This window comes from Roseivirga sp. AWQ4_251 (genome assembly GCF_056158225.1).
Window position 1 is genome coordinate 237542 of record NZ_JBSWSW010000002.1, and the last position, 57048, is coordinate 294589.

At 43.2% G+C, this 57048-nt stretch carries 56 protein-coding genes, 1 tRNA gene and 1 pseudogene (1 of these 58 running past the window's edge); 11 read left to right on the forward strand and 47 right to left on the reverse strand.

Going from position 1 to position 57048, the window contains the following annotated elements; all coding sequences use genetic code 11:
• A protein-coding gene (locus ACXACJ_RS15040) for a TonB-dependent receptor (protein WP_475135287.1) crosses the window boundary here: on the reverse strand, positions 1-209 show its 5' portion. 2341 nt of this gene lie to the left of the window's left edge; 209 of the gene's 2550 nt are visible here — the first part of the coding sequence; the start codon lies at positions 207-209; its stop codon lies beyond the left edge, outside the window.
• A 467-nt stretch (positions 210-676) separates the two neighbouring features.
• Here ACXACJ_RS15040 and ACXACJ_RS15045 point away from each other — a divergent pair, with 467 nt between their 5' ends.
• Positions 677-901 carry a hypothetical protein gene (locus ACXACJ_RS15045; protein ID WP_475135288.1) on the forward strand — a complete coding sequence of 75 codons (225 nt, stop codon included), beginning with the start codon at positions 677-679 and terminating at the stop codon, positions 899-901.
• Positions 873-1016: a hypothetical protein gene (locus ACXACJ_RS15050; protein ID WP_475135289.1), complete on the forward strand. Its 144-nt coding sequence runs from the start codon at positions 873-875 to the stop codon at positions 1014-1016. Before ACXACJ_RS15045 ends, ACXACJ_RS15050 begins: the two co-directional genes overlap by 29 nt.
• A gap of 109 nt (positions 1017-1125) precedes the next feature.
• Here the strand turns inward: ACXACJ_RS15050 and ACXACJ_RS15055 are convergent, their stop codons facing one another.
• Positions 1126-2658, reverse strand: a complete 1533-nt coding sequence (locus ACXACJ_RS15055; RefSeq protein WP_475135290.1) for a hypothetical protein — start codon at positions 2656-2658, stop codon at positions 1126-1128.
• A gap of 226 nt (positions 2659-2884) precedes the next feature.
• On the opposite strand from ACXACJ_RS15055, the gene ACXACJ_RS15060 reads away from it, so the two are divergent.
• Positions 2885-5452: a M14 family metallopeptidase gene (locus ACXACJ_RS15060; protein WP_475135291.1), complete on the forward strand. Its 2568-nt coding sequence runs from the start codon at positions 2885-2887 to the stop codon at positions 5450-5452.
• Between the two features lie 92 nt (positions 5453-5544).
• A complete protein-coding gene (locus ACXACJ_RS15065) occupies positions 5545-6060 on the forward strand; it encodes a hypothetical protein (RefSeq protein WP_475135292.1) in 516 nt (171 codons plus the stop codon).
• 1 nt (position 6061) lies between these two features.
• Here ACXACJ_RS15065 and ACXACJ_RS15070 read toward each other — a convergent pair whose 3' ends face one another.
• The 7 genes from ACXACJ_RS15070 to ACXACJ_RS15100 form a co-directional block, all read right to left on the reverse strand.
• Complete coding sequence (locus ACXACJ_RS15070; protein WP_475135293.1) at positions 6062-6331, reverse strand: acylphosphatase; 270 nt, start codon at positions 6329-6331, stop codon at positions 6062-6064.
• Entirely contained in the window at positions 6312-6977 is a 666-nt protein-coding gene (gene deoC, locus ACXACJ_RS15075; RefSeq protein ID WP_475135294.1) for a deoxyribose-phosphate aldolase, read from the reverse strand. Before deoC ends, ACXACJ_RS15070 begins: the two co-directional genes overlap by 20 nt.
• Positions 6967-8181 carry an NAD(P)-dependent oxidoreductase gene (locus ACXACJ_RS15080; protein ID WP_475135295.1) on the reverse strand — a complete coding sequence of 405 codons (1215 nt, stop codon included), beginning with the start codon at positions 8179-8181 and terminating at the stop codon, positions 6967-6969. The genes deoC and ACXACJ_RS15080 overlap by 11 nt, the downstream gene beginning before the upstream one ends.
• Before the next feature lie 26 nt (positions 8182-8207).
• Positions 8208-9311 carry a glycerate kinase gene (locus ACXACJ_RS15085; RefSeq protein WP_475135296.1) on the reverse strand — a complete coding sequence of 368 codons (1104 nt, stop codon included), beginning with the start codon at positions 9309-9311 and terminating at the stop codon, positions 8208-8210.
• Between the two features lie 102 nt (positions 9312-9413).
• A complete protein-coding gene (locus ACXACJ_RS15090; RefSeq protein WP_475136788.1) occupies positions 9414-9644 on the reverse strand; it encodes a GyrI-like domain-containing protein in 231 nt (76 codons plus the stop codon).
• A gap of 12 nt (positions 9645-9656) precedes the next feature.
• Entirely contained in the window at positions 9657-10019 is a 363-nt protein-coding gene (locus ACXACJ_RS15095; protein WP_475135297.1) for a hypothetical protein, read from the reverse strand.
• Between the two features lie 99 nt (positions 10020-10118).
• Positions 10119-11075, reverse strand: coding sequence for a helix-turn-helix transcriptional regulator (locus tag ACXACJ_RS15100; RefSeq protein ID WP_475135298.1), 957 nt, complete (start codon positions 11073-11075; stop codon positions 10119-10121).
• 221 nt (positions 11076-11296) lie between these two features.
• On the opposite strand from ACXACJ_RS15100, the gene ACXACJ_RS15105 reads away from it, so the two are divergent.
• The 3 genes from ACXACJ_RS15105 to ACXACJ_RS15115 are packed head-to-tail and all read left to right on the forward strand — an operon-like array spanning position 11297 to position 12701.
• Positions 11297-11875 (forward strand): methyltransferase family protein, encoded by a 579-nt coding sequence (locus ACXACJ_RS15105; RefSeq protein WP_475135299.1) that lies wholly within the window; start codon positions 11297-11299, stop codon positions 11873-11875.
• Positions 11872-12075, forward strand: a complete 204-nt coding sequence (locus ACXACJ_RS15110) for a hypothetical protein (RefSeq protein WP_475135300.1) — start codon at positions 11872-11874, stop codon at positions 12073-12075. Before ACXACJ_RS15105 ends, ACXACJ_RS15110 begins: the two co-directional genes overlap by 4 nt.
• 53 nt (positions 12076-12128) lie before the next feature.
• Positions 12129-12701 (forward strand): hypothetical protein, encoded by a 573-nt coding sequence (locus tag ACXACJ_RS15115; RefSeq protein ID WP_475135301.1) that lies wholly within the window; start codon positions 12129-12131, stop codon positions 12699-12701.
• Here the strand turns inward: ACXACJ_RS15115 and ACXACJ_RS15120 are convergent.
• Positions 12651-13331: a transcription elongation protein SprT gene (locus ACXACJ_RS15120; RefSeq protein ID WP_475135302.1), complete on the reverse strand. Its 681-nt coding sequence runs from the start codon at positions 13329-13331 to the stop codon at positions 12651-12653. The two genes, ACXACJ_RS15115 and ACXACJ_RS15120, sit on opposite strands and share 51 nt — an antisense overlap.
• Between ACXACJ_RS15120 and ACXACJ_RS15125 the strand changes: the two genes are divergently transcribed.
• Positions 13330-13965 (forward strand): hypothetical protein, encoded by a 636-nt coding sequence (locus tag ACXACJ_RS15125; protein ID WP_475135303.1) that lies wholly within the window; start codon positions 13330-13332, stop codon positions 13963-13965. The two genes, ACXACJ_RS15120 and ACXACJ_RS15125, sit on opposite strands and share 2 nt — an antisense overlap.
• A gap of 4 nt (positions 13966-13969) precedes the next feature.
• On the opposite strand, the gene der is transcribed toward ACXACJ_RS15125, so the two are convergent.
• Together der and era are read right to left on the reverse strand one after the other, a co-directional pair.
• Positions 13970-15277 (reverse strand): ribosome biogenesis GTPase Der, encoded by a 1308-nt coding sequence (gene der, locus ACXACJ_RS15130; protein ID WP_475135304.1) that lies wholly within the window; start codon positions 15275-15277, stop codon positions 13970-13972.
• Between the two features lie 45 nt (positions 15278-15322).
• The gene (gene era, locus ACXACJ_RS15135; RefSeq protein WP_475135305.1) at positions 15323-16210 is read right to left on the reverse strand and encodes a GTPase Era; all 888 of its coding nucleotides are present in this window, start codon (positions 16208-16210) and stop codon (positions 15323-15325) included.
• 94 nt (positions 16211-16304) lie between these two features.
• Between era and ACXACJ_RS15140 the strand changes: the two genes are divergently transcribed.
• Positions 16305-16377, forward strand: a tRNA-Met gene (locus ACXACJ_RS15140).
• Here ACXACJ_RS15140 and ACXACJ_RS15145 read toward each other — a convergent pair.
• The 21 genes from ACXACJ_RS15145 to ACXACJ_RS15245 form a co-directional block, all read right to left on the reverse strand.
• Positions 16337-17908, reverse strand: a complete 1572-nt coding sequence (locus tag ACXACJ_RS15145) for a recombinase family protein (protein WP_475136789.1) — start codon at positions 17906-17908, stop codon at positions 16337-16339. The genes ACXACJ_RS15140 and ACXACJ_RS15145 overlap by 41 nt on opposite strands.
• 318 nt (positions 17909-18226) lie before the next feature.
• On the reverse strand, positions 18227-18562 hold the full coding sequence (locus tag ACXACJ_RS15150; RefSeq protein WP_062303468.1) for a hypothetical protein: 336 nt from the start codon (positions 18560-18562) through the stop codon (positions 18227-18229).
• 80 nt (positions 18563-18642) lie between these two features.
• On the reverse strand, positions 18643-19044 hold the full coding sequence (locus ACXACJ_RS15155; protein WP_141655500.1) for a hypothetical protein: 402 nt from the start codon (positions 19042-19044) through the stop codon (positions 18643-18645).
• Between the two features lie 59 nt (positions 19045-19103).
• Positions 19104-20156: a DUF932 domain-containing protein gene (locus tag ACXACJ_RS15160; RefSeq protein ID WP_062303465.1), complete on the reverse strand. Its 1053-nt coding sequence runs from the start codon at positions 20154-20156 to the stop codon at positions 19104-19106.
• A gap of 659 nt (positions 20157-20815) precedes the next feature.
• The gene (locus ACXACJ_RS15165; RefSeq protein ID WP_062303463.1) at positions 20816-21703 is read right to left on the reverse strand and encodes a hypothetical protein; all 888 of its coding nucleotides are present in this window, start codon (positions 21701-21703) and stop codon (positions 20816-20818) included.
• A 5-nt stretch (positions 21704-21708) separates the two neighbouring features.
• Positions 21709-22578 carry a conjugative transposon protein TraN gene (gene traN / locus ACXACJ_RS15170; protein WP_082794096.1) on the reverse strand — a complete coding sequence of 290 codons (870 nt, stop codon included), beginning with the start codon at positions 22576-22578 and terminating at the stop codon, positions 21709-21711.
• A gap of 28 nt (positions 22579-22606) precedes the next feature.
• A complete protein-coding gene (gene traM, locus ACXACJ_RS15175; protein ID WP_176700076.1) occupies positions 22607-23878 on the reverse strand; it encodes a conjugative transposon protein TraM in 1272 nt (423 codons plus the stop codon).
• Positions 23832-24188 (reverse strand): hypothetical protein, encoded by a 357-nt coding sequence (locus ACXACJ_RS15180; RefSeq protein ID WP_141655499.1) that lies wholly within the window; start codon positions 24186-24188, stop codon positions 23832-23834. The genes traM and ACXACJ_RS15180 overlap by 47 nt, the downstream gene beginning before the upstream one ends.
• A 2-nt stretch (positions 24189-24190) precedes the next feature.
• Positions 24191-24808 carry a conjugative transposon protein TraK gene (gene traK / locus ACXACJ_RS15185; RefSeq protein ID WP_062303455.1) on the reverse strand — a complete coding sequence of 206 codons (618 nt, stop codon included), beginning with the start codon at positions 24806-24808 and terminating at the stop codon, positions 24191-24193.
• 21 nt (positions 24809-24829) lie between these two features.
• On the reverse strand, positions 24830-25804 hold the full coding sequence (traJ, locus tag ACXACJ_RS15190; RefSeq protein WP_082794105.1) for a conjugative transposon protein TraJ: 975 nt from the start codon (positions 25802-25804) through the stop codon (positions 24830-24832).
• Between the two features lie 10 nt (positions 25805-25814).
• The gene (locus ACXACJ_RS15195) at positions 25815-26468 is read right to left on the reverse strand and encodes a hypothetical protein (RefSeq protein ID WP_062303451.1); all 654 of its coding nucleotides are present in this window, start codon (positions 26466-26468) and stop codon (positions 25815-25817) included.
• Positions 26458-27117, reverse strand: a complete 660-nt coding sequence (locus ACXACJ_RS15200; protein WP_062303450.1) for a hypothetical protein — start codon at positions 27115-27117, stop codon at positions 26458-26460. The genes ACXACJ_RS15195 and ACXACJ_RS15200 overlap by 11 nt, the downstream gene beginning before the upstream one ends.
• A complete protein-coding gene (locus ACXACJ_RS15205; RefSeq protein ID WP_062303448.1) occupies positions 27104-27790 on the reverse strand; it encodes a hypothetical protein in 687 nt (228 codons plus the stop codon). The genes ACXACJ_RS15200 and ACXACJ_RS15205 overlap by 14 nt, the downstream gene beginning before the upstream one ends.
• A gap of 12 nt (positions 27791-27802) precedes the next feature.
• A complete protein-coding gene (locus ACXACJ_RS15210; protein WP_062303447.1) occupies positions 27803-30277 on the reverse strand; it encodes a TraG family conjugative transposon ATPase in 2475 nt (824 codons plus the stop codon).
• On the reverse strand, positions 30274-30597 hold the full coding sequence (locus tag ACXACJ_RS15215; RefSeq protein WP_062303445.1) for a DUF4133 domain-containing protein: 324 nt from the start codon (positions 30595-30597) through the stop codon (positions 30274-30276). The genes ACXACJ_RS15210 and ACXACJ_RS15215 overlap by 4 nt, the downstream gene beginning before the upstream one ends.
• Positions 30594-36092, reverse strand: a complete 5499-nt coding sequence (locus ACXACJ_RS15220; RefSeq protein WP_475135306.1) for a helicase-related protein — start codon at positions 36090-36092, stop codon at positions 30594-30596. Before ACXACJ_RS15220 ends, ACXACJ_RS15215 begins: the two co-directional genes overlap by 4 nt.
• The gene (locus tag ACXACJ_RS15225; RefSeq protein ID WP_062303443.1) at positions 36082-36534 is read right to left on the reverse strand and encodes a DUF1896 family protein; all 453 of its coding nucleotides are present in this window, start codon (positions 36532-36534) and stop codon (positions 36082-36084) included. Before ACXACJ_RS15225 ends, ACXACJ_RS15220 begins: the two co-directional genes overlap by 11 nt.
• A 30-nt stretch (positions 36535-36564) precedes the next feature.
• A complete protein-coding gene (locus tag ACXACJ_RS15230; protein WP_221405282.1) occupies positions 36565-36831 on the reverse strand; it encodes a DUF4134 domain-containing protein in 267 nt (88 codons plus the stop codon).
• 65 nt (positions 36832-36896) lie between these two features.
• Positions 36897-37370, reverse strand: a complete 474-nt coding sequence (locus ACXACJ_RS15235) for a hypothetical protein (RefSeq protein ID WP_475135307.1) — start codon at positions 37368-37370, stop codon at positions 36897-36899.
• Between the two features lie 123 nt (positions 37371-37493).
• Positions 37494-38336, reverse strand: coding sequence for an RteC domain-containing protein (locus ACXACJ_RS15240; protein ID WP_475135308.1), 843 nt, complete (start codon positions 38334-38336; stop codon positions 37494-37496).
• A gap of 289 nt (positions 38337-38625) precedes the next feature.
• Positions 38626-39000 (reverse strand): hypothetical protein, encoded by a 375-nt coding sequence (locus ACXACJ_RS15245; protein ID WP_062303439.1) that lies wholly within the window; start codon positions 38998-39000, stop codon positions 38626-38628.
• Positions 39001-39227: 227 nt separating this feature from the next.
• Here ACXACJ_RS15245 and ACXACJ_RS15250 point away from each other — a divergent pair, with 227 nt between their 5' ends.
• Positions 39228-40064, forward strand: a complete 837-nt coding sequence (locus tag ACXACJ_RS15250; RefSeq protein WP_062303437.1) for a LytR/AlgR family response regulator transcription factor — start codon at positions 39228-39230, stop codon at positions 40062-40064.
• 24 nt (positions 40065-40088) lie between these two features.
• Here ACXACJ_RS15250 and mobC read toward each other — a convergent pair whose 3' ends face one another.
• From mobC to ACXACJ_RS15280, 6 genes are all read right to left on the reverse strand, one after another.
• Entirely contained in the window at positions 40089-42071 is a 1983-nt protein-coding gene (gene mobC, locus ACXACJ_RS15255; RefSeq protein WP_062303435.1) for a conjugal transfer protein MobC, read from the reverse strand.
• 13 nt (positions 42072-42084) lie between these two features.
• On the reverse strand, positions 42085-43293 hold the full coding sequence (locus tag ACXACJ_RS15260) for a relaxase/mobilization nuclease domain-containing protein (protein WP_475135309.1): 1209 nt from the start codon (positions 43291-43293) through the stop codon (positions 42085-42087).
• Positions 43294-43319: 26 nt separating this feature from the next.
• Entirely contained in the window at positions 43320-43718 is a 399-nt protein-coding gene (locus tag ACXACJ_RS15265; RefSeq protein WP_062303432.1) for a plasmid mobilization protein, read from the reverse strand.
• Between the two features lie 184 nt (positions 43719-43902).
• A complete protein-coding gene (locus tag ACXACJ_RS15270; protein ID WP_062303430.1) occupies positions 43903-44118 on the reverse strand; it encodes a hypothetical protein in 216 nt (71 codons plus the stop codon).
• Positions 44119-45098: 980 nt separating this feature from the next.
• Positions 45099-45521, reverse strand: a complete 423-nt coding sequence (locus ACXACJ_RS15275) for a hypothetical protein (protein WP_062303426.1) — start codon at positions 45519-45521, stop codon at positions 45099-45101.
• Positions 45522-45729: 208 nt separating this feature from the next.
• Positions 45730-46116, reverse strand: coding sequence for a JAB domain-containing protein (locus ACXACJ_RS15280; RefSeq protein ID WP_176700075.1), 387 nt, complete (start codon positions 46114-46116; stop codon positions 45730-45732).
• Between the two features lie 868 nt (positions 46117-46984).
• Here ACXACJ_RS15280 and ACXACJ_RS15285 point away from each other — a divergent pair.
• A complete protein-coding gene (locus tag ACXACJ_RS15285) occupies positions 46985-47119 on the forward strand; it encodes a hypothetical protein (protein WP_260311514.1) in 135 nt (44 codons plus the stop codon).
• Positions 47120-47628: 509 nt separating this feature from the next.
• Here the strand turns inward: ACXACJ_RS15285 and ACXACJ_RS15290 are convergent.
• The 8 genes and pseudogenes from ACXACJ_RS15290 to ACXACJ_RS15325 form a co-directional block, all read right to left on the reverse strand.
• Positions 47629-48864 carry an MFS transporter gene (locus tag ACXACJ_RS15290; protein ID WP_062303422.1) on the reverse strand — a complete coding sequence of 412 codons (1236 nt, stop codon included), beginning with the start codon at positions 48862-48864 and terminating at the stop codon, positions 47629-47631.
• A pseudogene (locus ACXACJ_RS15295) lies at positions 48864-50933 on the reverse strand (copper-translocating P-type ATPase). The gene ACXACJ_RS15290 and the pseudogene ACXACJ_RS15295 overlap by 1 nt, the downstream one beginning before the upstream one ends.
• Positions 50934-50945: 12 nt before the next feature.
• Positions 50946-51677, reverse strand: a complete 732-nt coding sequence (locus ACXACJ_RS15300) for a PPK2 family polyphosphate kinase (protein ID WP_062303419.1) — start codon at positions 51675-51677, stop codon at positions 50946-50948.
• Positions 51678-51683: 6 nt separating this feature from the next.
• Positions 51684-52373 carry a hypothetical protein gene (locus ACXACJ_RS15305; protein WP_062303418.1) on the reverse strand — a complete coding sequence of 230 codons (690 nt, stop codon included), beginning with the start codon at positions 52371-52373 and terminating at the stop codon, positions 51684-51686.
• Positions 52366-53262, reverse strand: coding sequence for a ribose-phosphate pyrophosphokinase (locus tag ACXACJ_RS15310; RefSeq protein WP_062303416.1), 897 nt, complete (start codon positions 53260-53262; stop codon positions 52366-52368). Before ACXACJ_RS15310 ends, ACXACJ_RS15305 begins: the two co-directional genes overlap by 8 nt.
• Positions 53263-53265: 3 nt before the next feature.
• The gene (locus tag ACXACJ_RS15315) at positions 53266-54828 is read right to left on the reverse strand and encodes a thymidine phosphorylase family protein (protein WP_475135310.1); all 1563 of its coding nucleotides are present in this window, start codon (positions 54826-54828) and stop codon (positions 53266-53268) included.
• Positions 54783-56153: an MBL fold metallo-hydrolase RNA specificity domain-containing protein gene (locus ACXACJ_RS15320; protein WP_062303413.1), complete on the reverse strand. Its 1371-nt coding sequence runs from the start codon at positions 56151-56153 to the stop codon at positions 54783-54785. Before ACXACJ_RS15320 ends, ACXACJ_RS15315 begins: the two co-directional genes overlap by 46 nt.
• A gap of 14 nt (positions 56154-56167) precedes the next feature.
• Positions 56168-57028 (reverse strand): restriction endonuclease, encoded by an 861-nt coding sequence (locus ACXACJ_RS15325; RefSeq protein ID WP_062303411.1) that lies wholly within the window; start codon positions 57026-57028, stop codon positions 56168-56170.
• Positions 57029-57048 lie beyond the last annotated feature (20 nt).

Consider the following 57048-nt stretch of genomic DNA (forward strand, 5'->3'; position numbering starts at 1 on the left):
GAAAGGCCAGTAATTTTGAAGTTACCGTCAACATCAGAAACCGCACCTTTAGTAGTACCTACTACAAAAACAGAAGCTCCAAAAATTGGCTCTCCATTTTCTGCATCAAGCAGTCTTCCTTTTACAGAAGCAGTACCCTGACCATAAGCTACAGTTGCAGAAGCAACAAAAGCAATGATCAAGAAAAACTGAAGTAATGATCTTTTCATAGACGAAAATTTAAGTATGGATTAGATTAAGTATTTCAAGTTTTTGCGCAGCTCACGCACATTTTTCAAGGCAAAACTAATAGATACAAAGGTCACGGCTCTTTGACAAATGTTAACATTTCGCTATCAATAGCCGCTTATTTTAACCTACTGTTAACATCTGTTAAAACAAGATTCAAACATCATTTTTCTTGGTTTCAATAGGAGTTTCAAAACACCGTCCAATCTCATCTTAATATCCAGTTATCATCAGGATATAAACCTTTAACAACTTCTTAATCCGTGGACGGATTTTTAAGCTGCAATTTTAAATCTTTTCTAGATGTAAAGCATGTTTTCCACGTTAATTTTAGCCATCCAAATCAGTTTTTTTGCGTATATCACAAGAATATACCCTTATCATCAGTAGTTTTTTCTTAAGCAATCGTATGCCTATATTCGGAATCTTTACCAATTCAACCCACTACATGAAATTAAGTGCTTTGGTCTTTCTTCTTGGCTTGTCATTTTTTGTGAGTATTACTCCATTATTTGGCCAAAAAGATTTGAGCTATTTTTTACCTTCAGATGTAATCTACGATCCTAAAATCCCAACCCCTGAATCAGTACTGGGACATGAAGTTGGAGAATGGCATGTAACCCACGATAAGCTTGTTTATTATTATGAAAGCCGTAGCTGCTGCTTCGGATAGAATTTCGATTGAAGAAATTGGCCGAACTCATGAAGACAGGCCTCAGCTTTTACTTACCATTACCAACCCAAACAACCTTGCCGGTATTGAAAAAATAAGGTTGAAATATGTTTGATTTCATCAGACTTAAAAAAAGAGAGGCCACATATAGTCAATCACCTCTCTTATTCAAAAATTATTTATCTAAAAAAACATCTTTACATAGTGATTTTTTCAATCTATGTTCAATAACAATAGTCATAATAATTTTCATTCGTGATTAGTGTAAAAGGAACCGTCCTATATACAACATATTCATCATCAGTATTCACTGTTTGAGAATTAACATCTAAAACTATCTTGAATATCAATTCGTTTTTTTGAAAATTATAATTATACCCAAAATTATCACCAGAAAGCCCATTAACATTTGCAAACACCCCCCCAGGAAGAGCCCAAGAGTTTGACGGTGCCACCCCTCCAGGAGGATTAATACTTCCTATTGCACTATCAGGAATAGTTAATTCTATTTTTTTAATACTCACTCCAGAATTTGGGTTTAATTCAATAAGAGACAGTACCTCTTGCTCATTTGTCTTATATACTCCTGAAAAATAAACATCACACTCACCTGGATACTGCTCACTTGACTCCCTGATTATGGTAGCATCAAGATACACTTTTGGCTTATTTTTGACATTAACAAGCCCCCATTTGATATCATTCAAAGGTTTATATGCATTACCATCATTTGCCCAATAATCACTATCGGCATTTACTTGGATAACACCAAGCAGCTGTTCGGAAGCAGTAGAAGAGGTAATATCTAATGTCCCGTCTAAATTAATTGGAATAGTTTGAGTCACCTTCTCAGTCCCTCCTAAAAAAAACTTAACAATTCCAATTTCTGAAGACATAAAATTTATAATATTTGAATAAGCCGAAGTACTTAAACCTGTTGCATTGCCAAACCCAGTCAAAAGAGAATTAGTGCTTTTAAAAATATCTATAGTATTATTTAAACTATTGGAAGATTGAATCACTTTCGCTTGTCCACTAAGGTTCAATGAGCCAGAACTCGAAGTGTTACTAATATTAACCCCATATATATCAAATTTAAAGATAGCCTCATCTGTGAAATCGGGATCGTATCCTAAATAAAAATCCGCCACTCCCCATCCAGCTAATGCGGGAACCTCTTGTATATTCTCTCGCACTTCACTACCCGTGCTATTAAGTCTTGTAGAAGTACTTAAGTCTGAAGATGACAGAGCAAAAATACCACCAGAAACAGAAGAGTTCTGAAAAGTCAATTTCACTTTGTGGTAACTATAGGCATAAGCGTATGCATTATAATAACACAATCTAAGAAGCCCTCTAAACTTGTTATACACCACAAAAAAAGGGAACCCTCTAACAGGCTCATTTATTGACGTTCCAAAATCCCTTGTAACTAATTCCCAACCATCAAGAGGTAACATATCTCTTTCTGAAGCAGCCACTGCCAAATAACTTCCATTAAAATAGGGGAGCTGAAATTGATAAGTTCCATAATCATTTACATTCCCAGTTGGAGTTGCATACGCAGTTTGAGTTGAGACACTATACCATTCCCAATTAGGGTTTAAATTCTGATCCCCAGAGGAAAACACTCTCGATGACGATTCACTTTCTAAAACCAACTTGTCGGATCCATAAAAATTAAAGTCCTCCTCAGCCTCATATTCTTGACATCCCATCAAGACAAGTAGGCCTAATATTAAATAATGCTTTTTCATATAATAAATATAAATTAAAATTCTAATTAAACTATTTTAAACATTAACATAATTAAAAATTTATTAATAAATAATTAATAATACATAACAAAACAACATTAATCATAACTACTCTAATGATTAGGGAACCATCCGAAGCTTTTATCCAATCAGAAAACCACGAAGTATGTTTTTCTTAAGCAATCGTATGCCTATATTCGGAATCTTTACCAATTCAACCCACTACATGAAATCAAGTGCTTTGGTCTTTCTTCTTGGCTTGTCATTTTTTGTGAGTATTACTCCGTTATTTGGCCAAAAAGATTTGAGCTATTTTTTACCTTCAGATGTAATCTACGATCCTAAAATCCCAACCCCTGAATCAGTACTGGGACATGAAGTTGGAGAATGGCATGTAACCCACGATAAGCTGGTTTATTATATGAAAGCCGTAGCTGCTGCTTCGGATAGAATTTCGATTGAAGAAATTGGCCGAACTCATGAAGACAGGCCTCAGCTTTTACTTACCATTACCAACCCAAACAACCTTGCAGGTATTGAAAAAATAAGGTCGGACCATGTTTGGCTTACTTACCCTAACGAATCTGAAAAGTTCGACATCAAAAAAATGCCCGTTGTTATATATATGGGCTTCAGTATTCATGGCAACGAACCTTCAGGTTCAAATGCTGCGTTGGTGCTAGCCTATTACTTTGCTGCGGCTCAAGGGCCACAAATCGAAAACTATCTGCGAAACTCTGTGATTCTTTTCGATCCGTCATTTAACCCCGATGGACTTAACCGATTTGCCAACTGGGCGAACGTTCATAAATCAAAGAATATCAACCCAGACCCGAATGATAGAGAATACAGTGAAGCATGGCCTGGCGGCAGAACTAACCACTACTGGTTCGACTTAAACCGTGATTGGCTCCCTGTTCAGCAACCAGAATCTAAAAATCGAATTGCAAAATTCCACCTATGGAAACCCAATGTATTGACTGACCATCACGAAATGGGTACCAATTCAACCTTCTTTTTTCAACCAGGAGTTCCAGAAAGAACTCACCCTTTAACTCCGAAGAAAAATCAGGAATTGACTGCTAAAATCGGAGAATACCATGCCGAAGCTCTAGATGGCATTGGGTCTTTATATTTCACAAAAGAGGGTTATGATGACTTTTATTATGGCAAAGGCTCTACTTTCCCCGACATCAATGGTGGCATTGGAATTTTGTTTGAGCAAGCCAGCTCAAGAGGTCATGCACAAGAAAGTGACAATGGAATTCTCGAATTCCCATTCACTATAAAAAATCAATTTACCGCGGCATTGTCTACTTGGAAAGCTGCCGTAGAAATGAGAGAAGAATTATTGGAATATCAGCGCGATTTCTACAAGAAAGCTTTAAAAGATGCCGATAATGATGACATCAAAGCCTACATCTTCAAAGCAGAAAAAGACCCAGCTCGATCTTATCACTTAGCCGAAATCCTCCATAATCAAGAAATCGACTTCTATCGCCCTTCAAGGAATCTGAAATTCAACGAAGAAGAGTATACTCCCGAAAACAGCTACATCATTCCTTTAAAACAGCGTAATTATAAAATTGTAAAGGGGATGTTTGAAAAACGCACTGAGTTTGAGGACAGCCTTTTCTATGACATTTCTGGTTGGACGTACCCTTTGGCTTTCAACATGGAATACAACGAACTCAACGGAAGAGATTACGGCAGAAGCCAACTCGGAGATAAAGTTGACAAAGTAGAATTCCCTAAAGGACAAGTTCTAGGTGGGCAAAGTGCTTATGCCTACGTTTTTGAATGGTATGGCTATTATGCTCCAAAGGCGGCAAATATGCTCCTAGAAAAAGGCATTCGTATTAAAGTAGCCACTACACCTTTCGGAAAAAATAAGGATACGAAATTTGGGTATGGCGCCATCATGGTTCCTGTAATTAACCAAGATATATCTGAATACGACCTTTATGTAGAAATGCAAAAAATAGCCAAGGAAACAGGCATTAATATCCATGCGCTGTCCACAGGCTTAAGAGCAGGGGTTTCTCTCGGAAGCAACTCCTTTATTACAGTGGAAAAACCAGAAATCGCTTTGATGGTTGAAGCAGGCAGTAGTGCCGATGCTGGAGAAATTTGGCATTTGCTAGACACCCGAATGAACATGAAGGTAACGAAACTACCTGCTGACCGACTTGGCTCTTCTGCGATTGACAGATACAACACTATAATAATAACAGGGGGCGCCAACTTATCTGAACCTGAAATGGCAAACCTAAGAGCTTGGGTAAGAAAAGGAGGAACACTGATTGCTTCCAATGGCTCGGCTGTGGCTTGGGTAGTACGAAATAAGCTAGCCGATCTAAAACTGGTTTCTGCCGAACAATATAAAGGAGAAGAAGTAGCTTACGATCAACTCAGCAATTATCAGCGTGGCCAATATATTCCGGGTGGGGTTTTCATGAGTAAGTTAGAGCTATCGCACCCACTCGCTTACGGGTATTATAAAGAATTGCTTCCCACTTTTAGAAGAGGAAATGTTATGATTGAACCTTCTGAAAACAAGTTCTCAAACCCAGGAATTTACACGGAAGAGCCTCTTTTAAGTGGTTGGATAAACAAACCAAATTTGGAAGCGATCAAAGAAACTTCTACAATTAGAGTTACTTCTTATGGAAGCGGAAGAGTGGTTTCATTCGTGGACAATCCAAACTTCAGAGCATTTTGGTACGGCACTAACAAACTAATGATGAATGCCATATTCTTTGGCCGATATGTAAATTCATCAGCAGCCAAATAAACTCACCTAAAAGGAAGGTCAATTGTTAAACAGACCTTCCTTTTAAAGCCTTATTTTTAAAAAAAGTGCTATTTTTGTAAAAATTCTTCGCATTGAGTCAGAGACTTTTCCTTTTAGACAAGAACTACATTTTAAAACAAGCTCAGGAAGACTTGAGGTTGTCTCTTGAAGATCAATTGGTTAATCAATTGAAAAGTGGTTTCACTTTACTTTTCAATCCACTTGGTTTGGAAGATAGCATGACAAAGGAAATTGAAAAGTACGAAGCAACTTCTGATGTTCTTTCTGGCTTTGACGAACTTTACGATGCCTTAGCTGGAATTTACCGTTACCAATTGGGCAACAATCAGCTTGAATTTCTTTTTGACGGAAGAAGTCATTACGACAAATATGTAGACGACTGGACAGAAGCTTTTTTAGAGTTTACCGCTCAGCTTTGCCAAAGAAAGAATTTCATTCTAGCAGGTTTGGAACTTACCGTTTTCAGAAGCCCTGAAAAGAGAATTGAACTGGCTCAAAACAGAATGAAAATCACCGTATTTGAGCATTTCGGTTTGAAAATCTACAAATACAAAGGCATTCAGAAATACGAAGTAAAAACAGCCTAACCTAGGGCTGAATTACGAAATCTTCAAAACCTTCTAAAGTAGCACCCTCGGTGCTTACCTGTGTTACACTGGCTAATTCTGGGCCTTGGTTACACCAATCCACAAATTGAGATATTTTCTCACCTTCCCCTTCTACATGGATAAAAACCGAACCGTCAATTTCGTTTCGGCACCAGCCATTTAACTCCAGATGTTTCGCTTCTTTCATGGCCGTAGCCCTGAAAAACACACCCTGAACTCTTCCCTCTATTCTAATCGTTTTTGCTTGCATAAAATTCTTTCATGATTTGTACTCCTGAAGAAGTACCTATTCTATCTGCGCCAGCATTGATCATAGTGTGAGCATCGGCTAAGGTTTTAATTCCACCGGAAGCCTTTAATCCTACATTGCTCGGAAGGTTCTCTCTCATTAGCGAAATGTGAGCTGCTTTTGCTCCGCCATTCGCAAACCCTGTTGAGGTTTTTACGAAATCGGTGCCCGCATCGGCACAGATTTTAGCCGCAGAAACAATTTCCTCATCAGTTAAATATGCCGTTTCAATAATCACTTTCATCAGGCAATCTGCTTCATGAATAATCTTTGCGCACTTTGCCAATTCGATTTTCACCCAAGGCAAACCACTTTTAAAAGCAGAAATATTCATAACGATGTCTAACTCTTGAGCACCGTCCTTAATTGCCATTTCTATATCCGTAATTTTAGCTTCGGTCATCTGATACCCCAATGGGAACCCAACCACCGTAACCAATTGGATATCGACATTCCCGATTTCTCTGGCCGCTTTCTTCACCCAAAACGGAGGAACACAAACCCCGAAAAGCTGATACGCTTTTGCTTCCTCCACCAACTGATCGATATCATTAGCGGTTAGCGTTGGCTTTAAAGCTGTATGCTCTAAATAATGATTAATGTCCATCCACGAAATCCTGTAAGTAAGAATATTTCGGCATTAACTGGCCGTCCTTTGCAATGGTAGCTCGTTCTACAATGCTGTCTACGTCTTCACTAACTAAATTTGGAAGAATGTGTTTGAGAAATTCTTTTCCAAAATCTTCAGAAGCATTTCTAGGCAACTCACAAGGCAGATTATCCACCGCCATAACCGTAATATTTCCTTCGTCAGTAAAAGGTGCTTCCACCCTATCATCGCTCGGATTGTAATCGTAAACCGGGTCATCGATAGTTGCAGGTTGTTTTGTTGAAGGAATAGAACCTTCAATATCGCAGGTTATATCAGCGATAACTCTGATTTTGAAGTTGCTTTGATTAGCATCTTCTTTCGTGAAAAGAACAGGGGCATTTGGATCCCAAAAAGCACCAGCGATTAACACATCGGCCTTTTGCGAATAATTCAAGAAAGTAGATTCGTATTTTGAAGGCTCTTTATAGAACTCATCTCGACTGAAATTACCACCTCCAATCCTTTGATGGTAATCTCTGGAGTTCAATTGGGTGAAAACCGGCTCGTTAAAACGTTCTGTCAAAAATTCGGTTGGACTCACTTTACGAATGCCCATACCAACCAAAACTTCCATGGCTCCCTTAGAAACTCTTCCCCCACCTGTGAGCACAATTTTAATCGCGGGCAATTTTACTTTAGCATATTCACTCTGCATATCCGCCATGTCGAAACATTCGTGTGCTGGCCTAAGATGAAAAAGATTATAGCGTTTTCCGAAGGTTAGAATACCGTTATAAGCTCCAACAATGCCGGCATATCGGCCAAAAGCAATCAACCGCTGCCCCGCCAAATTGGTCAAGCATTCCCAATCGACTAATCTGATCTGTTTTTTCAGAATAGTTTGAAGCAACTCACGATTATATTCTTGCTTTTTGATGGTATGCGAAAAGAAAAAATGAGTTTTTCCATCAACCAGCATATTTAAAGGCACTTCCTTCACGCCAATAATCACATCGCAGTGAGAAACATCATCGACCAATTTCGCCCCAGCCTTTTCATATTCCGAATCTTCGAAACATCGGATATCGCTCCGCTGACAATAGATTTCTACATCGTTATAAGATTCAAGAATGGTTTCGCATTGCGCTGGAGTTACGGGAACACGTCTATCGACAGGAATTTTCCCTTCTTTGATGATTCCGAGTTTGAAATTTGCCATAGAGCAAAAATAAGGAAAAGGCTCTGCTACAAAATGCTTTGCCCTACTTTCTTGGCAATTTGAGTGAGATAATAAGATGCATTTGAAATGGCTTCAGATGGTTCTTTGGCTAACTCCATAATTGAATAAACTGCTTCGGCCCCTAAACCTTTCAATTCATCTTCTTCTACCAAATTGACACCACAAACAACAATAGCCTGCTTATTGTACTTCTTCGCTAAGCGACAAACTCCAGCAACTACTTTACCTTCCAGCGTTTGTCGATCTACTTTCCCTTCTCCAGTGATTACAAAATCAGCTTCCTGAACAAAAGAATCTAAACCCGCAATTTCAATCACTGCTTCTATACCTGATTTTAATTCGGCATTCAGAAAAGTCATTGCTCCGTAGCCTAAACCACCAGCTGCTCCAGCTCCTGGCACATTCTCCAATTCATTGTTGAGCAAGCCAGCAATGCTTCTTAGCCCATCGTCCAATTGTTGAATTTCAGAAGTATTTGACCCTTTTTGAGCTGCATAAACATAAGCAGCTCCATTTTCGCCAAACAAAGGATTTTGAACATCTGAAAACACTGTAAACTTCACTTCTTCAATGGCCAAAAAGCCAGAAAGGTTAACTTCATCTATTCGATTTAAATCGCTTCCATTCACTTTAGAAAGTGGGGTACCTGAACAGAAAAACTTGGTCCCCAAAGCTTCTGCCATTCCCAAACCTGCATCGTTTGTAGCACTCCCCCCAATCATTAAATAAATCTCCTTTGCTCCACCTTCAACCGCATGCTTAATCAATTCTCCCGTTCCAAAAGTAGAGGTATACAAAGGGTTTCTTTCCGAAGCGTTTAAAAGCGGCAAACCAGATGCCTTTGCCATTTCAATAAAAGCTTGATTCTCATTACGGAAATAACTGGAATTTATCTGCCTAAAAAGAGGATCATTCACCTTCAACCGAACTTCTTTCAAGCCCAAGGTCTCTGCAATAATATCCAGAGTACCTTCACCTCCATCAGCCATTGGCTGTGAAACAATTTCAGCATTGGGGATAATAGATAAAATCCCACTCTTTAACGCTTCACAAACCTGATGAGCTGTAAGAGAACCTTTAAATTTATCGGGGGCAATTAGAATTTTCAAAAAAGTGGTTTTGATTTGAATATACTAAAAACAATAAAGCCAGAACCGTATGCCCTGGCTTTACATGAAGAATTGAAAATTGTATTTTAAAAGAAGAAAGCACTACTTAACGGCATAACGGATTACAGTTCTCAATTTAGACTCCTCCACTTTGCTAGGGTCTGAAATGTAGATTTCATGATGATGACCATTGAGTTGAAAGCCATTTTCATTAGCGTAAGCGAAAAGCTTTTCCAACAACTCTCTTTCATTGTAATATGAACCCACATGCATGATTTGAATGCTTTTCCCTTCGTAAATCGACTCTAGTTTTAGATTGTGATCTTCAGCTATCTTATGCTTGGCTTATAAATCTTCAATAGCCGACCCAAATTCAAAATCGCCCACGAAATCTGGCACCCTAAACATCAGCTTCCAACACCATTCTTCTATTGGGGTTTCATCAAAAGGCAGATCTCCTTCCGACCACCAAAACGCTTCCATTTTCGGAACTTTAAAATCCATATCCATTGCTTTAAACTTGAATTTTATACCAAAGGCAAGTGCATAAAGCTGGTTAATCGCATTGTTGAATTGTGGAGAATTGGGTGCAGATTTGCCTTGAACAGTGATGTAAGTATAAGGCTCCAACTCAACTGTTTTAGGCTTTCGGCTAGCCGTGTAGTACTCAGGATAGGACTTGATGAAATCTAATTTGGTGATGATCATAGCGTTGGGATTTGGGTTAAAACTTCGATTATATATGCGAAGTAAAAACCACCTAGTGACAACCCTATGTCAGTAGAAAAATCGAAAAATCAATTTTTATCAATCGGCTTGATAATGCTGAGAAAGCTCTTGAATTCTTTCAAGCATATGCCTTCTTAAATCTGGTGGACTAATAATTTTGGCAGCATCGCCTATGGTGAGCAACCAGCGCGAAAAATAGCCCAAACTAGGCACCAAAAACTTCATGTGGGTTTGATCGCCCTGTTGGGTTTCACTTACAAAACCATGGTAGAATTTTTGGTCGGAAATAAAGCGAGCCACATTCCTTTTTACAGCGATTTCAACCTCAAGAAGTTCCGTTCCAAAAATCAGAGTATCGACAAAACCATCAAAAGCAGCCTTATCCTTCGCTTCGAAATGTTCTTCGAGTTTTTCTAGCTTCACAATGCGATCTACACGGAAATCACGCGGGGCTTTTCTCAGCTTACAATAGGCCAGCAAATGCCACCTATTTCCATAAAACACTAAACCCAAAGGTTCTGCTTCGCGCGTGGTATAATCATCAGAATAACTGGCATAATACCTAAATCGCAATACGGCTTGTTCAATCAACGATTGCTGAATTGTCGCCAAAAAGTTATTCGGAAAATCCTCTCTATCGGGCTTTTGTACGGTGCCAATCTTTATCTGGGATTCCAGTTTTTCCAGTCTTGCTTTGTCATTGGTCTTTAAAACCGATTTGATTTTCAGCATGGCCTCAGCAAAATGGTTTTTAATGGAATGATCGGTTTGCCCCTCAATAAGCTTGGCGCCCAAAACCAAAGCATTTGCTTCTGGCTGAGTAAGAGAAACGGGAGGCAAATAATAACCATCCATGATAAAGTAGCCCTTACCAGCTTCGGCTCCAATAGGAACTCCGCCTTCTTCCAAGGCCCTTACATCTCGATAAACCGTTCGTAAACTAATATCGAACCGATCGGCAATTTCTTGGGCAGTCACCACTTTTTTAGACTGAAGCTGAACAAGTATAGCGGCAAGCCTATCGATTCGATTCATGAAAACGGAATTACTTTAAAAATGAGAGAGTTAGCCATTACAGCGCCAAAATCCGAACAGAAATTCAGATTTGACACAGTAAAATTTCAGCATAAAAATAAAAACCTTAATTAGGAATACCGCCCAAGTTGAGCGGTATTAAAGACCGTTTGCATAAAAAAAAATAGATGTACGAAAGGCAAGCTACAAGAGCGAAAAAATATAAGTATCATTGCTAACGTATGTTTGTTAACCACATTCTGTTTTTCGGCTTTTGGGTGCTTTATTATGTACTTCATAGTTTACTTGCCAGCAACAAGCTAAAACAGAGTGTTCCACTTTCAGCCCAAACCTACCGACTGATTTACAGCCTGTTTTCCACCTTAAGCCTTGCTTTTTTACTCTTAGTTGGAGCAAGTATTTACAGCGGATTTGTACTTCCCCCAAGCTCTACCACTTCATATATCGGATTACTTTTAGCCACTATGGGGCTTTTTGTGATCAAAAGAGCCTTTAGGAATTACAGCTTTCGCAGTTTTATGGGTTTCAAAAAAGACAATGCGGACGCCAAAACTTTGAAAAAGGACAAAGTTCAAGGCGTTATCCGGCATCCTCTTTATGCAGGCACTCTAATGCTCTTTCTAGGTTATTTTATTTTCAATCCCCTCCTTATCAACCTTATTAGCTTGGTTGCGCTGTGCCTCTACCTTCCTATAGGCATACACCTAGAAGAGAAAAAGCTAATGGCTGAATTCGGTGACGAATATGTGAAGTACAAAGAAAATGTTCCGGCCATTTTTCCCCGTCTTAAACGTCCATGAGAAGAGATTCCATTATCAAAATTGTATCGGCAGTAGCTATCGTTGGAGTTAGCTTGGTAATAGGCATAATCATCATCAGTTTTTTCACTACCATACCTGCAAATACCAAAAACACATTGTTAGTTATAGGTTTCACTATGATGCTATTAGGAACCCTATGGAAAGTGGTACTCGAAATGAACAGGCCACCCGAAGAATAAACAGGGAACTCTCCCAGCATTTTATAGTTCTTACATAAACTCAACCTGTGAGTATGCATACCATTGAACCTTATTATAGCTGGCTGAAATACTATAACGTAGCCGAAGACCCCAATTCCCCATACGATGGAAAGGAATACAATTTCGATTTGTATTCAGAAACCATTTATGGATACTACATCGATCCGCATTGGGATTTTATGGGCTCAGAAACGCTCTATATCAAAATTCTATATACAGATTACGATCTTGGCTATATCATTATTGAGTTTATTGGAGAATGGAACGATGCCCTGAACAATGACATCATGCATTTCAAAAGAAATATCGTGGATCATTTCAATGGTTTGGGAATCAACAAATACATACTGATTGGCGAGAATATTTTGAATTTTCACGGTTCGGACGACAGTTATTACGAAGAATGGTTTGAAGACATGGAAGATGGCTGGATTTGCGCCATCAACTTCAGGGATTTTGTAACGGACGAGATGAAAGTTTACAACCTTGATAGCTACCTAAACTTTGGAGGGGAGCTAGACACGGTAAACTGGAGAACACTAAAACCTCGGCAGCTATTCGAAAAGCTTCATTTGCTGATCAGCCGAAGAATTGATTTGAGCTAAATCAGAAGGCTTCTGCGGGGCTTTGTCAGCCAATTGAACTTCGGCAATTTGAGGAATGAGATATCGCTTGCCATTACCTAAATCAAGGCAAAGCGCGCGGGTTCTTTTTACTTCAAGCTTGCGGAAACTTCTTTTTCTCAGCAGAAATTCATCGCCCAAAGCCACCTGATTTAAAGTAAAAGCAGAACTGGACTCCGGATCATAAACCGCCAAAACCTGCACCAATTTATGATCGGCCGAAGTACTTGCCTTCGGATTCTTCATGTGTTTGGCCAAAACTCGAAGCACCTCATCAGGAAAAACATCAGCATTCAACATAGGCAGCATTAAATCCTTGAAAGTATTCTTCCATTCAGGGCCATGTGGCAATTGCCTCGACCTAGGTTTATGAGCCACCCTATGAGCTACCTCGTGCACATATGTAATCAAAAATTGATACGGATTTAAGTCTCCATTTACGGTTACGGTATGCGACTTATCTTTTGGAAGGTACCGATAATCACCGAGTTTGCTCAGGCGCCTTTTAGTCAAAACGAAGCTGAATGGGTGTTTTCTCCATAATTCTATGCAATACTCAACCGCCTTCTCTGGCACTTTTCTTGATAAAACTTTTCTCAAATCATTCTCCATGAAAACACTTTTACCTCTCGCTTTTTTAGTGCTATTATCTTCTTGTTCGCTCTACAAACTTACAGTTTCTACCGACACGTACGCTTTAGAAGAAGCGCATGGAATTAAAATTGATTCCATTTTTATTGATAATAAACCAGCAGAAAAAGACCTTTCTTTATTATTGATTTCACAATCCATAGCCACAGAAATCGAAAAGCTGGGCATTCAAACTTCTTCCTCTGAAGAATCGCCTTATAGAATTACTTATCAGTTAAGTTCAAGCGGCCCAATTCCCCGTACCTCGCAATCTACTTCGGAAGGAAAAACTTCGAGTACGATCACAAAAGAAAATGAAGAAGGAGAAGAAGAGGAATATACCGTGGAAAGCAAAGTAAGCTACCCCGTTTACCGACATTACGTTGAATTTCAGCACAAACTCAAGGTGAAGCTTTTCCGAGCGAAAGACGGCAAACTGGTTTGGCAAAGCGAATCAGTAGTAGAGGAAACAGAGCAAAATCCTGCCATGTATTCGCGCTTGTTGGTTTATACTGCGCTTCAAAACTTTTTAAAAAACAGTTCGGAACACCCTAAAAAGCAAAAGTTTTCAAAGCAGTCTCGAACAAAGATTAACCGTATGTTCGAGACTTGCTAGTAAATTATTTCTGTCGGAACACCAAGTTCACAGGCACGCCATCGAACTCAAAGTGATCACGGATTTTGTTCTCCAAATAACGTTCGTAAGGTTCCTTGATATACTGAGGAAGATTACAGAAAAACGCTATGGTTGGCGCCTTTGTAGGTAACTGAGTAATATATTTGATTTTAACATACTTACCCTTAATTGCTGGCGGTGGATAATGCTCAATTTCAGGAAGAATTGCTTCGTTCAACTGAGAAGTTGCTACCTTACGATTTCTATTTTCATGTACCTGAACCGCCATTTCGATGGCCTGGAAAATCCTCTGCTTTTCGGTTACAGAAGTGAATATCTTTGGAATCCAAGTGAGCTGGCCTAGCTTTTCGTCCATGGCAGCAATGAACTTTTTCATGGTATTAGAATCCTTCTCGATTAAATCCCACTTGTTCACCATAATCATGATGCCCTTTCTGTATTTAAGCGCAAGGTTGATAATGTTCATGTCCTGAGATTCCAAACCTCTAACGGCATCCACCATCAACACACAAACATCGGAATCTTGAAGTGCCTGTAACGCTCGCATTACAGAGTAAAACTCAATATCTTCATGAACTCTAGACTTCTTTCGAATTCCAGCAGTATCAGTCAAAATGAAATCTTTACCAAACAGCGTATAACGAGTATTGATAGAATCGCGGGTAGTTCCAGCCACATCGGTAACAATGGTTCTTTCCTTGCCCAAAAGTGCATTTACAAAAGAAGATTTACCTGCATTCGGCCTTCCCAGAATGGCAATGCGTGGAATTCCATCTTCAGGGTTTTGTTCTCCATCATCTTCGAAATGCTTAACCACTTCGTCCAATAAGTCTCCGGTACCTGAACCACTAGCCGCAGCAATTGGAAAAACCTCGCCCAAACCCAATTCATAAAACTCATTGGACATGTATGATTTCTCTGCTGTATCGGCCTTGTTGGCCACCACCAAAACAGGCTTGCGAATTCCGCGCACAATGCGGGCAAATTCTTTATCCAAAGGATGGAGACCGTCATGACAATCGGCCATAAATAAAATGACAGATGCTTCTTCCATGGCTTCAGCAACCTGAGTTCGGATTGCTCCTTCAAAAACATCTTCGGAACCCGTTACATACCCACCAGTATCGATAACGGTAAAATGTTTGCCCACCCATTGGGCATAACCATAATGCCTATCGCGGGTCACACCACTTTCATTGTCCATAATAGCCTGCCTTCTTTCCACCAAACGGTTAAAGAAAGTCGACTTCCCCACATTGGGCCTTCCCACAATAGCAACTATGTTCGCCATTTTCTATGTTCTAAGTTCTAAATTCTAAGTTCTTTGTACTAACCTCTAATTAGTATAGCCAAACCTCTTCAGTTTAGCTTCTTTCTTTCTCCAGTCCTTTTCAACCTTCACAAAGGTTTCCAGAAAAATCTGTTTACCAAAAAAGGCTTCTAAATCCTTTCTCGCCTCAATGCCTACTTTCTTGATTGCCTCACCTTTATGGCCAATAATAATGCCCTTTTGGCTGGTGCGTTCCACATAAATATCGGCTGAAATACGAATGATTTTGTCATCTTCTTTAAAAGAAGTTGTAACCACTTCGCAGCTATAAGGAATTTCCTTTTTATACTTTTTGAAGATTTTCTCACGGATCATTTCATCCACAAAAAACCTTTCGGGCTTATCCGTTAGAGTGTCTTTTGGGAAGAACTCAGGATGCTCGGGCATATGCTCAATGATTTTGGCAAAGAGCTCTTCAATGCCTTCATTCTGCAAAGCCGACACCATAATGGTATCGTCAAAATCCATGATTTCTTTCCAATAAGCAACTTTGTCTTCTGCCTGAGAACCATTGGCCAAATCCAGTTTGTTCATTACCAGAATCACAGGAACATTCAAATCCTTGAGAAAATCAATCTGTCTTTCACCATTATATTTCTCGTACAAATCCGTAACGAAAAGCACAACATCGGCATCTTCAAACGAACTGGTCACAAAACGCATCATTGATTCGTGAAGCTCATATTCGGGTTTAATAATACCAGGAGTGTCGGAATAAATGACCTGAAAATCTTCTCCGCTCAAAATCCCCATGATTCTATGGCGTGTTGTTTGAGCTTTTGAGGTGATTATGGAGAGCCTTTCGCCCACCATGGCATTCATCAAAGTAGATTTTCCAACATTAGGTTTACCTATAATACTCACAAAACCAGCCTTATGCGGACGATCAGACATAAATTCTTTAAATTAGTTTGCAAAGGTACTTGTTTAGAATGAATTTATCACCTACTTTTGTGTCCCACTTCGGAAATGACTGAAGTTGATACATCGCGGGATGGAGCAGTTGGTAGCTCGTTGGGCTCATAACCCAAAGGTCACAGGTTCGAGTCCTGTTCCCGCTACTACACCGAACTGCCGTGCAAAACTTGATTTTGCACGGCTTTTCTTTTTTATAACCTCTTGATTTACAGTATATATATAAGAAGCAACGGTGTTCACCCTGTGGGTTCGATAGCACTTTCCATCATAGGTCAAGTTTTCAGGCCATATTGAACCTATTATGATACGTTTCTCTTTGACAGGGGCATTGGTGTAGAGCATATCCAAGTTGGAAAGGCTGCTCAAAGCTTTGTCCAATGTGGCATTAATGTTTGGCCTTTGCTCATTTGAGGCTATTACTGTGGCTTCAAGCCTTCTTATTTTTTCCTGACAGTCTGTTTTGACCGCCTGAAAATCATCACTGTCAATGACATCTGCAATAAGCAGGTTACGTGTCTTGGTGAGCTTTTGATTTAGCCTTTCTATTTCCCCAATGGCCTTTTTCTTTGATTCCCGATGGTTTGAGGTAGCGTCCAGATATACTTCTTTGACCAGCTTTCGATACACCTCTTCCATTCCATCCTTCAGCCTGAATTTCCCCAGTTCTTTTTCAAACAGGGCGTTGGCCTCTGGCGCCTTGTAGCGGATGCCACAGGAGGATATACAATGATAGTAATAGTAATAGCGCTTTAACCTGCTGCGGGAAGCACTGCCCGTTAACATGCGGTCACACTTGGGGCATTTTAAAAACCCCCTTAAAGGCAGCATTTCATCGGAGGTGATTTTTGCTCCTGTGCGCAATTTCTTTTTTCTATCATTCAATACTTGCTGTACCGTATAAAACAATTGTTCGGAAATCAAGGCTTCGTGCTGTCCTTCCACAAGGTGGGCTTCTTCGTCTTTGTACTGCTCTACTTTAATTTTACCACAATAAACAGGGTTGCGGATTACTGTCCAAAAGTTGGACTTGCTGCATCTGAGCCCTTTTTGATTGGCCATCTTTCGTATTTCATCTGCTGCAAACCTGTCTTTTGCCAGCTCTTCAAAAGCCCATATCAGCACGGACGCCTGTGGCTGGTCAAAGGCAATGATTTTGTTGCCTACTTTGTCACGGGTATTTTTATACCCTACTGGTGCTACGCCCATATAGCGGCCTTCCTTTCTTGCCCTGCGCATGCCAAAGTATGTGTTGAGGGCACGCCTGTCGTTCTCCACTTCTGGGGCTGCCAAATAGAAGGCCAGCATCATTTTGTTTTCGGGTATGGCAAGGTCAAGGGGCTGCTCGATGGCCTGTGGTTCTACCCCAAGCTTGCGCAAAACTCCAATCATTTGATAGGCATCTCCCGCATTGCGGCTGAAACGGTCCCACTTGGTAAACAGTATAAGGTTTGCCTTGCTGTGTTTGGCCTTTGCCGTGCGCAAGTTAATCAGCAGTTTTTTCCACTCAGGGCGTTCAAAGGTTTTGGCCGAATGGTCTTCAAAGATCAGGTTGCGCACCTGAATATTGTGAATGCCGCAATACTTCAACAGCATTTCTTCCTGATTTCTTTGGGAGTACCCTTTTTCTGCTTGTTCGTCTGTACTTACACGTATGTAAAGGTCTGCTATCTTCATTTTTTCAAAGCTTGATCTATAGCTAAAATAGCGAATTTCCGCATGAAATCCAGTATGTTTGCGGCTTCATTAAGTGAAATATCGCAGTTGTTTTTGCTCATAATTTCTACGACATCCTTCGGTTTAACCCTTCCTGCTTTCTTCATTCCTTGACCTTTACCAAGGGGTAAAAGTCAAGGTTGTTCCTAGAAATTATTCACCCTGCATACCCAAGGTGGGTGAAATAATTATATAGTTGAGCTCTTGGCGATCGGCTGTACACCCTATTTTATTCACGCCTTTTAGGCCAAAAAGAATCCGTTTTCAAAGGCCTTAATTTTAGGTATATCGAGGTTCGGGCAGTTCGCTTTGGAGTACGCTGAGCAGTACAATCTTGTCGGGCATGGAAAGGGTTGTAATTTCTCCGAAGGCTGCATACTCCTCGATCAGTTCGAGTTGTATAAAAAGACCATCTGTGGTAACCTGTAGAGATTCCAATAGTGGATGGCCGTTGAGGATTGGCTCGTGAGCGCCCAAACATACCCCGTAATGGGCTACGTCCCTTTCTATACTGTTCGCACCGCCCAAAAGGGCTTGTGCGGTATGGTTTATACATGCTTCGAGTTCCCTGTTCAGGCTATCCCAATGGTTCTGAAAGTATGTTGCTGTTCTCATAATCGTATATTTTTATGGTAATCCGTACCGTTTTTGAAAACAGGGCAGCCAGCTTGGGACTGTCCTGCCCATTGTTTTATTTATTTCCCTTTTTCTTCACTGGACTGATAGACAAAAAGCAGTTGCACGGCCTGTTTAAACTTGGGGTCTGTGCTTTCCCTGACATGGGTAAACTGGTACAGGCAATGGCTCATAAAGCAAGCGTTCAGCCCATCAAAAAGCTGGTCTGCAAACAACCGTGGGGATTTGTGCAGTTTCTTGCCATACCGCTGTATGGTGTGGGCGGTATGACGGGCAAACCCTATCCACAGCTCAAGGGATATAAAGGAGTTGTCCCATGTTTTTGCCAATTGCTCTTTTCGCTCTAAGGTGGTAATCCCCAAGTCTTCGGCAAACTCCAAAAAGCGTGGCATTTGACTAGGGAACAATTGGTGTAAAAGGTGAGCGCGTGTTACGTTATCCAGTTCTTGAAGGGGTTTCATAATGTGTTTTTTTAATAGTGGTTTATATAGGGAGCGGTTAAATCCCGCCCCCTTTTTGATTAATTGAGAAAAAGGGCTTGCTTACCGCTATGGGCAAACTCGTTGCAGATAGAAAAAGCGGACTGCGCCCGTAGTTTGCCCGTACCACTCATAATTGAGGTGTACTTGGCTTCCTGATCTTTGAAGCTGCGCACGTTCTGAAAATAGCCTGTAACGGTATTGTACGCCCCAAACAAAGTGCCTTTGGTAGTGGCCAGTTGTTGGGTTTCATTGGACATGGCATAGGTAAAAGCTGCGTTTACCATGTTGTTAAAACAGGTAGAGAGTTCTTCTTCCTCACCTTTTTGCAGGTGTGCGAGGGTTTCCCGATTGGGTGCCAAAGCCATTTGTATCAAGCGTTTTACCTCCTTGTCGGTAATGCGCACAGAAGTCCAGTTGTTGAACAGGCCTTCGAGTTCATCGGCCAAAGCATTGGAGATGCCCATAAGTTTATGGGCTTGCTTGAGCCGTTCGGATGCACTGGCGGTGTGCCTGATCTTAACGCAATTGGTATGGTTTTTCAGTGCTGCATTAAGGGTATTGTTGCAGACGATGCGCACGGGGGTAAAGGCTGCGGTTATGCTGCCCATTCCATCGTGGGAGGTGGTCAGAAAGATGTATTTCTCTACCAAATCATCATCGCCCACACGGATATAGCCGGGCAGTTTGGCGGTAATAAAGATACGTTCGCCCTTGCCCAACGCCCCTGCTGTTTCGTACAGGATTCCTTCCCCGTCAACTATGGTGTCAAAGAAGCTGAACGCCTCACGGTTCTGCACTACTTGGTAGCTTTCGCCCACTACGCCCAATACTTCGTGATTATCGGTACGCACGGTGGCATAGTGGTCTGGTACTACAAGTTCAGGAATACTTATATCGTCTTCGGGTGCTTCGCTGCCCACAGTAAAGAGCGGTTGTTTAATGACTTCATAGTCCAAGCCTGCAAAGCGCATGGCCTGTTCACTGGTTGGGTAATCGCTGACGATTTGCCCCAACCCGTGCCATGCTTTTTGTTGTACACTAAAAAAACTGTGCTTTCCAGTGTTTTCATTAAAATGGATGTTGTGTCCCATAATTTTTAAGTTTTAAATGTTTACACTTCTTACCGATTGCCCTAGTTTCCTTTAGCTACAAAGCCTCACTCATCAAAAACACTGTTTTTTAAAAGAAAAAACGGCAAAAAAGAAAGCGATAAAGGAGGGGCTGGGATTGGGACAAAAGGAAACGGCTTAAAGGATGGGAGGCGCGCAGGGCATGTGTTTATGACGTCCCTTTTGGACTCCCTTTACAAAGGTTGAGGAAAGCAGCCACTATCTTAGCTGCGCTTTTATGCCGTTCTTTTAAAAAACTAAACCTCTTCAAGGATTGGCATTTTATGGGGTCAAACAGGTCGGCATTTTAACAACAAAGGTTCAATGGAGATTTTAAATAGGACAGGCTTGGCCTTGCGTTAGGGATAGCAGCGGTTACCCCGCAGCCGCCATCGGTGGTGAGGAGTAAAAGCGTATAGCCCGGCTCCGGCCTTGGACGGGGAAACGACCGAAAGGAAAACCTGATTTGGGAAGAAGTGAATTTGATAGACTTGCTTTAAAAGGAGCAGAATCTAAAAATTACCCCGACCTTATTGCGTTTTAATCATTTTTCATAACAACCAAAGCGGAAATCTATAAAGCAAAAAGCCACTTCCATTGTAAAACAGAAGTGGCTTACTTTTAGAAAGAGCTAAAATCATTTACACTTTAGCTCCTTTTCCCCTTGTTCTTTTTTGAGGGGTTTGTCCACGGGGCTTCGCGGCATTCTTTTGGGCTGCCGTTTGCCTTTTTCCTGACGGCTCTTTCTTTTCAGTTGCTTTTTGCCCTTTACGCTGGCCGCTGCTTTCCTTTTTGTCCTGTGCCTCTTGCTTGGCTTGTTTCTGGTCTTGTGTCACATCAGGGACTTCTTTTTCTTTCAAACCTTTGAGCCGGGCAATGTCTTCTTTGCCCAAACGCTGCATCGTATCATTATACAACCCAAAGCCTTTGTATTTAGGGTTGGCCTGTAAAAACAACTTCTGGTTTTCATCGCCATCCACTACCCTTACGGTATGCAAATTTCCTTTTTTAAGAGAGTAGATCAATTTATCGCGCTGCTCGGTATTTTTAAGCTCCGCCAATGGGAGTTTCGCGAGTGCCTTTTCCATGTCGTAGCCATATTTTTCGTGGTAGGAGTTTAAGGTATACCGTCCGTTGTCATCGGTATTTTTAAAATCTAGTTCCAGCCATGCGTTGTACATCTTGCCCTCTTTGTCAAACAGGTTTTTGTTTACAGCCCGTCCCTGCAAGAGGTTGAATGCTTCTTTGGCGGAGATGTTCTGGTTTTTGTAAAAGGTATGCTCCTTTTGTTTTCCGTTGGCATCTTCCATCTTCACATCGTACTTATTGAAATAATAGGTATCGTTGTCATCGGACTTTCGGAAATACAGCTTAAAATCCAGCGAATGAGTTGTGATTTCCATATCCTTGGTAAGCTGAAACTCCTCTACCCCCTGACTGATCTGACGTTCGAGGGCAGTGTTTAAATCCTGTCCAAAACCGGCATACATCAGTTGTTTTTCTAAGTTTTCTAAATTTTCAGTATTCATAATGTTTATCTTTTAATATTAGTATTCAGCCACGGACGTGCCTTTAAAATGTCTTTTCCCTTTATGCGCAGGGTCAGGTGACGGTCTCCGCTCTTTTCGAGAATTTGCACGACAAATTCCTTTTTATCGGCAATGGTGAATTGCTCAAAGGCAACTACCAATGTATTGGAGTGCTGCCCGCTCACACCCTCACCCGATTCAAACCAGTTGAGCAAAGGCATTTTTTCCTCTTGGCGTTCCGCTGTACGCTTGGCCAGCTTTCGGTCTTTTACCGTGTAGCGAAGCTGATCAATACGGTAGTCAATACGAGAGGTATTGGAAAGACCAAACTGGAAAAACAAAATATCCTCGACAATGTAGACACCCTGCAAGTGCAGCTTCATGTGGTAGTCCCTTTCTTTTTTTCGTAAAAAAGGTTTCAAGGGGGCTATCTTTTGGGCATAGGCATTGACCTGATCCGGGTTAAGGCTAAGATCTTTAAAGAGCGCCATTTCTTTTTCTCTTGCCAATTGTTTGCCCATATCAATGGTAAGTTCCGAGGGGTCTTCGCAGTAGCTCACCTTAAAATGATACAGTTGCCCGTCTGCGGTAATCACGTTTAAATTACTGGCCGTAAACTCGCGCATGCCCGCTTTGAGTTTAAGTATGTTGGAAGCTTTCTTATCCTTTTGGGCAAGGATGTGTTTGGTGCCCCGGTCTGCACTTTCCACTGCTGTAGGAAATACGAGCAGCGTTGTTTTGTCCCAGCTGATCTCGATCGGGTAGCCGTGGACAAAAGCTTCTTCAAAGAGTGCTTTTTCAGTGGTTTGTGCATTGCCCTTTTGAAAGAACATGGTGCACAGGATTAGCGTTAGCAAAAAGATATTTCGTTTCATAATAGAAAGGTTTATATGATTATTGATTTTAATTGTTTTTGTCCACCAACAGGACTGGGTGTCCGGCCTTTACGGTGACGCGGATGAGTTTGACTTTTTTATTGAAAAAGCTTTTAGCGGTTTCTATACCCGCAGAAGCGGCCTGCATTTCAAGAGAAGGATCAAGGGACATCATTTGCATGCCCTGCACCGCTGCGCCTGTCCCATCTTTGGCAACTTTGCGTGCGATTGCTCCTGGGATGCGGATGCCTGGCAGAGCATCCAGACTATGGACTTCCAATCTTACAGGGAGGATGCGGTCTTCATGCCGTATGCTTTCTATTGTAACCCGAAGGCGTTCCCCCTCTACAATGCACTGTCCAAAAACCAGACTACCTTCGGGTATTAGGCTACCGTTGATAAAGACTTCTTGCTGGAGCCTCATTTTTATGGTTGCTCCCGATACCAGCGTCTGGGTTTCATGCACTACGGCTTTGATCGCGGGCTTAGTTTTTACCCCTATGCCGTAGGTAGTATTGGCGCCATCTTCCAGTGTGTAAAAACCATTGGTTTCTGTTGGCAAGTATCCCTCTACAATGGGCATATCGTCAGTTGGGTAAGGTTCGACTGAAAATATCGTTCCCCGCTGTTTTTCGTATTGTTCGGCAAGCCGCTGACGCACCCTTCCCGGGTGTTGTACGTCCAGTAATTTTTCCAGCATAGCTTCAATCTGCTGCATCTCCGGATCTTCTGCCATGGGCTCGTTCATTTGCTGCATCATGGCTTCCAGTTGCTTGATGTCTTGACCAAGCTCCGTATCCGTAATTTGGGCTTGGCTGGACGGCTCTGATTTAGAAGGTGTTTGTATGCTGTCCGGGCGGCCAATGATGGCGTTAAGTTTGGAAAGCTTCTCCTCTACCTCTTTTTCAACTTCTACGGATGTTTTTTCATCTGACTCTTGCAGGCCTGTAGGTTTTGTAAGTAAGGTGTTGGCATTACTCTTGTCAAAAATTTCATCCATATCCACATAGGGATCACTGCGCAGGGCTTCTTGTTTGCTGATGGAGTCCCTATCGGCTTTTTTATACAGGTCCATTTTATCCAAGGCTTCTTCCTCCAAAGCAGGTTCAGGTAAATTGGTGTTCAGGCCATCCTGTAATTTCAGGGCATTGCTGTCCGCAATGCCTCCGCTCAGTGCCCAGTATATCAGTAAAATAAAGGGCAGGGTCAGGAAAGGCAGGGCTATTAGCAACCTGCGCAATCTTCGTTTTTTGTCATTTTTTTGTGTCTTCATCATATTGCTTGTTTTGGGGTTTTTCATTTGTTTTTTTAAGTGAAAGGGTGTCGGGTTGCAGCCCATCTATATCGGGGAGTATAGGTGGACTGGTTATGATTTGAGGGTCTCTATCCAAAGCCTTTGCAGGGGTATTATAGAGTCCATTGTAAAGGGGAATAAAACAGGCACTGGCACCTAAAAGGCAAAACAGGAACAGCCCTCGCTTTTTCTGTTTGATGCTGAGCCTTTTTTCCCAGCCCTGAAGCACGTTTGCCAGTTTTCGTTGCCAGCTAAGGATGCGTCCTGCCAGAAGGGCTGCGGCCTTGTCATTCCAGTGGCTTACCATTTTTTTCATGGTCATCTTATTTTTACCGTTATGTCTTCGTTTTCCAAGGTCTTCCACTTCTCGATCAAGAAGCCGTGCGGGTTGTTGTCCGAGCGCATTACCTCGCGCAGATACCCTTGGGTGACCAGCCTGCGAGTGACGATACTTGTGGAGCGCACAATTTTCTGACTGCCGTAGTAGCGGAAGTAAAAGGGGTAGTTATCGGTCTGAATGTGGATGCTGTCCATCAGAATTTCCTGGCTCATGTTCCCTGAAACCAGACGGGTGTAATACCCGCTTTCCCGCAAGTTGTCGTAAGCATTTTTGGCCGATCCATCGGCCAGATAAAGGGCTTTGGTTACCCTTGTTTTGATCAGCTCCTCATCGGGGCTCAAGGTCATAAAATAGTGATGAAACATCTTTATATGATCTCTGGCCTCCACCGGGATGTTGTCCTTTCGTTCAGCAGAAAATGCTTCCAATGCTTTTCCGCTTGCCAGTATGTAGATGCGTTCTTGCATACGGTGCACCATTTGAAAGCTCTTATAAATAGAAAAGCAACTTATAAGGGCTGCCGCCAGTACAACCACCAAGGTGAAAAGGCGCAGGTGCTTAAAGGCAGTATCAATATTGAGAAGTTGTTTAAACATAGTTGTATTGGAAAAAGGGTTTTAAATAATGGCCGTTGCTGCCGCCTTCGCGGTAGTCTGTACCAAATTATTGGTCTTGTTTAAAAGGTTATCGCGACCTCCTGGCTGGATGATGTAATTGGCCACGCTGGGCACGGTGAAATAGCCTACTATGGCAATGATCATAAAGACGATGTAGGCGGTTCCCGAAAGGATATTTTGATCACCGATCATCATATTGGCCTGTATTTTGGCCAGAATAGCCCCGAAAATATTGGCTACCGGCAACCAGAGCGATACATTTATATAGCGGGAAAACCAAGCAGTCAGGGTATGCTGGAAGCCGTCAAAAATGGAAATACCAAGCACCAGAGGCCCCAATATGGCCAATACAATAAGGTTAAAGGTGCGTATGGTATTGATACACAAGGTTGCCGCAGCATAGAGCAGTTGCAGTATTGCGCTGACCACCGTATTTATCTGGTCCATAATCCACCAAGAGAAAAATTTTCCGACCATCGAGTTGTTATCTTCCTGTTGGGCATACACCTGCCAATCTTCATTGTTACCCGGGCTTGCCGATCCAGAACCTTCATATAGTGCCTTGAACTGTTCATCAAAATGACGGGCAATGGCCTGGTTAGAACCCTCCACCATGTTGGCCGTAGCATTTACAATGGGTTGCATTACCCCGTTGAGGAGCGCCAATAAAGTTGGGAAAAGCAGGATGGACAGCCCCAGGGCAAACGGTCTAAGCAAAGGGTACATGTCAATCGGCTCGGCACGGGCAATGTGTCCCCAAACGCGGTATGCGATGTACCAAAGGGCAGCAAAGCCAGCCAACGCACGGGCAACGTTGATAAGGCGGCTGCTCAAGGGAATCATTTCATCATAAAGACGGTCAAGGATGCCGTGCAAACTGTTTAGGGCTTGCATATCGCTTTGTGCCTGAAGCATGTTGGGGCAGACAAGGAGGGTCAGAAAAATCAATGGGATAAGGAAGTGTTTTGTTTTCATAATCATTTTTTTATTGGATTCCGTAGAGTTCTTTTTGGCGGTTGAGTTGTTGCTGTTGTGCCAAGCGGTGCTGCTGAAGAATGGACACCTCAGTGTTGAACTGGCGCAAGAAAACGAGCATACCTTCCATGTCGCTGAAAATGCGGTCGATGGCCTGTATGCGTTCGTGATCGCTCATGCGCAATTTTCCAGCGGATATCACAAGAAGCAGCTCATCTAAATTCCGCAGGGATTGAGTGGAGAGGCTGTGGTAGACTTCACCCAGATAGAGCACTTCTTGTGGGCTGAACCCACCGTTTTGGCGGGCACTTTGCAGGGCGTTTTTATATTCACGCGTGATGTATTGCTGATAGCGGATGATTTCCGCAACCCGGTAATAATTGCGCACCTGTGGGTTGACCTTTAAAAGCTCGTCCAGAAAGGCTTCGTGTAGGGAAAACTCACCCGCTGCAATGTCCTTTACGGTGTTGTAGCCTTTGTCCAGAATTTTGTAGCCTTGGTACATATTCTGAAGGATTTTTTTGAACTGGACGAGTTTCTCATAGTTCAAAAGCAATTGGGCAGCTTCATGGCTTTGAGCGTTTGCCATCGGTTGAGTGGCCAGTAGCAATAAAAGGCAAAGGGCAAATCCTCTACTTTTTTGTTGGAGGGTTTTAGTTGTCATCGTTTAGATATTTAAGGCGTTGGAGGTTTTCTTTGGTTTTAATGAGGCTTTGGCTGTAGCCGAGTACCTGCCGGGTAAAGTCGTTTTGCAGTACAAAGAGGCGCATAGTGGATTGATAGATGTTTTCCAAACGTTCCATCCGCTCAGCATCGTCCAGTTCGAGGCGGTCGTTGGACAAAACCTGGAGCAACTCATCTATCAGACCATTTGATTGGCTCAAGATTCCCCTGAGCAGTTTGTCGGTATAGAGTAAAGTGGAGGCTTGCAACTGGCCTTGATCTTGCAATTGCCGGTACACCTTCCCAGAGTTTTTGAGTATCCAGCTTTGCAGCTGTATAGTTTTCAGCACCCTATAGTCCTTTTTGATCGCAGGACTCACCGTGTTCAGGGCAGCAAAAAAATCGCTGTGCTGACCATAATCTTCATCGGTGATCTGCTCTACCGTATTCCAGCCTTTACGCATGATGTCGTAGCCCTTTTTGACACGGCTTGCCTGAATATACAGTCCTATGATCTGTTCGATCAAGTAGCGTTTCTGGGTCTTTTTTTGCCTGATCCATTCGTTTGTGTTTTGGGCGAATACAGGTGCTGCAAAGACCATCAGCATCAAAAGCACCAGAAGTTTTGAAGAATGTTTACTGGATGCCATAGTATTGTTTTAAAAGTTCAAGGTTCTTTTGTGAGCTTGTTCGGTTCAGGCTCAACTGCATGTTGCGCTGGTTGAACCCTCTTAGATCGGACAGATTTTTCTCCACATTTTTCTCCGTCTTATGGATAATTTCCAAGCGCTGTCCATCGCTCATTTGAGTGGTGAAGGCATCCACTACGGACAGTACATGCTCTAAATTTTGAACACTGGAAAGCAGGATACCCTCATACACATCTTCCATGTAGCGAAGCTCCACGGCTGTAAAATGCGGGTCTGCTTGTATCAGTCGCCACGCCCGTTGATACTCTGCCATTAGCTGACCTTGTTTTTTGGCAATGTCTTTTACCCTCTGGTATTGGGCGATGTAGCTCTTGACCTTCCAAAGCTCTTGGAAGTATTGGTCATAAAGCTCCCGCTGTTTCTCTGTCCACTCGCCTATTTCTTCCAGTTTGAGTTTGGACAGGGCATTCTCCAACGTCTTTTGGGCATTCTGTAGCCAGATGATCTTATTCTGGTTGCGCTGTATTTTAAGGTCTATGGCTTTGATTACCTTTTTTACCCCCTGACGGATGATCTCAATGATCACCGCAGGAACGGCTTTAGCGGGTTGCACCGTAACGGTGGACAGGGTAAAAATCAAAAACAGGGTCAGGGGTCTGAATATTCGTTTCATAATGGATGTGGGTTAAAGGGTTTCACGCATTTCTGCGGCCAATGCGGCAATGCCTTTTTTTATGTCTCCGCCATACTTCTCGGCATAGCGGTGGACTTTGATTTTTTCACTTTCTTCGGTGGTATAGGCCAGGTATTCTTCCAAAGAAACTTCCGTGCGGTATACCTTACTGGCCTGTCCGCCCAGCCCGATAAAGACTTCCTTGTATTTTTTGGTCAGGTCGTTGGCCTTATTGATAGAGAGGATCAAGGTTTTCTCGTTCTGGGTCAATCCCAATAGTTCCTGTATCTGATCGAACTTATTCTGGTATTTGCTCTGGTCCAGGAGGATTTTACAATCGCTGTTGTTGATAATGGCCTGTTTGACCACGGGGCTGCTGATAATATCCTCCACTTCTTGGGTCACTACTATCGCTTCTCCGTAAAACTTACGCACTGTTTTAAAGAGGTATTTGATGTATTCCGCCATGCCTTCTTTGGCGATGGCTTTCCAAGCCTCTTCGATCAGGATCATTTTACGGATGCCCTTGAGGGTGCGCATTTTGGAAATAAAAATCTCCATGATGATGATGGTGACCACGGGGAACAGGATCGGGTGGTCTTTGATGTTGTCCAGTTCAAAAACAATAAAGCGCTGCTCTAGCAAGTCGAGGTTTTCTGTGGCGTTGAGCAAGTAGTCAAACTCCCCACCCTGATAGTAAGGCTTTAGCACGTAAAGAAAATTCTCTACATCAAAGTCTTTTTCCTTAACTCCATCCCGTTTTAAAGCATTTACAAACTCACCCTTCAAGAATTCATAAAAGCTATTAAAGCCCGGGAATGTATCGGTGTTTTTACCCAAGTACTGGTAGTATTGGGTCAGGGCATTGGAGAGGGCGACATATTCACTGCGAGTAAATACTTCATCGTCTTTTTTCCAAAGTGCCAAAAGCAGGGTTTTGATGCTTTCCTTCTTTTCGGTGTCCAGTATACCTGAGATATAGAAGGGATTGAAACAGATGGGATTCTTTTCTTCGTAGGTGAAGTAATAGCCGCCTACCAGTTCGCACAATCCTTTATAGCTATGGCCAACATCTACCAGTACTACGTGGGTGCCCTGTTCATAATAAGCACGTACCATATGGTTGGTGAAAAAACTTTTACCACTGCCCGAAGGCCCTAAGATGAATTTATTGCGGTTGGTGATTAGCCCTTTTTTCATAGGCTCATCTGAAATATCCACGTTCAGGGGCCTGCCCGTGGAGCGGTCACCCAAACGGATACCCACCGGACTTACCGAAGAGCGGTAATGGGTTTCCATATTGAAAAAACAGGTGGCCTGCTCAACAAAAGTATCGAAGGTATCATTGCCAGGAAAAGCCCCTGCGTTACCAGGCAAACCTGCCCAATAGATTTGCGGTGCTCCCTTGGTTTCCTGTTTGGGGTGGGCATCCATTTTGGCCAGTGATGAAGAAGCCAGATTGCGCAGTTCTTTTCGTTTGGCAGCATCTTCTGTCCAAACCAGCACATTGAAATGTGCCTTTACAGGCTGACGGCCTTTACTGATGGCTCCGTTTAGAAAGCTGGCCGTGGCATCCCGCGCAATGGCATTTTCGCGTGAATAGGCTGAAAGCGATTGCAAACGCAGCCGTTTGGCCTCCAGACGTTTCATGGTCTTGGCCACGTCTTCCCTGAAAATGTACTGATTGTAGATGTGGTTACAGGGCAAAAGCTGACCTAAGGGCGAAGCAAATCCTACGGTGTAGTTGGTTCTATCGGTAGAATATTTTTCATAATGTATGTAGGGGCTGCACTTGCCGGGCAGATCTTCTACATCCGCCAAACTGTAGAGCTGGCAATATTTTTCCCCGATCTTCCACTCAGGCTTAAAACTAATGTCACAAAGTGAAGGAGGCGTTTGTTCATCCTGTAAAAAGAGGTAGCGCTCCAGTATGCCCGTGGTAGAAGGTGTTCCGACCAATTGGTCGGCTGTAAGCCTGGTGAGTTCAACCCTTCCATCGAGCAGGATTTGGATGAATTGCCCAATAGTGTCATAAAACGCATCCACTTTTTTGGAATCTATGGCTTCTTTTGGAGCAAGTGAACTGCGCAAAAGATTGGAAAGCGAGGATTTGGACAGCTTAAAACGCGTGGTACGTTGGGTGATAAACAGATAACAGTGGTGATCAAGAAATGGTCTTTCATTAAAAAAGCGTTCGCTTGCACGGGAGAGAAACGATTGATCCGCTTGCTCAAAATCTGCCTGACATTTTTTTTCTGTAAACCAATCCTGCTTATGCAGCATGGTATTGACAGGCAAGCCACGTATAGCTTTCACCCAGCTATGGTGCAGGCTTTTGTATTCTTCAGGGCTGAGGGTGAAAATCTCTGGGAGCTCCACTTTAAAGCCCAAGGTCACATCTCCCTGACGGGAGAGTATACAATCATTTTCAACCTTGTACAAGGGCATCAGTTTTTCGATGGATCGGGTTTTTCTTGTGTTGATCATGTGTTATTGGACTTTAGGTTGAGAAATACTTGGCGACTTCTGAACACCAAGGTTTCGGGCACTTGTCTGTGGGCTGTTGCTTTCATAAGCCCATGTTCCCCGTAGCGGTGGCTAAGGCGGAATACCTGAACAAAGAGTGCCGTACCCAGTCCAAAGGCGATGCCCACACAGACAAGCACCTGCACACCCAGTACATAGAGAATGGCAAAGAGGATAAGCAGCACGATCAGCCCCACAGCCAGATAGCCGATATACTGGGCTTTCAGTCCCTTAAATTCTATGGGTTTGTTAATGCCTTTGTTAATGGGTAGCTCGTTCATCTGCGCAGGGTTGAAGTAGTTTTCTTTTTAGTTCTATGCACGGTCTTGGAATGGCCGTTCATTTTTTTGGTTTGGGTGTGCCCATTAAGGGCGGGAAGATTATCTGGAGCCTTCAATTCGGTTGATTCAGGGTTTAATTCAGCGGCTTTTATGTTCATGGTAATTTTATGCTCCAAGCGGGTACTTTCCTTTTTTAAAGCCAGTAGTTCTTCTTCTCGCTTAAAAGGCTTCCCGATCAGTGCTTTGGTCTGTAAGATTTCTTGGCCGATGTCCTTTAGTTTTTGCTCGCTTTTTTCCCTTAAGAGCTTTACCCTGTCAATGGCATTTAGAAAATGTCGGGCAGCCCGTTTTGGGTTCTCGCTGTCGGGTTGCCCACTGTTGTAGGTGTACTTGATACTGCCCTTGGGGTGGATTGCGTAGAAGCCATTTGAAGTGTGGTAATCAATACCGTGTTTTTCCAGCCAAGCGGTTTTTTCCTGACGGATGTAAAGGTCAAATCCGTATAGGCTTCCTATCTTTTCTTCACTCTGTTGTCCTTTGGGTTTCCAGTGCTTGTGAAGCTCGTTCAGGAACTGCCCTATGGAAGTTGCGTTGGCTTTGTTCAGATCTTTTAAGTGGACGGGGTTGTTTTTAGTCCCGTCTTTAGTGAAGGTGCGCTTTGCGGTATAATGGGCTTCGTCCTGCTTTAAATTTTTAAGGATTTCTGTGGTTTTCTGCTTATCAAGACCAAGTTGTTTGAGGCTTGCCTCAGCTCTGGCGGATTCTTTGTAGTGGATTTTTTTGAGACTTTCCAAAACCGCCAGTTTCTTGTCCACCTTGGACTTTTCCAAAAGCGTGTTATCTCCTGAAAGAATGGCGATGTACTCCGAGAAATTCATGCCGCTCTGCGCATCAATGGCACCCTCGTCAATGGTGCGTACGCTCAGGGAAGATTCCTTCATCTGGCTGATAAAGGTTTGTTTGTTTTTAAGCAGGTTGAACTTGTAGTTGTCAAGCGACCTTTCGGTGGCATAGATATAGCTGACCACTTTGTTACCGAAGTGTTCTTTGGCAACAAAATTGCCCTGACGGGCACCCCTTCCATGGCGCTGATCCAATTCAGAAGGCTTCCAGGGTATATCTAAATTATGTATCGCCACTACTCTGGCCTGTACGTTAAGTCCAGTACCTGCTTTTTCAGTACTGCCGAGCAGTACGCGGATTTCTCCGCTGTTCATTTTCTTATACAACTGGGGCTTTTTATGATCTGCCCAATCGTGAATGAAGCTGATCTGGTGGGCAGGAATCTGATAGGTCTCTACCAATAATTGTTTTAGCGCATCGTAAACATTAAACCCCTCCTTGGGTGTACCGATGTCACTAAAAATAATTTGTGTTCCCTTTTGCGCAGCACTCTTGGTATACCATGCTTCGATGTTCTGGGCAGCTTCCATAAGTTTTCCACCCGGGTTATCCTTGTATTTTTCAGGGTCGATCAGGCGCATATCGGTCGCCATCATTTTGCCATAGTTGGTGGCAATCAGCATACGGGCTTTATCTTCTGTTGCGCTTAAGGGTGGTCTTCCAATCAGTTTGGCGTCCCCATTGCGGGCAAAGGCCATCAGCCGTTGTATGAAATCCTCTTGCATAGCATCGGGAGCAATCGGCACCAGCTTTTCTTCCAACTCGGGTTTATCCAGCCCTATGTGTTTGGCGGTTTTATAATCGGTAATGGCGTTATAGAGCAAGGCCAGTTCGGGCACTTTGATAAAATGACGAAAGCGTTCCTTAGCACGTATTTCGTTAGTAACGGAGAACTCAAAATCCACCGTTTTTTTTGCAAACACAGCCGCCCAAGCATCAAAATTATCAATGCGTTGACGTACCAGTTCACGCGGGCGCAGGTATTTAAACAACAGGTACATTTCGGTAAGGCTATTGGAGATAGGCGTACCTGAACAAAAAGTCACACAAAGGTCTTGGTCAAATTTCTCCTGCAAGGTTCTGATCGCAAAAAGCATGTTGAGGGCTTTTTGGCTACCTTGCGGATTGCCCAGTCCCGCTACACGGCTGTGTCGGGTGGTAAAAGTGAGGTTCTTGAATTTGTGGGATTCATCGATGAACAAGTGATCTATGCCCGTATCCATAAAATGAACCTGATCATCCTTTTTGCTTTCGATCTTTCCCGTCAGTTTTTTAAGCTTACCAAGTAGATTGACTTTGCGGATTTCCAGTCCTTTGAGCATTCTTCTGGAAATATCCCCGCCCGAATTTTTGATGGCCTCTAAATCCTTTTCCAGATTGCCCAGTTCTGATAGTAAAACCTGCTGTTGTATTTCAGGTGCCTGTGGGATTTTCCCAAACTGGTCGTGGGTCATGATGATGCAGTCCCAACGGTTGTTTTTAATCTCATGGAAGAGCCTTTGCCTGTTCTGCGGAGTGAAGTCCACTCCACTGGGAGCTAGTACTTTCGCTTTGGGATAGGCCTTTTTAAAGGTTTCTGTAACCTGTCCTACATTGGCCTTTAAAGCCAGAATCGTAGGTTTTTCAACGATTCCAAGCCTTTTTAATTCGTGGGCAGCTACCACCATGGTCAGGGTTTTACCTAAGCCCACCTCATGGTCAATTAAGGCGCCCCTGTTCTGTATGATGCGCCAAGCGGCATTCTTTTGGGAAGAGTACAGGTCTTCGATTCCCAGAGCGGCCTTGTCCAAGCCGGGAAAGGTCAGGTGGCTTCCATCATACTCCCTCGGGGCATAGCCATTATAGATTTTGTTGTAGAGCAGCTCAATAGTCGTTTGCTCTTGCGCAGGTTGCTCGGCCATCCACTCTACAAAGCGTTCCCTGATGTCCTCGATTTTCTGGTGCGCCAGTTGGGTGGCTTCATTATCGGGCTTGCGCATCTCCCGCCCGAAGGTATCTTCGATGGTATAGGTGTAAAATGGGGTCGTGTTTTCCAGTGCATGTTCCAAAAGTGTATAGCCGTAAGTAGTGCGCCCGCTCTTGGGTGTTACAGCAAACTCCTGATTGACCTTGGCATTGCTTCCCCTTACGGTAACCTTAAAACTATCCAGTGAGGATAGGTAATGCACGTTAACATCCAGATCAAATAACTCTCGGGCAAAGCGGTTGTAATATTCCAGTGGAATCCAACGCTCTCCAAGGTTAAAATCCAATAGTTTATAGGGGATTGCAGTGGGCTGCACGTTTTCCAGTGCTTTCAGGCTACGCTGAAACTCTGGGTTAGCTGGTTCTTGGTTGGCCTTCTTTTTAACAGCTACTAATTTTTCGCGCACGTGGTCGCTTAAAAACAGGTCTTTGGGTTCCCAGTTTCCGTTAGCAGGGTTAAGGTAGATATGATCGCCCAGCGCCTCTACCACTTCCTTGGAATCCATAGCCGTGGTGGCCGCTATGAAATCAAGGTCGACTTTACCTTTTTCATTCAAACTCATGGCCAAACCTTCCAGCGGATCATCGGTACTCAGGGGTTCGGCCTTGACACTCAGGTCTTCCCTTAAAAGATCAGAAGGGACAAAACTTGTCCCCTGTCTCAGTTCCAAGGAAGCTAACATTTGAAAGCCAAAGGCGGCATCCTGTAAAATCCGGTCTTTGTTGGGTTTATGGTTTAAGGGGCCATAGCTGGACACAAAGTGCCCATATTGGTCAGAAAGCATTTGACGGAGCATGGTCGTCTCGGGCATGTTATCGCCCTGTTCCATCAGCTTAAAATAGATGTCTCTTAAATTCAAATAATCCTCAAAGAATTTACTATCACCCGGTTTGGACTTTATCAAATACACAGGTGCTTGATGCTGATTTGGGTCTATTTTTCCCAGAATCCCCAACGCTCCTTTAAATGAGATCAGCGTACCTTCTTTGTAATGAACGGGCAGGTCACGGGCGATGTAGGTGTCATTGGCCGCTAAGAGCGGTTGCAAATGTTTTTCACCTTCTATTATGTAATCATGCGCATAGGGCTGTAATGCATCTGATACCCGCTGCATTTCGCGGCTCAGAACAGTACTGTTCATCCAATTCTGCGTACCGGAAATTTCTTTCAGGTTGGAATAGAGCCGATAGAGGTAGTTGTTGGTTTTTTTTCCTTTGGCAATCAGCAGTACCAAACTTTCATGTTTGGGGTTTTCTGTTGGGTGCAGGCTGCTTATCAGTCTTACGGAACGCTCTTCCACCATACGTTTGTCCGCATCGCTCAGGTAGGCCATTGCCCGGTTGATATTGCGCTCAGGTTGCAGGTCAAAGAGACCCAATTGCATTTCGGGGATTTGCTGAGGGCTTTCGGGCGGATCTAGGAAAGTGAGTTTTTTGGCCTTTTCATCCTGTATGGCGACTATAGCTTTTCCATAAAAAGCTTTCTGGTCAAGATGGTTTTTAACGTCTTGCTCTAATTGAAGGGTCAATGGAACGTATAGGCCTTGTAGGTCACCTTTAAAAGTGACCTTTTGGTGTGGCTGGCCGTATTGGTTTGTTCCGGCTTCTAGGCTATTGCCCAAAAAGGTTTCCGGATGATGTTCAATGTAGCTATTGAGAGAAAATGATCCAAATTCATTTTGCTTTTTTACCGTACTTAGAAGGAGCTGCTCATCAGGGGATAGCTCATTTTTTATATCCTGTTTTTGTACTACAAGTAAATGGCTGGGGGCTTGTGTTCCACCGGTGTCCCACATCAAAGAGTCTGGCATCACCGTTAGGGAAACAAAATCAGCTTGGCCAAAAAGATATTCCCGCGCGCCCTTGTTGGAGGGGCTGTTTAAAAAGGCATCCGTGGTAATGTAGGCCAAGAGGCCTCCGTTTTTAAGTTTTTCCAGCCCCTTGGCGAAAAAGTAATTGTGTATTTTACCGTTTATCTGAGACGGGAAAGCCGGGTCATGTACCTGAAAATTACCAAAGGGAATGTTGCTGGTAACAAGATCAAAGCGCCCTGACTCGTTTTCACTGGTCTGTTCCAACCCTGATACATGGATGGTTTTGTCCACCTTCAGGCGTGAAGCTCTGGCTTGTAAAACATAGCCGCTTACGAGGTCTTTTTCTACAGCAGTTATGTGCTGAATTTTGGGAAATGCTTTTGTAGCTTCTTTTACGAACACTCCGGCACCGGCAGAAGGTTCATACACGCTTTCAGGATGAATACCTTGTTTTTTCAGCACGTCAAAAAGTGCTTGGGGAACTACTTCGGGGGTATAAAAGGCAGTCAGCACACTGTTTTTAAGCGAGGCTACTGCTTGGTTGTAGGTTTGCTCATCCAGATGGGTTTTAAGGAGTTCATGTAATTTCTGAAAATCTTCATGCAGCCCCATATCAGCTTTGGAGGCTCCGAGTTTTTCCCACTCTTCTTTAGGGCCATAGGGATACAGAATAGCCTTTAGCCCTCCAAAGCCAGCGTAGCGCTCCAAAAGGCCAAGGTCATCGGCATTGACCTTGGCACCTTCTTTAAAGCGCAGTGCCACGTCAATGGCCCGGATGTTATCCGATAACTTTTGACGGGGGTTATAGGCCATGCGGCTGGTTTAAGGTGTCCAAATATTCCTGCACGGTGCCGATTATGGCGTAGCGCAACATCCGGTCGTCTTCGTTGGCTTCACAAAAGTCAAAGGATTCAAAAATGGAGGCGCAGAAGTTGATCAGGTTGATCAGTTCATAATGGAGCGTCCCAGTTCCCCACATTCGGTAGTAAACCGTCTCAAACTCTTGTTCCAAAAGTGCTTGCAGATAATTGTAGCGTGATACGCCAAGGTCTGCGGTTAAAGTGTGCAGGCATTCTTCTTCAATGATATAGTTAGGAGTACCAGTAGCCTTGAGTCGTTGGATCAGGGATTCTACTCTATTTGTTTTTTGATTCAGGTAGGTATTTGTTTCGCCTCGGTCTTCCAGACCGATCAGCAGTTCGGGGTAGAATTGCTGTAGATGGTTATGGAGTTTGCTTACTAAGCGTTGTTGCATGTTTTTGAGCTGTTTAGGTGAATGGGGGTTTTAGATGCCAAAGAAGCTTTTGAGTACCGTGGCCACGACCACCAGAAATACACAAGAGCCAAACCATGCAGCGGCCACTTTACCCGTGTCGGGTTCACCGGAGTTCCATTTGTTAAAGACTTTGACCGCTCCGATCAGCCCGACCACAGCTCCAATGGCATACATTAGATTGGCTCCGGCCTGGAAGTAGCTCTTTACTTTGTTGGTCGCCTCATTGATGCCCGCAGTACCATCTTGGGCAAAGGCTTCATAACTAAGGCATATCATTACGGTTATAAGTAGAAGTAAGCCGACAGAGCGGACGATTGTAAATGGGATGTTTTTCATAGGTCTCATTTTGAAGGATCTTTTGAAGCTTGGTATGCGGTAATCAGGTTTTTCCAGAATTCCTCCAGTTCAATTTCCTGTAGCGCAATATTTCGTTGAGAAGCAATTTTGATCAGCTCACGGCTTATGGTAAGCCTGAAAGCGGGGACGACCATCCCTTGAAAGTTTCCAAGGTGCAAGGCCAATAGCTGCAGTAGTTTTTTTTTGGAACCTTCGGCCTTGGGCAATAGCTTTTGTCTCACCTCATAGAGGAGTTGCTCTATCTTTCGGTAGGCTTCTACAAATTGCTCTTCGGTAAGGATAACCGAAGTGGTTTTGACTTTCTGCCCCTTTATACCAAGGAGTTTTTTTATTGTGTCCATACCTAGATATGTCTTGATCTCCTTGGGGTAGTACTTCCAAGCTATGTATAGGTAATAGGCAGCGGCAAGCAGTGTAAAAGCAATGGCCAGCTGTGTCCAGGGTATGGCTTTAAGCATTTTGGGATGTCTTTTGATGAAACATGATAGAGGCAAAAGTGAAGGCTTCTGCTACGGGTTGTTCACCCTATGACCCCAAGTGGGGGAAAATTTTCTCCAAAGCACAAAACCAAAAAAAGCCTGCTAGCCTGCTTGGTCCGCATCCTCCATCCACTGGTACAGGCGCGACTGCAAAAGTTCCATAAAAGCGGTACGGCTTTTTTTGCGGATGCGGATTTCCTGAAAGGTGCGGTAGAAATCGGAAAGGTCCCGCTGAAAGACTTCTTCCAAAAGAGCGGCTATCTCATTGATATTGGCCGTACCGTTGTTGAACACCCCTGCAGCCTTAAACGCGTAAACCAGTTCTACCAAAGAGACTTTGGGAGCAGTCCATTTGAGTTTGAGCTTTAAAGCCGTTTCGGGGATTGGCAGTTTTTGGTTCAGATTGGCAAATGCCCTTTGTAGATGTTCACTGAGCTTTTGATAGGCTTGTATGCGCCCAAACTTGAAGCTGTGGAGCGTTGAGAAACGGATGTCCATGTCCAGATAGTACTTATCGGGTTTCAGGCGCAAACCGGGCGGTTGGCGTGTAAAGTACTGATGGTCTTTGTGATCTTCTCCCATCAGGTAATAGGTGTGCAGGTTGTGGTTGCGCCTGAAAAACCGGTTAATGTGCGCCAGATGGATATTCAAATACCGCTGAACTTCTTTTGTTGATGCAACAGGCCGGCCTGATTCGATATAATAAAGTTCTTCGAAAAATATCAATTCTTTTAAAAAACGAGGTTTTATGTTTTTAAAGAAGTGGATTTCTTCTTGTTGGTCTTTAAAGGAATACTCTATGATAAACCCCTTTAACTCCTGCATAGCTTCCTGTACGGTTCTATAGGAGCTTTCGGTTTGTTTGAGCATGCTGTCGGCCTCAATGTTTATCGTGCCCAAAGCACTGTTCATCTGTTCGTATAACCTGTTACTGAATACTTTCATAGGACTATTGCTTTAAACCTGAAGCCGTACCTGTGCACAGCTATTCTTAAAGGGGCATAAGCACCTTTGTGTATAGCAAAGGTATATAGTCAAATATGGGAATTGAATATTCCGGACTTCTGTTACCAGCCGAAAGAGCAAAGAAAGGTGCTGAAAGCACTTATGAAATGGCCGAAGTATTTCGGTAAGTTTAAATGCAGTTTAAACAAACATATTTCTTATAAGAGAAATCTACTTGTTCAAACTGCTAAAAATGGATTGGTTGAGGATAAAATCTGGATATAAAAAGTTAATCCTTATATACAGCGGTCAACGCACCATTTCCACTAAGAACAAGGGTGTTATCGGGGTCAAAGTCAAATTCTATAGTGGTTTGAGTCCGAATTTGCTTAGTACGCCTGGTTTCAGGCGGATCGCTCACATCAAGGTTAATTGCTCCCCGTGTAATAATGAGCCCTGCGAACTGCGCTCCCCAGCCAAAAAGCAAGGTTTCTGGTACACCCTCAAAATATAGCTCTTGTTCTGGGGTCAGTTCAAAGTTATCGTTGAGCCAGGCCATAAAGTCGGCACACATCTTTTTTGCTTCTTCCATCAGATCTGTGTCCGAGAGGTTATACAGTGCATTTATCTTCTGTTGGATCCCTTGTTGTGATAACTGTTCCATAATTTTTTTGTTAAAATAAGAATATTGATAATGTTTATAGATAACATAATTACGATTAACTGTTTAAAAAATTGTGAATCAATAGCAGTATCATCATACAGCTTTAAACAACAAAAAACACGATATTCCATACGTATTACAAGATTTAACATTGAATACTAACAGCTTTTGAACCATTGAAAAATTATAATCCAGACTGACTAAAGTGGTCTTTAAAATATCTCAATATGGCAACATACAGACCGAAGGTTTCATACAACGATTTATATTTCAGGCTAATGGTCGCTGTGATCGGTGCACTGTTGGTGACAGAATTTGGGGGAAATGCAAGTATTTTTGACCGTTTGCTCAGCAAGTATTTTTATCAGGAGTTTTTCTCCAGCTTACTTATTGCACTCACCCTTATTGAGTGCATCGCCAGGGCAACACGATATTTAGATTCAAAATATGACTGGGAGAAGCGTCCCGTTATGCGGACAGTTTTACAGATCATTTTAGGAGTGGCACTACCTGGCCTCATTGATTTTTTTATGGCCGCTATATACTTTAAAGTCTTTGGGTTGAGTATACTAAAAGACACCAATTACATGGTGTACGCTTTTCCCTACATTATGATAATGCTCGTGTTATTCAACCTGTATTATTTGAGCTACTATTTCTTCTTGAGGTCACGACAAATTTCTGAAATGCAAAAGCAAGGTTTTAATAAAGCTTCTGAAGAAATACAGACGATTATGGTGCATCAGGGCTCCAAACACATGGCTCTAAAGACTGAGGATATATGTTATGTTCAAAGGGAAAACAGCTACAACTACTTGCATTCCTATAAAGGAGATAGTTACCTGACTCCGCATGCCTTGGATGATCTTCAAAAGATGTTGCCCTCCCGAATGTTCTTTAGGGTGAACCGTCAAACTATAGTGCATTACAAGGCATTGAAGCATTTTGAGCCTGCCTCCTATGGGAAATTGGAACTGTTTTTATCCCCGCCTGTAAATAAGCAGATATTTGTAAGTCAACGCAGGGCACGTGGTTTTCGCGCTTGGATGGAAATGCCTAGATGACCTTGGTAGAAGTAAATTAAACGACTAATCATCTTCAATAATCAAATGCCCTAGTTCAGGGCTGTTGTAAATGCGTTCCATCTCCCGTTCAATAATCTCCCTCACCTCCTGTTTTATCTGGCGGTAATTATCTTCTACTTCACCGGGTGATAATTCCCGTACATCGGGAATTGGCCGATAAGCTTCCTCTTCTTTTTTGAGCGCATCATGGTCATTTATGATTTCATTATGAAAGGTTTTGAGTTCTATTTTCTCGGTGGGGTCATCGGCTACCATGCCTACGAACTGCCCCGAAGAAAGCGATGAAATCGTTGAAGGCGGAACGGCCAATTCCAGTTGGTTGGATTTGCTGATTGAGGTTTCTGAGCTGTTGATGGAAACGCTTTCACGATCTTGCAGGATTTTACCAAAACGCTCGGAAAGCTGTTTGGCAGTATCGCCCAGTACTTGCCCGCTCACGAAATTGCCCACGGTGTTCATGATCACTTCGGCCTGGTCCCTGCCGTAGTCTTTTTTAAGCTGGCTATAGTCCTGCACGCCCAGTGTAGTGGCCACCTTGTTGCTCCTTGCCGTGGCAATAAGACTGTCGATCCCGTTAAAGTAAATGGTGGGAAACTCATCAAAGATCAGGCTCGACTTAAGTTGGTTCTTACGGTTGACCAGCTTGGTTATCCTGGAAATATAGAGGGACAATACTGCTCCATAGACCTGCTGCTTTTGGGGGTTATTGCCCATACAGACAATCTTGGGTTCATCTGGATTGTTGACGTCCAATGTAAATTCACTCTCAGAAAGCACGTAGTAAAGTTGCGGGGAGGACAGACGGGCCATTGTAATTTTAGCACTGGCAATTTGACCTTCCAATTGATCCACAGCCCCTTTTAAGTAAGCAGACACAAAGGGGTTGATGAGCACCTCTATCTCTGGCTCGGTACGCAACACGGTAAAGAGCTTGTCGTATTCGATTTGCATGAGCTCTATCACATGGGGCAGGGTGCAATACTTTCCCGAACAATGTTTTTTCAAAAACCAGATCACCGCGGTGAGAAAATTAATTGGGGATTCTACAAAAAAGTCTCCCTGCTTCTTTATCCAATCCCGATTGAGCCCCATCATAATAGTTCGGGCAGATTCACTGGCATCGGTAATATCCAGCATATTTGCGGGTTCTAGAGGGTTACAGCGATGGGTCTGGGAAAGGTTGTCAAAATTGATCGCATAGAACTTTGGAGTCACTTTATAGGCGGCCTTGTTCTTTTCAAGCGTGTTGAAAGCAATACGGGAAAGATCATCATATTTAAAATCATAGATGAACATGGCAAAACCCTTCTTGATATGCTGGGTAATTACATGACGGATCACAAAGTAGCTTTTTCCGGCTCCCGGAGTCCCGATGACCAGCAAGGCACGAAAAGGGTTAATGATGTTGATCCAGCTTTGACGGGCTTTGCCCTTTAGGTTATACTGGGCAGGCAGGTTGATCGAATATTCGTTTTCCAGGAGCCTTTCCTCTTGTGGAAAAGTTTCATTAAGGGCATTGAATACATCCTTGTCAAAACTGAGTTTCAGCCTTCTGGACAATAGGCCGCCTCCGATCAAAACCAGTATGTATCCAAGGGAAGTCGTTGCCATGTACAACCATGTGCCCAGTTCCAAAGAAAGAGCTGTATTGAGCAAAAAGTAAGCTGTCCAATAAAGGCATAGTCCCGCACCCATATAGGTCAGCGCATGAGAGAGCTTTATCTTATCATCTTTCTTGCCCTTGTTCCCTAATAATGAAATAACCAATAACACAAGTGCCAATCCTTTACTTATCCAGTATTCTTTGAAGAGCCCTGTACTCATCAACCTTAGAAGCAGGCGGTCTGAAACCTCGTGGGCAAGTCCCCAACCTTTGAAAGACGGATAACAATAGACATAAAGGTGCAGGCCTAAAAGCCCCATGCTGATCTTACGGGTCAGGTCGATGATCTTCCTGAGCCCTTCTATGTTCTCTCCGGTATTCATATACTTGAGTCAATTAATTGTTGGGTTTGCGTTTTTTCCTTTTCCTCTTTTTGGGCCGTAAGGGATAAGGTAGCGGGTCGTCTGGATTTTCCCCCAACAGATCGACCTTAATATCCTGTGTGGATAGCGTTCGGCCCTTTGGGGGAAAGGTGCTTTCGCCTTTACTCACTTCCCGGATAGGGGCAGTCGGAAATTTTTCTTCATCCTTTGGTGCGGTTTGTTCCGGCCAAAGTTTTGTGGCCAATGCGTTAGCGCTATAGGCCTTGCCCAATGCACTACCATTGAAAACACAGCGGTTTACATTATCAATAAAGGTTACCCCGTAAATCCGTCCTGCTTCGTTCTCCCGGAATAATGCCCGTACCCCTTTCTTTCGAAGGGTTTCTGTAAAGGCTTCTTTGGTGTTGGCATCAATCAGGGCTTTGTCTATTACTCGCTGTAAGCGGGGTTTATTGGTTTTTCGTTTTTCTTTGTTCAGGGCATATTTTTCTTCCAGCTTGGCCAAAGTGGGCTTAGAATAAATAGAGCTGGCTTTAATGGGCACTCCTTGTTTATTGCCTTTTTCATCTGAGATACTGTAAACCAATCCTCGTCTTTGATGCATCCGACTGCCTTCCTCGCCCCGGTCTGCCGTAACGTTAAACTGCCTGAGCACCGCATTGAGTTCTGCCATTGAAGTGAACTGATAAGCACGTACTACGTTTCTAACGATATTGGAAATGGCCGCCTTGGTTTCAGACTTGCCATACTCTGCTTTTTGCAAAGGGGCAAGCAAAAATTCCTTGGTCCTTTTCTGGTCTTCCGCCTTTACCAAACCGAACTGTTTTTCTATTTCTTTTCGGGCAATTTCGGATTGTATTTTACCGAGGTTATGGGTTTCCAAACGTTTGCCTCTTTGATCAATATTGGTGGTGACAATGTGTATGTGCGGATGGGCAGCATCGAAGTGCTGATAGACTAAAAAGGGTTGGTTGCCAAACCCGATCCGCTCCATATAATGTCCGGCTATAGCGGTCAATTTTTCTTCTGTAAGTACATCCTTATTGGAGAAGTTTAAGGAGATGTGCAAGGCGTTGGTTTTGGCACGCTGGTTCTTTGACGTCAGCTTTAAAAAGCGGTTGATTTTACTGGAAAAAGTCAACGGTTTTTGGTCCGTTAAAAAGCCCTTGGCCAATAAGAATTTCGCCTCTCCCTGTCCCACTTTATTCTCGTTGTAGTTCATAATTCCGCCAATGCTTTTTCCGGTGCTTATTCGAGCGACCATCGCTGGGCTAATTCAGAAAGCAGGTCAAAAAGTTTTTCGATTTTCTGTGTCGTCCCCTCGTAAAGTGGAGCAATTTTCTTGGCATAGATCAACTTCTGTGAGGGGTCAGGGTCGGCATTAAAATAGTGGGTCACCTGATTGATATTTACCCCAATGGCATTGAGTTCTTTTTTGACCAAAACCAATTCCTCATAGAGCCGATCCAAAGAGGCGTCATAGGTATTTATGGTAATCTCTTTCTTAAAAAGCAAGTGCCTTATCAGCTCGCTCATGTTGCGGTGATAAGTACTTTTTTTAAGCCAGTTTTCAAGCTTGGCCAGTTCGTTTTTATTGAACCTGACCGTCAGCCTATGGTCAGGTTTGAGGGTGTTTTCTTTTGTCATGATCAAGTACGTAAAATTCGAGTTCCGAAGAATTTTCGCACCCCTGCAACTCCGGCAGCAGGGGCAAGATCGGATTGGCGTCAGACAATCCTACATCTTGCTGATTGCGCAAACGCGGCAATCTTTCTTTCTTGTTGCTAAAGGGTATGAAGTAATTTTCTAAAGGGGAAAGGTTGATCTCTTGTTAGTTTTCAAGGTTCCACATCCATTCATTGGCAGCAGCCCTCCAGTCTATAATGGGCAAACCTGACTCTGTTCTCCAGTCCAAATCCTGATGGTAATAAAAGAACACTTCGGCCTCTTCTTGTGGTATGTTTTTTTGTGAGAAATAGATTTTCACATGATCGAGTTTAGGGGGCATACCCTTCCTGAATTCGGGGTTGTTCGCATCTGTGTCCATGATCCTTTTTTTGTTTTGTACGGATCAAAAGTGCTGGACTTCCCCAGTTATTTTTCACCCTATTGCCCCCACTTGGGTGAAATAAATTTCCATTTTTTTTGTGCGTTAGGGAAAAGCATGAGTGAGGTAAACCGGGGTTGGTTTGGTTGGCCGGGACACCTCCATTCATGCTGCGCTTGGGCCAGAAGCGGGTGAGTAAAAAGAACGTTATAAGGCCGGCCAAAAAAAATAATTCCCAGGCTTATATAAGCCGTGAAACGAACCGGCTAAAGCCCGGGTTTGGGTGTTTACATTTTGTATGAATTTCCCTATATTCGTCTCCCGAATTTATACCACCGAATTTAAGATTTAAGTCCCGTAGCCGGTTGTTAGCTTGTGAGAAAAATTGTTTTTAGCTGGCTGTGGGCACCAATCAAAAAGGCCGCTTTTACAAGTGGCCTTTTTTGGTTAATTGCTTTTGCTCTTAAATGCTTGAGTTATTACCAGAAAGTAAGTTTTTGTCTATCCAGAATTTCATTTCTTTTGTCCGGGACAGATTACACCACAACTTATACACGGTCAATGGACAGAAGGAGAAAACGGCAACTTTCCAACAGCAGTTGGGGCATCCTTTAAAATGCCTGTTTTTTGGGGTCAACCATGTATTGACAAAAAGTAACATGGCGTCTATTTAAATGGCGTGTAGGGAAAAAGCATGGGTTGGTGACTCGGGGTTTGGCCTAGGCAGACCGGGACCGCCAACTTATGCTGCGCTAGGCCAGAAGCGGGTGAGCGGAACGGACGTTGTAAGACTCACTGAAACAAATAATTCCCAGGCTTACATAAGCCGTGAAACGAACCGGCTGAAGCCCGGGCAGAAAGGATATTTTAGCGTTTTGGGCCATACCTGTCCCTCGGTGTATTAAGCTCGAATTGAGCAGGTGAATTTTGGTAGTGTCCCGTTGTTTGATCAGGAATTTGAACCGACCAAAAAAAGGAGCTTATCCCCCTTTAATTTTGAAACCACAGCTTCTTAGGTTTTCTCTACTGCAATTTTCGGAAGCTGCCCAGTCGAAGTCCTCTGTATGGTTAAGGGCATAGTTAAAAACGATCTCCCACCGTTCTTTCCCGGCTTTATCAAAACAGGATATTTTTACGACAAACGTACCCAGCTTATTCCAGAAAAACTGTTCCAATAGCTCCGGGGTTATCAGGCGGTTCATATGTACAAGTTGCCTTGAACTCTCTGGGTCTAGATTCATTAAACGGGCGTCTTCCTTGAGCTTTTTTCTTGTTATGAAAGCTCCATACAACCCCTTGTTAAAAGTTTTCGAAGGATATCCCAACGCCTGTAGTTCTTGGTTGACCCTTTCGATGTTCCATTCTTTTTGGTTTTTGATAACCAACTTTGCGTACGTTTCCATAGTCTTTAATTTTAATTGTTGAACATTTAATTATGGAAGCCGTCAAAGGCTTTGGTGGGGGTTAAAGGCAAGGTGGAGGCGAAAAAATCAGGAGGCTCACCCAACGGGGGAAACCTTGTTTTTTTGGTCTACCTTGAAACAAATGAAAAGCAATGGGCTTTCCTGTGCCCACGCCAAAAGCCTACCTTTCGGACAGGATTATAAGGGCTCACAGATCCCCTTCATCGGTAAAAGAATAGTACCCTTCTGAGTTCAGTATAATGTGGTCCAACAGGGCCATGTCCATCAGTTGGGCCACCTGTTTGACCTTATTGGTCAAGGATATGTCGGATGGTGAAGGACGCATGGTTCCGGAAGGGTGATTGTGGCAAAGCACCATTCCGATGGCATTGAGCTTTAGGGCCAGCACAAAAACCTCACGGATATCTACCACTGTTCCTGTCAGGCTTCCTTCACTGAGCCTGGCCACTCCCAATACGTGGTTGCTCCGGGTCAGGTAGGCCACATAAAAATATTCCTTTAGGTCCATTTTGCCCGGTGGGTAGATACTTCTGAAAATAGCGGCCACATCAGACGATTTGGAAACTCCAGGCAAGGTGTTGATCCTTGGCCTGCAATAGTGCAGCTCTACTTCATTGACTTTTGAGCTGAAGGGGGCTGCTGTGCTTTGAAAGGGGTTGCTTATTGCTTTTTTGTCCATAATTCTGCATTTGGGTTAAACTCACAGCGTAAACCATGGGCATTGGCGCTCAAGCCATGGAGGAACCCTGCTTGTCAGGGGAAAATCCAAGGTGAAGCGCGTGGCCATGAAGCTTTGTGGGGTTAACCGGTGCAGAAGAGACAAAAAGCAAAGGGTTTCTTAATTGGGCAGTATTCTTTTGAGAAATATAAGGAGAGAGGCTATCTGCTAATAAGTTGACCAGATTCCCTGCCTTTTCCAAAGGTTTGGTTTAGGCCTGTTTCTTTCCACCCTCAAGGTTTGATATGCGCTGGTGATATTAAGGTTTACTGGAACAAGGCTCTTTTAGTCTAATGGCTTCTCTTTGACCATTTCAATATCATAAGCTCGGTTCTGATACTTTAGACAAGTTTACAATCCATCAGATACTTTTATACATGAGGTTTGTTAAAACGGGATTTAAGACTGATAGGGAGACTGTTTTGTCAAAAAATAAAGTCCGGCACACGTAAAAAGTGTACCGAACCCCACACACGCTTGTTGACCAGCAGGCAGTTAACTCTTAAAAAGTGAAAATCAGATACTTTGATACATTACTGCTTATAAGGAGCTTAAAGCTTTTTTAACTAGAGAAGGCCTTAATATTCAACTCCCATCGGTTGAGATATTTGAAAAAGAGATCCGCAAAGAAAGCCTTGATCAAATCTTTTTTGACGATATATTACAGTCCTTAAAGAAGCACAAGCGTAAACTGGTTCAGGCAGCGTCAAAATCTGATCGGTCAGTGGATGAGACAGGTTTTATAGACCAAACAGAAGTGTACCAAAACCTTGACATCGAAGAGTTAGATGATGATGTTTCTGAAGAAGAACTGATGGAAGATATGTTAGACGAATTTTCGGATGATGAATATTACTAGATAGTAAATTGAAATGTTTTATCTTGTTGGGACTCTCAATAAAACCGGATTATTTACTTTGACTGTTGGACAATCAGAGTTTGAAAAAAGTACAGATGCACCGCAAGTTTATATTTGAGGTGCAATCGAAAAAATGATATATTTTCGTTTGTGTAAGTAATCTATAAAGCACTTTAGTGCAACTAGTTAACACATCTTTGAAATATATAATACCTCAGCCAGCCTTTATAAATCCATATAAATCTTCCCTAAGTTTTTTTTTGCTGATCCCATACCCAATTCTGTAGTAATATTATAGAACCCTTTGCCATGATCATTTTTGTCCCTGTCCTTGTAAATGTTTAAGGCCTTAATTATGGCCTGGGTTCTGGCTATCTATATTCAAAAGCTCATAGTCTGCTTAGATGGGGAAGCCTTTTTTGAGCCGTATGATTGAAAGATTGACAAATATAACCGAAGCTCCTCAAAAATGAATTGATCAGGCTGTAGCCATGTCTTTGCTTGATCAATTAAGCTTCGGAAGTTCTTAGTTTCAGTTTCGGAAATAGAATGAGGGTAGTGAACAACAGGATCACCCCGATACTCAGGAACGGCCATGAACTCCCAAAGGAATAAATCCACATTCCCAACAAGGGCCCCAGTACCTGACCAATGCTGTTCACAGAGGTTTGAGCCGATAAGTAGGCTCCAGTATTATGCTCATCTATAAATGAGATAGAGGCAATGAGGTTTGGGGTAATGATTGCTGCACCCGTTGCAAAAATTACGATCATGGTAAATACATAGAAATCGGTGGTCATCAGCGGAAAAACACCTAATGCGACAGCAGCTAGTAAAAACCCCGTAATAAGCTGTAGTCTCAGGGGTAGCGTATTTTCATTAAAACTGGCGAAGAAGGGTTGCAAAACAGCCATAACCAAACCACAAAGCATAAAACCCAAACCTACCTGTTTGGTATCAAAGACAAGAATATCTTTGGCATACACGGAGAAAACGGTCTCAAATAAAGTGATGGCCAATTGCAGCACCAGGGATAAAAGCAGCAGTTTTAAAAAGACAGGGTTGGCCAGCATTCCGGTCATTTTAAGTTTTACTTGTTGGTTATTTGCGTGTTGCTTCTTTGGGTTTTTGAGCCGCAGGACAACGACTACTAAAGTAATGATGCCCAACAGTGCAATGGCCAGGAACGGGACACTGAACTTATCTAAAAGCAGGTGCCCAAATGTGGTATTGAAGTGAAGGTTGGTTTGAGCGAGATATCCGCCAATCATAGGCCCGGCTATTACACCCGTACTTACAGCTACTCCCGACCATGCCAATACCTTCTTGCGCTGACTGCTATTGGTTACATCGCTGAGATACGCATTGCCCACCGGAATAATGGAAGAGGAGAATATACCTCCAAGGATGCGGGCTATATACAACATGCTTAAGGAAGTAGCCAGCCCTGTCAGGAGCTGCATGACGACAAAGCCTGCCAGCCCCATAATAATAAGTACTTTCCGACCAAAACGGTCGGAAAGCCTGCCCCAGACAACCGCAAATAACAGTTGAAAAAACGGGTAAATACTGGTAAGTATGCCGATGTGATAGTTGATATCCTCATCCGCTACTACACCGGACTTCAACGCAAGTCTTTCTGTAAAGTAGGGTAAAACGGGCAGCAGTACGCCATACCCGCTCATGACCACAAAAATACTCAACAGGACAATTATTATCCTGCCAAGCATTTTTTGATTATCCATTATTTCTTACCGATTTTCTTTTTCAACAACTGGGCATTGATGGCGACTATAATGGTACTCAAACTCATAAATACCGCACCTACCGCAGGCCCCAATACAAAACCGGAAGTGTAAAGAACACCTGCTGCTAACGGAATGGCAACCGCGTTGTATCCCGTAGCCCATATCAGGTTTTGGATCATCTTATTGTAAGTAGCTTTTCCAAACAGGATCAGATTGGCAATGTCTTGCGGGTTGCTATTGACCAAAATAATGTCGGCTGTTTCGGCTGCCACATCGGTTCCTGAGCCCACGGCAATACCTACGTTGGCCTGTGCCAGTGCAGGCGCATCGTTCACCCCATCACCGGTCATAGCGACAAATTCATTCTTAGCTTGTAGGTCTTTTACGATTTCAACCTTCTGGTGTGGCAATACCTCTGAGTAGTATCCGTCCAGGCCTAGTTCTTCACTTACTGCTTTGGCGACTGTTTCATTATCACCGGTGGCCATCATCACTTTGATGTTGTTCTTTTTGAATACTTTAATCGCCTCCGCACTTTCCGGTCTGATCTCATCTGCCAGGGCGATGTACCCGGCCAGTTTATCATCTATGAGAACAAAAACGACTGTTTCGGCAGCACTGCTATAGGCACCATCAGGTATTGAAATGTTCTCGTCCTTCAGATAGCCGGGGCTCACCACTTTGACTTTTTTTCCTTCCACATCAGCCTCAACTCCTTTACCTGTGATGGCATTGAAGTTTTCCGGCTTAGGTATTGAAATGTCTTTCTCTTTTACTTTTTTAATGATGCCAACAGCGATGGGATGTTCTGAACTTTGCTCCAAAGCACTGGAAAGCCTCAGTAGTTCGTCTGCCTCAAATTGCTGATCTACCGCTTCTACACGGGTAACGCCAAAATCGCCTTTGGTCAGGGTTCCGGTCTTATCAAAAACCAGGGCTGAAATCTTTCGGGATTCCTCAAATGCCGTTCTATTGCGTATCAATAATCCATTCTGAGCAGAAACTGCTGTGGATATGGCTACTACTAATGGTATGGCCAAACCTAATGCATGAGGGCAGGCAATAACCATCACCGTCACCATTCTTTCCAGGGCATATACGAAAGGAAAGCCTAAAAACAACCAGGTAGCCAGCGTACCAAAACCAATGGCCAATGCAATATAGGTAAGCCACTTGGCGGCACGGTCTGACAAATTCTGCATTTTTGATTTGGACTTTTGCGCTTCCTGCACCAAAGTGATCACTTTATTGAGATAGCTGTCTTTGCCGGTATGTTCTACTTTTACTTTTAATGAGCCGTTGCCATTGAGTGAACCTCCGATTACTTTATTCTCCAGGCCTTTTTTGACCGGTTTGGATTCCCCGGTCAGCATGGATTCGTTCAGATAACTTTCTCCTTCTACGATAACACCATCAGCCGGAACTTTTTCACCGGGTTTGATCAGGATAATATCATCTTTTTGCAGGTCTTCCAGTTTTACATCTTCCACTATATCGCCCCTCATCCTGTGAGCCTCAGAAGGCATCATACTTACCAGTAACTCTAAGGCTTTGGAGGCTCCCAGTACAGACTTCATTTCAATCCAATGGCCCAGGAGCATAATAGCTATCAGGGTAGCTAACTCCCAGAAAAAATCTTCCCCTTCAAGGCCAAAAACGGTGGCGGAACTATAAAAATAGGCGACACTAATGGCCATGGAAATCAAGGTCATCATACCGGGGGCTCCCTAACTCAACTCATTTTTCAGTCCTTTAAGGAAAGGCCAACCTCCATAAAAATACACGATGGTAGAAAGCCCAAACAGGATGTAGGAGTTACCGGGTAACAACCATTCGTAACCCAAAAAATTCTGGATCATGGGAGAAAAGGCCAGAATGGGAATGGTTAGGATAAGGGTAAGCCAAAAGCGTTTTTTAAAATCTTCGATCATCATTTTATGATGATCATGTCCCATTTCACCATGCCCGGGGTTGTGACCCGAATGACTACCATGGCCGTGATCTTCATGCTTTTTACTTTCTTCGTGCTTATGGTGTGTGTGATTATGCTCTTTGTGATTTTCCATAATGACTATTTTTTATTTGTTCGGGTATTTCAGATTTAGTTTTTCAAGCTGTTCGGCTAAAATTTTAGCTGCTGTATAATTACGAAACCATCGCTTATCTGCAGGAATAATGTGCCAGGGCAAGTGATCACAGGCATTCAATATGGTATGATACGTTTTCCTGTAGTCATCCCATTTTTTTGGGATAAGTTCATCTTCTTTGGCATATTTCCATCGTTTGTGCGGTTTTGTTTTACGCTCCTCAATACGCTTTACCTGCTCATTAGCCGATAGGTGCAGATAAAACTTTAAAATCAATGTATCATTGGCCAACAGATGATGTTCCAGTTCATTGATGAGGTTGATGCGGTGCAGCAAGACATCTTCTGAAAGGCTCTTGTTTGTAGCCGGAACCAGAATGTCTTCATAGTATGACCGGTTAAATACCCTGATCATCCCTTTCTCGGGAAAATGTGGATAAACACGCCATAAAAAGTCATGTTTGAGCTCATCAATTGTGGGCTTCTTAAACGATGTTACCTGCACGCCCTGCGGGTTCATGCCGCTAAAAGCGTGACGGATCGTACCATCCTTTCCGGAGGTATCAAGCCCCTGCAAGACAATGAGCATGCTGTATCTTCCATCGGCATAGAACTTATTCTGCAACTGAAAAAGCTCCTTTCGGAGTTTTTTCAAGGCTTTCTTTGTTTCCGCCTTATCGGCATCTTTCGGTGGCAGTGTTGATATGTGTTCTAACTCAACCATCTGCTTTTATTCAATTTCTTTTGCGTTCTGTTCATATTTCATGGTAAACCAGGCCCCATCATCCTCTGTAAACTGCTGACGTTGCAATACGAAATCGTTAGTCAGGTATTCTTCCACGACATAGTTTATCGTTTTAATACGGATTCCCATCATGTATGCTTCAATAACAGCCTCACTACTGATTTTTACTGATTGGTTCACTACCTCCTTTTTCCTGTTTTTTATGGTGACCAGGCTTTTGGATCCGAAAAAACTTAATACCCCCGATTCAACACTCATCTTCAAATGAATATCTTTTAATTCTTCTCCTTTACCCAGTTCATACAGTTGCTGAAAGTCTTCTGAAGTGACATCCACTTTTATCTTCTCGTCATCCGGATCAGTAAAAGGGAATACATTCAATAGCACATCAAACTCATTGGGATTGCACTTATATGTGGTCCAGTACTTTTCCGTAAGCCGGCCGCTTTCGTCATAGAGCTCGGTTATTACCTTTATCCGATAAGTTTTACCCTGCTGCTCTAACTCACCCGTTAAAAATATCTGCTTGCCCTGCAGGTCTCCATTTTGATCATAGTTTTCACGTACTATTCTTTTTTGCGCTATTTGCTGAATGAACATTTCTTTCTCCTGACCATACAAAATTGCAGGGGCAAGTTGCAGACACGCTATTAAGGTGAGTAGCGCACTACGCATGATGCTTCATCAGTTGGTTAATCTCTTTTGCCAGAATATCTGAAAGGTCAATCTGATTACTTTCATGAGGGATGGTGTTGCACGTGACGACCTGTTGTACCCCTGCATTTTTTAGATCCGCATAGGCTGAGCCAGCAAATACGGCATGTACCCCAACACAAACCGGTGGGTGCATTCCGGCTTTTTTTAAATGGCCGACTGTCTCTATCATCGTTCTGGCGGTGGAAATTATATCATCCACCAGTACCGGGGTGTGGTCTTTGTATTTTGCTACATCGGGGACGGACACTTCCACATCCCTGTCACCGTGCCTCACCTTCTCTAACACCGTAAAAGGTGCTCCGGCTTCTTCTGCTACCTGAGAAACCCATTGCTCACTTTCACTATCCGGGCCGATGAATACCGGCTTTTCAATATTATCGCTCACCCATTTTGAAATGTGTGATGCCGCATGGATCAGTTTATTAGGTACGGTGTAAATCTCACTTAACGAACTTCTACGGTGAAGGTGTGGGTCAACGGTGGTCAACGTTTCTGCAAAGCCTGATATTAATTCAGCAAAATACGTAGAGGTAATACCTTCTCCCGGATTAAACTGCTTATCCTGACGCATGTAGGCCAGATAAGGCGCTACCAGGCACGTACAGGCAGCACCAAGTTCTTTGGCCGTCTTACTTAAAAAGTACAGGGGCAGCAATTTGGCATCCGGCTCGTGTAATGTGCATACCATTACCACGCATTTATCTTTAACCTCAGAGTGAATCTGCACATAGCTTTCCCCATCGGGAAACTGCCGGATGGTTGCCTCTCCCTTTTCAGCCTTAAGGTGTCCTGCTATTTTTTTTGTAAGTTCTTCGTTGCCCGGTAAGGCAAAAACTATCATTTCCATATTTTAAGTCGCTTTGATTTTAATAATTTGTTTTTGTGCATCCATGTAAGAAAGGGCGTATTCAAGCTCTCCTTGTGACTCAGCATGGATTTCAAACAGAGTATCGTTCTCTTCCACATGAGTACCCAATGGTGTAAGCAGCAAAATGCCTGCTGTCATAGCACCAGGAGCACCGGCCAGCTTAGCCACTTTGGCCAGTCTGCGATTATCAATTTCTGAAACTACTCCACTCGCTGCGGATCTAATCCTATGCTTATGGGGCGCTACCTCAGGTTCCCTGAAAAAACCTTGTGCCTCGCAGATAGCAGTGAATTTTTTGTAGGCGGCTCCACTTTTCAAAACTCTCAAAGCTTCAAGAGTGCCTGACCCTTCGGCTGCTTTTCCTCCCACTTCCAATAATCTGCCTGCCAATATTACTGCTCTTTCTCGCAGGTCATCAGGTGCATTGTTTTCATTTCTCAAGACGGATAAAACATCCTTAGCTTCCAAGGCAGGCCCTATACCCCTCCCCACAGGTTGTGACCCATCGGTGAGCACGATATCAATATTCAGCCCGATGGCTTTGCCTACCGCAACCATCTTTTCTGACAGATGCTCAGCAGCCTCCTGCGACCGTACCTTAGCCGTAGCTCCAACAGGAATATCAATCACCACATCGGTAGAACCTGCTGCCGCCTTTTTAGAAAGCACGGAAGCGATCATCTGCCCTTCGCTATCAATATCCAAAGCTTTTTCTATACGGATGAGTATATCATCTGCCGGACTTAGCTGTACTGATCCGCCCCAGGCAAGGCAACCGCCTTCCTGTTCCACGACATTTTTCATTTGCCCGGTGGTGAGATTTACGTTGGTGACTACCTCCATGGTGTCAGCAGTACCGGCAGGAGAAGTAATGGCACGGGAAGAAGTTTTAGGGATGGTCAACCCAGCTGCGGCAACAATAGACACTACCAATGGAGTAGTTCTGTTACCAGGCAAGCCACCTATGCAGTGTTTATCATAAACTTTATCCTTGCCCCAGTCCAATTTGAAACCCACATTGATCATAGAACGGGTCAGGGCAATCACTTCGTCCTGATTTAATGAGTTCCCTGTGCTGGAAGCCAGAAAAGCCGACAATTGAATATTAGATAAGTTACGATTGACGATATCGCCAATGATCCTGTCAAACTCGGCCTGGTTCAGTCGGTGTCCATAAATTTTCTTACGGACATCACTCATGGAATCAAGCGCATCTAAATGGCTCAGCCTAAGTAAGTCACCTTCTTTAGTTTCCAGGGCTTCAATAGCGGCATCAGAAAGGCCCAATTGGTCATGACTTAATTGTGACTTATCATCCCAAACGATAAGAGACGCTACAATGGTTTTTTCTCCTTTTGAAACTTTTATACGATTTAAAGCCTCAAACCCTTCCGATATACACACGGGACAGTCTTTGCGCATAAATACCATATATTCATTGCGGGCATCAATGCCCAATATCACTAATTTTAATACGTCATGCCGGGTATCTTCTTCCATCACCATTCTACCGTTTGATTTAGTTGAGGGATTTGCGCTTGCCATCCCTTCTTTTCTTCGAGGGCTTTTGATAATGCTCCTGCCTGCTCGGTTTCTCCGTGAATAATGAAGACTTTTTCGGGTTGCTCTTTGATTTCAGAGAGCCAGTCAATCAAATCGTTTTGATCTCCGTGGGCACTTAGTCCTTCAATGTGTTCCATCTGCATGTTGAATGGCAGCCATTTGCCATACACTTTAATTTTTTTTGCACCTTCAAGTAGCTTTCTTCCTCTTGTTCCTTCTGCCTGATAGCCTACAAAAAGTAGGGTGTCGTTACTATTGCCTGATCTTGTTTCCATGTAGTTGAGTATTCGTCCGCCCGTCATCATACCACTACCGGCTATTACAATTTTGGGTGTGCTATCATCCCGCAGGAACAGGGTCTCGCGGTAACTGCGTACAATCTCAAAATAGGAACACATCTCATCACATTCTTCGGGTTTGAGCTTGTGCCAATCCCGTGAGGCATGAAAGAGGTTTAGCACATTAGCTCCCATGGGACTATCCATAATCATGGGTATATTGGGGATTCTTTTTTCTTTCAAAAGCCTCCAAAGCATCAGCATCATGAGCTGAGTACGCTCTACGGCAAAACTGGGAATGAACAGGCTTCCTCCACGCTCTACCGTTTCGTTGACTATACGTTCCAGTTCTGGGATAATACTTTCTTCTTCAGGATGAACCCTTCCTCCATAGGTGGATTCAATAAGCAGGACATCCGCTTTTTCAGGCTTTTTTGGCGTATACAAAAGCAAATCTTTTTTTCTGCCAATATCACCTGAAAACACCAGGCGGCTATCGTTGGTCTCTACTTCAATAAAAGTTGATCCGATGATATGGCCATTGTATTGCCACCTTACCTTAAAGTCGTTTTCAATGACGTGCCATTTGCCTTCTGCAACCGGATGGAAAAGCGGAAGGGTATTTTTAACGTCTTTTAAATCATAGAAAGCTTCTGCCGGACTGTGTTTGCTGTAACCTTCTTTATTTGCCCGTTTTGCCTCCTCTTCCTGAATTTTAGCACTGTCCTTCAGTATGATTTCAGCGATCTTAAGTGTAGGTGTACTCCCATATATTTTTCCTTTAAAACCAAGCTTTACCAAACGGGCCAGGTAGCCGGTATGATCCAGATGCCCATGGGTAAGCACCACCGCATCAATAGATGCCGGGTCGTACTCCGGTTGTACCCAATTGCGCAAACGCAGTTCTTTTAATCCCTGAAATACACCACAATCCACCATTAGTTTTTTGCCGGCTGTTTCCAGTAAATATTTGGAGCCGGTAACGGTACCCGCTGCTCCCAGAAATTTCAATGTCATTTTATCTTTCATATATTCAATACAAATCAGTTGTTATGGGAAATACCACTTGAGCAAATTTCCTCTCCTTCTTTTATGATCTTTTTGATCCGTGTACGTGAAATCCCTATTTCCTCAAGTACTTTGGGTTTCTCGCATAGTTCCTTGCAGAGCACAATCATCTTATCAATCAGTTTTTGCTTCTCAGCCTTAGTAAGGCTGGTAAGGCAGGTAACAGGATGCAGTCCAGATAAATTTATCCGGTCGCGAATGCTTCCTTGCTGCGGATAATCCCAGCCTATTAGCTTCAGGCCTGAACATTTACCATATTGAATGGCATCTTCGGTAAACCGGGTATTGGTCACCACCCAGCCTTCATGAAATTTATTGGTATGGTCTTTACGCTTTTCCCACTGTTTTTTCACGTCCTCAAAGCGGGATTTGATATAGAGTGGAATTTTCACATCACACTTATACCCCTGACGGTTATGGAATTTACATTCCACCATAAAGTGCCGGTTGTCTTTCTGAGCCTCCACATCTATTTCGTGAGAAACACAATGCCCTTGAATGATTACCCCCACTTTGGTACGATATCCCTGGTGTTTCAAAATTTCACCTACAAACTTTTCAAAGGGATAACCGGTAGGGCCCAGCTCTAAAATAGCCTGCTTGATCTTATACCTGCCCGCAGCGGGTTTTGAGTGCTTCCGAAGCATGGAGAACGCCTGGCTGTAGATTTTCTTCGTGGACATGCCCTCAAAAAGCTGCGCTTCAATCTCACTTACAATCCGATCAATCATGGATGAACCGGCTCCGGCTCTTTCAAGGGATAGCTTGAGTTTTGCAGGAGAGAAGGGTGCTTTTTCTCCGGAAGCCTTGGTGATAAAAACGGTCTTTTCTGGCATTAAATCTACTTTAACAATGG

Bases quoted from the DNA above. Each gene is read 5' to 3' on its own strand.
- ACXACJ_RS15045 (WP_475135288.1), top strand. From the start codon at position 677: ATGAAATTAAGTGCTTTGGTCTTTCTTCTTGGCTTGTCATTTTTTGTG.
- ACXACJ_RS15050 (WP_475135289.1), top strand. From the start codon at position 873: ATGAAAGCCGTAGCTGCTGCTTCGGATAGAATTTCGATTGAAGAAATT.
- ACXACJ_RS15055 (WP_475135290.1), bottom strand. From the start codon at position 2,658: ATGAAAAAGCATTATTTAATATTAGGCCTACTTGTCTTGATGGGATGT.
- ACXACJ_RS15060 (WP_475135291.1), top strand. From the start codon at position 2,885: ATGAAATCAAGTGCTTTGGTCTTTCTTCTTGGCTTGTCATTTTTTGTG.
- ACXACJ_RS15070 (WP_475135293.1), bottom strand. From the start codon at position 6,331: ATGCAAGCAAAAACGATTAGAATAGAGGGAAGAGTTCAGGGTGTGTTT.
- deoC (WP_475135294.1), bottom strand. From the start codon at position 6,977: ATGGACATTAATCATTATTTAGAGCATACAGCTTTAAAGCCAACGCTA.
- ACXACJ_RS15080 (WP_475135295.1), bottom strand. From the start codon at position 8,181: ATGGCAAATTTCAAACTCGGAATCATCAAAGAAGGGAAAATTCCTGTC.
- ACXACJ_RS15095 (WP_475135297.1), bottom strand. From the start codon at position 10,019: ATGATCATCACCAAATTAGATTTCATCAAGTCCTATCCTGAGTACTAC.
- ACXACJ_RS15100 (WP_475135298.1), bottom strand. From the start codon at position 11,075: ATGAATCGAATCGATAGGCTTGCCGCTATACTTGTTCAGCTTCAGTCT.
- ACXACJ_RS15105 (WP_475135299.1), top strand. From the start codon at position 11,297: ATGTTTGTTAACCACATTCTGTTTTTCGGCTTTTGGGTGCTTTATTAT.
- ACXACJ_RS15110 (WP_475135300.1), top strand. From the start codon at position 11,872: ATGAGAAGAGATTCCATTATCAAAATTGTATCGGCAGTAGCTATCGTT.
- ACXACJ_RS15115 (WP_475135301.1), top strand. From the start codon at position 12,129: ATGCATACCATTGAACCTTATTATAGCTGGCTGAAATACTATAACGTA.
- ACXACJ_RS15125 (WP_475135303.1), top strand. From the start codon at position 13,330: ATGAAAACACTTTTACCTCTCGCTTTTTTAGTGCTATTATCTTCTTGT.
- ACXACJ_RS15120 (WP_475135302.1), bottom strand. From the start codon at position 13,331: ATGGAGAATGATTTGAGAAAAGTTTTATCAAGAAAAGTGCCAGAGAAG.
- der (WP_475135304.1), bottom strand. From the start codon at position 15,277: ATGGCGAACATAGTTGCTATTGTGGGAAGGCCCAATGTGGGGAAGTCG.
- era (WP_475135305.1), bottom strand. From the start codon at position 16,210: ATGTCTGATCGTCCGCATAAGGCTGGTTTTGTGAGTATTATAGGTAAA.
- ACXACJ_RS15145 (WP_475136789.1), bottom strand. From the start codon at position 17,908: ATGAAGATAGCAGACCTTTACATACGTGTAAGTACAGACGAACAAGCA.
- ACXACJ_RS15150 (WP_062303468.1), bottom strand. From the start codon at position 18,562: ATGAGAACAGCAACATACTTTCAGAACCATTGGGATAGCCTGAACAGG.
- ACXACJ_RS15155 (WP_141655500.1), bottom strand. From the start codon at position 19,044: ATGAAACCCCTTCAAGAACTGGATAACGTAACACGCGCTCACCTTTTA.
- ACXACJ_RS15160 (WP_062303465.1), bottom strand. From the start codon at position 20,156: ATGGGACACAACATCCATTTTAATGAAAACACTGGAAAGCACAGTTTT.
- ACXACJ_RS15165 (WP_062303463.1), bottom strand. From the start codon at position 21,703: ATGAATACTGAAAATTTAGAAAACTTAGAAAAACAACTGATGTATGCC.
- traN (WP_082794096.1), bottom strand. From the start codon at position 22,578: ATGAAACGAAATATCTTTTTGCTAACGCTAATCCTGTGCACCATGTTC.
- traM (WP_176700076.1), bottom strand. From the start codon at position 23,878: ATGAAAAACCCCAAAACAAGCAATATGATGAAGACACAAAAAAATGAC.
- ACXACJ_RS15180 (WP_141655499.1), bottom strand. From the start codon at position 24,188: ATGAAAAAAATGGTAAGCCACTGGAATGACAAGGCCGCAGCCCTTCTG.
- traK (WP_062303455.1), bottom strand. From the start codon at position 24,808: ATGTTTAAACAACTTCTCAATATTGATACTGCCTTTAAGCACCTGCGC.
- traJ (WP_082794105.1), bottom strand. From the start codon at position 25,804: ATGAAAACAAAACACTTCCTTATCCCATTGATTTTTCTGACCCTCCTT.
- ACXACJ_RS15195 (WP_062303451.1), bottom strand. From the start codon at position 26,468: ATGACAACTAAAACCCTCCAACAAAAAAGTAGAGGATTTGCCCTTTGC.
- ACXACJ_RS15200 (WP_062303450.1), bottom strand. From the start codon at position 27,117: ATGGCATCCAGTAAACATTCTTCAAAACTTCTGGTGCTTTTGATGCTG.
- ACXACJ_RS15205 (WP_062303448.1), bottom strand. From the start codon at position 27,790: ATGAAACGAATATTCAGACCCCTGACCCTGTTTTTGATTTTTACCCTG.
- ACXACJ_RS15210 (WP_062303447.1), bottom strand. From the start codon at position 30,277: ATGATCAACACAAGAAAAACCCGATCCATCGAAAAACTGATGCCCTTG.
- ACXACJ_RS15215 (WP_062303445.1), bottom strand. From the start codon at position 30,597: ATGAACGAGCTACCCATTAACAAAGGCATTAACAAACCCATAGAATTT.
- ACXACJ_RS15220 (WP_475135306.1), bottom strand. From the start codon at position 36,092: ATGGCCTATAACCCCCGTCAAAAGTTATCGGATAACATCCGGGCCATT.
- ACXACJ_RS15225 (WP_062303443.1), bottom strand. From the start codon at position 36,534: ATGCAACAACGCTTAGTAAGCAAACTCCATAACCATCTACAGCAATTC.
- ACXACJ_RS15230 (WP_221405282.1), bottom strand. From the start codon at position 36,831: ATGATATGCCTTAGTTATGAAGCCTTTGCCCAAGATGGTACTGCGGGC.
- ACXACJ_RS15235 (WP_475135307.1), bottom strand. From the start codon at position 37,370: ATGCTTAAAGCCATACCCTGGACACAGCTGGCCATTGCTTTTACACTG.
- ACXACJ_RS15240 (WP_475135308.1), bottom strand. From the start codon at position 38,336: ATGAAAGTATTCAGTAACAGGTTATACGAACAGATGAACAGTGCTTTG.
- ACXACJ_RS15245 (WP_062303439.1), bottom strand. From the start codon at position 39,000: ATGGAACAGTTATCACAACAAGGGATCCAACAGAAGATAAATGCACTG.
- ACXACJ_RS15250 (WP_062303437.1), top strand. From the start codon at position 39,228: ATGGCAACATACAGACCGAAGGTTTCATACAACGATTTATATTTCAGG.
- mobC (WP_062303435.1), bottom strand. From the start codon at position 42,071: ATGAATACCGGAGAGAACATAGAAGGGCTCAGGAAGATCATCGACCTG.
- ACXACJ_RS15260 (WP_475135309.1), bottom strand. From the start codon at position 43,293: ATGAACTACAACGAGAATAAAGTGGGACAGGGAGAGGCGAAATTCTTA.
- ACXACJ_RS15265 (WP_062303432.1), bottom strand. From the start codon at position 43,718: ATGACAAAAGAAAACACCCTCAAACCTGACCATAGGCTGACGGTCAGG.
- ACXACJ_RS15270 (WP_062303430.1), bottom strand. From the start codon at position 44,118: ATGGACACAGATGCGAACAACCCCGAATTCAGGAAGGGTATGCCCCCT.
- ACXACJ_RS15275 (WP_062303426.1), bottom strand. From the start codon at position 45,521: ATGGAAACGTACGCAAAGTTGGTTATCAAAAACCAAAAAGAATGGAAC.
- ACXACJ_RS15290 (WP_062303422.1), bottom strand. From the start codon at position 48,864: ATGGATAATCAAAAAATGCTTGGCAGGATAATAATTGTCCTGTTGAGT.
- ACXACJ_RS15300 (WP_062303419.1), bottom strand. From the start codon at position 51,677: ATGGTTGAGTTAGAACACATATCAACACTGCCACCGAAAGATGCCGAT.
- ACXACJ_RS15305 (WP_062303418.1), bottom strand. From the start codon at position 52,373: ATGCGTAGTGCGCTACTCACCTTAATAGCGTGTCTGCAACTTGCCCCT.
- ACXACJ_RS15310 (WP_062303416.1), bottom strand. From the start codon at position 53,262: ATGGAAATGATAGTTTTTGCCTTACCGGGCAACGAAGAACTTACAAAA.
- ACXACJ_RS15315 (WP_475135310.1), bottom strand. From the start codon at position 54,828: ATGGCAAGCGCAAATCCCTCAACTAAATCAAACGGTAGAATGGTGATG.
- ACXACJ_RS15320 (WP_062303413.1), bottom strand. From the start codon at position 56,153: ATGAAAGATAAAATGACATTGAAATTTCTGGGAGCAGCGGGTACCGTT.
- ACXACJ_RS15325 (WP_062303411.1), bottom strand. From the start codon at position 57,028: ATGCCAGAAAAGACCGTTTTTATCACCAAGGCTTCCGGAGAAAAAGCA.